The sequence below is a fragment of the Pseudomonas nicosulfuronedens genome (assembly GCF_005877905.1).
Classification (GTDB): Bacteria; Pseudomonadota; Gammaproteobacteria; order Pseudomonadales; family Pseudomonadaceae; genus Pseudomonas; species Pseudomonas nicosulfuronedens.
On sequence record NZ_SWDV01000004.1, the window covers coordinates 114237 to 171907 of the forward strand.

The 57671-nt window shown below is 66.2% G+C and carries 47 protein-coding genes and 1 riboswitch (1 of these 48 only partly in view); of the genes, 27 read left to right on the top strand and 20 right to left on the bottom strand.

Annotation, left to right across the window (positions count from 1 at the left end; all coding sequences use genetic code 11):
• Window positions 1-24: 24 nt before the first annotated feature.
• A riboswitch (cobalamin riboswitch) is annotated at window positions 25-231 on the top strand.
• 94 nt (window positions 232-325) lie between these two features.
• The 10 genes from FAS41_RS05930 (at window position 326) to FAS41_RS05975 (ending at window position 8834) form a co-directional block, all read left to right on the top strand.
• Window positions 326-2281, top strand: a complete 1956-nt coding sequence (locus FAS41_RS05930) for a TonB-dependent receptor plug domain-containing protein (RefSeq protein ID WP_171049446.1) — start codon at window positions 326-328, stop codon at window positions 2279-2281.
• Window positions 2281-2985 carry a (2Fe-2S) ferredoxin domain-containing protein gene (locus FAS41_RS05935; protein ID WP_138520689.1) on the top strand — a complete coding sequence of 235 codons (705 nt, stop codon included), beginning with the start codon at window positions 2281-2283 and terminating at the stop codon, window positions 2983-2985. The genes FAS41_RS05930 and FAS41_RS05935 overlap by 1 nt, the downstream gene beginning before the upstream one ends.
• 79 nt (window positions 2986-3064) lie before the next feature.
• Window positions 3065-4000, top strand: a complete 936-nt coding sequence (locus tag FAS41_RS05940; protein ID WP_246084818.1) for an ABC transporter substrate-binding protein — start codon at window positions 3065-3067, stop codon at window positions 3998-4000.
• Between the two features lie 92 nt (window positions 4001-4092).
• Window positions 4093-5187: a D-alanine--D-alanine ligase gene (ddlA, locus tag FAS41_RS05945; protein ID WP_138520690.1), complete on the top strand. Its 1095-nt coding sequence runs from the start codon at window positions 4093-4095 to the stop codon at window positions 5185-5187.
• A gap of 117 nt (window positions 5188-5304) precedes the next feature.
• The gene (locus FAS41_RS05950) at window positions 5305-6129 is read left to right on the top strand and encodes an aldo/keto reductase (protein WP_138520691.1); all 825 of its coding nucleotides are present in this window, start codon (window positions 5305-5307) and stop codon (window positions 6127-6129) included.
• A gap of 98 nt (window positions 6130-6227) precedes the next feature.
• Window positions 6228-6599, top strand: a complete 372-nt coding sequence (locus tag FAS41_RS05955) for a nuclear transport factor 2 family protein (RefSeq protein WP_138520692.1) — start codon at window positions 6228-6230, stop codon at window positions 6597-6599.
• 1 nt (window position 6600) lies between these two features.
• Window positions 6601-7422 carry a class I SAM-dependent methyltransferase gene (locus tag FAS41_RS05960; protein ID WP_138520693.1) on the top strand — a complete coding sequence of 274 codons (822 nt, stop codon included), beginning with the start codon at window positions 6601-6603 and terminating at the stop codon, window positions 7420-7422.
• A 73-nt stretch (window positions 7423-7495) separates the two neighbouring features.
• Window positions 7496-7951 (top strand): DUF3237 domain-containing protein, encoded by a 456-nt coding sequence (locus FAS41_RS05965; protein WP_138520694.1) that lies wholly within the window; start codon window positions 7496-7498, stop codon window positions 7949-7951.
• Window positions 7952-8020: 69 nt separating this feature from the next.
• Window positions 8021-8449 carry a thiol-disulfide oxidoreductase DCC family protein gene (locus FAS41_RS05970; RefSeq protein WP_138520695.1) on the top strand — a complete coding sequence of 143 codons (429 nt, stop codon included), beginning with the start codon at window positions 8021-8023 and terminating at the stop codon, window positions 8447-8449.
• Complete coding sequence (locus tag FAS41_RS05975) at window positions 8442-8834, top strand: DoxX-like family protein (protein ID WP_138520696.1); 393 nt, start codon at window positions 8442-8444, stop codon at window positions 8832-8834. The genes FAS41_RS05970 and FAS41_RS05975 overlap by 8 nt, the downstream gene beginning before the upstream one ends.
• Here the strand turns inward: FAS41_RS05975 and FAS41_RS05980 are convergent.
• Together FAS41_RS05980 and FAS41_RS05985 are read right to left on the bottom strand one after the other, a co-directional pair.
• The gene (locus FAS41_RS05980; protein ID WP_138520697.1) at window positions 8831-9574 is read right to left on the bottom strand and encodes a TorF family putative porin; all 744 of its coding nucleotides are present in this window, start codon (window positions 9572-9574) and stop codon (window positions 8831-8833) included. The genes FAS41_RS05975 and FAS41_RS05980 overlap by 4 nt on opposite strands.
• Window positions 9575-9724: 150 nt before the next feature.
• On the bottom strand, window positions 9725-11482 hold the full coding sequence (locus FAS41_RS05985; protein ID WP_138520698.1) for an amidohydrolase: 1758 nt from the start codon (window positions 11480-11482) through the stop codon (window positions 9725-9727).
• Between the two features lie 118 nt (window positions 11483-11600).
• On the opposite strand from FAS41_RS05985, the gene FAS41_RS05990 reads away from it, so the two are divergent.
• Window positions 11601-12509 (top strand): LysR family transcriptional regulator, encoded by a 909-nt coding sequence (locus tag FAS41_RS05990; protein ID WP_138520854.1) that lies wholly within the window; start codon window positions 11601-11603, stop codon window positions 12507-12509.
• Between the two features lie 4 nt (window positions 12510-12513).
• On the opposite strand, the gene FAS41_RS05995 is transcribed toward FAS41_RS05990, so the two are convergent.
• Complete coding sequence (locus FAS41_RS05995; RefSeq protein WP_138520699.1) at window positions 12514-13122, bottom strand: LysE family translocator; 609 nt, start codon at window positions 13120-13122, stop codon at window positions 12514-12516.
• A 51-nt stretch (window positions 13123-13173) separates the two neighbouring features.
• Entirely contained in the window at window positions 13174-14010 is an 837-nt protein-coding gene (locus tag FAS41_RS06000; RefSeq protein WP_138520700.1) for an AraC family transcriptional regulator, read from the bottom strand.
• A gap of 157 nt (window positions 14011-14167) precedes the next feature.
• Between FAS41_RS06000 and FAS41_RS06005 the strand changes: the two genes are divergently transcribed.
• Window positions 14168-14599, top strand: coding sequence for a hypothetical protein (locus FAS41_RS06005; RefSeq protein WP_138520701.1), 432 nt, complete (start codon window positions 14168-14170; stop codon window positions 14597-14599).
• 72 nt (window positions 14600-14671) lie between these two features.
• Here the strand turns inward: FAS41_RS06005 and FAS41_RS06010 are convergent, their stop codons facing one another.
• From FAS41_RS06010 to FAS41_RS06020, 3 genes are all read right to left on the bottom strand, one after another.
• Entirely contained in the window at window positions 14672-16282 is a 1611-nt protein-coding gene (locus tag FAS41_RS06010) for an FMN-binding glutamate synthase family protein (protein ID WP_138520702.1), read from the bottom strand.
• A gap of 330 nt (window positions 16283-16612) precedes the next feature.
• Window positions 16613-17992 carry an L-serine ammonia-lyase gene (locus FAS41_RS06015; RefSeq protein WP_138520703.1) on the bottom strand — a complete coding sequence of 460 codons (1380 nt, stop codon included), beginning with the start codon at window positions 17990-17992 and terminating at the stop codon, window positions 16613-16615.
• A 203-nt stretch (window positions 17993-18195) separates the two neighbouring features.
• Window positions 18196-18975 (bottom strand): helix-turn-helix transcriptional regulator, encoded by a 780-nt coding sequence (locus FAS41_RS06020; protein WP_138520704.1) that lies wholly within the window; start codon window positions 18973-18975, stop codon window positions 18196-18198.
• Window positions 18976-19125: 150 nt separating this feature from the next.
• Between FAS41_RS06020 and FAS41_RS06025 the strand changes: the two genes are divergently transcribed.
• The 3 genes from FAS41_RS06025 (at window position 19126) to FAS41_RS06035 (ending at window position 22128) form a co-directional block, all read left to right on the top strand.
• On the top strand, window positions 19126-19944 hold the full coding sequence (locus FAS41_RS06025) for a carbon-nitrogen hydrolase family protein (RefSeq protein WP_138520705.1): 819 nt from the start codon (window positions 19126-19128) through the stop codon (window positions 19942-19944).
• A gap of 159 nt (window positions 19945-20103) precedes the next feature.
• Window positions 20104-21426 carry an APC family permease gene (locus FAS41_RS06030; protein ID WP_138520706.1) on the top strand — a complete coding sequence of 441 codons (1323 nt, stop codon included), beginning with the start codon at window positions 20104-20106 and terminating at the stop codon, window positions 21424-21426.
• A 57-nt stretch (window positions 21427-21483) separates the two neighbouring features.
• The gene (locus FAS41_RS06035; protein WP_138520707.1) at window positions 21484-22128 is read left to right on the top strand and encodes a glutathione S-transferase family protein; all 645 of its coding nucleotides are present in this window, start codon (window positions 21484-21486) and stop codon (window positions 22126-22128) included.
• A 265-nt stretch (window positions 22129-22393) separates the two neighbouring features.
• Here the strand turns inward: FAS41_RS06035 and FAS41_RS06040 are convergent, their stop codons facing one another.
• The 3 genes from FAS41_RS06040 to FAS41_RS06050 all read right to left on the bottom strand — a co-directional run bounded on the left by FAS41_RS06040 (window position 22394) and on the right by FAS41_RS06050 (window position 25000).
• Complete coding sequence (locus FAS41_RS06040; RefSeq protein WP_138520708.1) at window positions 22394-23392, bottom strand: tellurite resistance/C4-dicarboxylate transporter family protein; 999 nt, start codon at window positions 23390-23392, stop codon at window positions 22394-22396.
• A 115-nt stretch (window positions 23393-23507) separates the two neighbouring features.
• A complete protein-coding gene (gene metR / locus FAS41_RS06045) occupies window positions 23508-24428 on the bottom strand; it encodes a transcriptional regulator MetR (protein WP_138520709.1) in 921 nt (306 codons plus the stop codon).
• A 128-nt stretch (window positions 24429-24556) separates the two neighbouring features.
• Complete coding sequence (locus FAS41_RS06050; RefSeq protein WP_138520710.1) at window positions 24557-25000, bottom strand: CopD family copper resistance protein; 444 nt, start codon at window positions 24998-25000, stop codon at window positions 24557-24559.
• Between the two features lie 201 nt (window positions 25001-25201).
• Here FAS41_RS06050 and FAS41_RS06055 point away from each other — a divergent pair, with 201 nt between their 5' ends.
• Window positions 25202-26212 carry an alpha/beta fold hydrolase gene (locus FAS41_RS06055; protein ID WP_138520711.1) on the top strand — a complete coding sequence of 337 codons (1011 nt, stop codon included), beginning with the start codon at window positions 25202-25204 and terminating at the stop codon, window positions 26210-26212.
• A gap of 23 nt (window positions 26213-26235) precedes the next feature.
• Here the strand turns inward: FAS41_RS06055 and FAS41_RS06060 are convergent, their stop codons facing one another.
• The 4 genes from FAS41_RS06060 to glpK all read right to left on the bottom strand — a co-directional run bounded on the left by FAS41_RS06060 (window position 26236) and on the right by glpK (window position 30964).
• Window positions 26236-26562: a GlpM family protein gene (locus FAS41_RS06060; RefSeq protein ID WP_171049451.1), complete on the bottom strand. Its 327-nt coding sequence runs from the start codon at window positions 26560-26562 to the stop codon at window positions 26236-26238.
• Between the two features lie 104 nt (window positions 26563-26666).
• Window positions 26667-28208 (bottom strand): glycerol-3-phosphate dehydrogenase, encoded by a 1542-nt coding sequence (gene glpD / locus FAS41_RS06065; RefSeq protein WP_138520713.1) that lies wholly within the window; start codon window positions 28206-28208, stop codon window positions 26667-26669.
• A gap of 147 nt (window positions 28209-28355) precedes the next feature.
• Window positions 28356-29111 carry a DeoR/GlpR family transcriptional regulator gene (locus FAS41_RS06070; protein ID WP_138520714.1) on the bottom strand — a complete coding sequence of 252 codons (756 nt, stop codon included), beginning with the start codon at window positions 29109-29111 and terminating at the stop codon, window positions 28356-28358.
• A 338-nt stretch (window positions 29112-29449) separates the two neighbouring features.
• Entirely contained in the window at window positions 29450-30964 is a 1515-nt protein-coding gene (gene glpK, locus FAS41_RS06075; RefSeq protein ID WP_138520715.1) for a glycerol kinase GlpK, read from the bottom strand.
• A gap of 172 nt (window positions 30965-31136) precedes the next feature.
• Between glpK and ybaK the strand changes: the two genes are divergently transcribed.
• The 3 genes from ybaK to FAS41_RS06090 all read left to right on the top strand — a co-directional run bounded on the left by ybaK (window position 31137) and on the right by FAS41_RS06090 (window position 33525).
• Window positions 31137-31607: a Cys-tRNA(Pro) deacylase gene (gene ybaK, locus FAS41_RS06080; RefSeq protein WP_081517701.1), complete on the top strand. Its 471-nt coding sequence runs from the start codon at window positions 31137-31139 to the stop codon at window positions 31605-31607.
• Between the two features lie 92 nt (window positions 31608-31699).
• Complete coding sequence (locus FAS41_RS06085; RefSeq protein WP_138520855.1) at window positions 31700-32485, top strand: PhzF family phenazine biosynthesis protein; 786 nt, start codon at window positions 31700-31702, stop codon at window positions 32483-32485.
• Between the two features lie 95 nt (window positions 32486-32580).
• Entirely contained in the window at window positions 32581-33525 is a 945-nt protein-coding gene (locus tag FAS41_RS06090) for an electron transfer flavoprotein subunit alpha/FixB family protein (protein ID WP_138520716.1), read from the top strand.
• Here the strand turns inward: FAS41_RS06090 and FAS41_RS06095 are convergent.
• Window positions 33522-34583 (bottom strand): ABC transporter ATP-binding protein, encoded by a 1062-nt coding sequence (locus FAS41_RS06095; protein ID WP_138520717.1) that lies wholly within the window; start codon window positions 34581-34583, stop codon window positions 33522-33524. The genes FAS41_RS06090 and FAS41_RS06095 overlap by 4 nt on opposite strands.
• 17 nt (window positions 34584-34600) lie before the next feature.
• Window positions 34601-35518: an ornithine carbamoyltransferase gene (gene argF, locus FAS41_RS06100; RefSeq protein ID WP_138520718.1), complete on the bottom strand. Its 918-nt coding sequence runs from the start codon at window positions 35516-35518 to the stop codon at window positions 34601-34603.
• Window positions 35519-35832: 314 nt separating this feature from the next.
• On the opposite strand from argF, the gene FAS41_RS06105 reads away from it, so the two are divergent.
• From FAS41_RS06105 to FAS41_RS06115, 3 genes are all read left to right on the top strand, one after another.
• Window positions 35833-37926, top strand: coding sequence for a molybdopterin oxidoreductase family protein (locus FAS41_RS06105; RefSeq protein ID WP_138520719.1), 2094 nt, complete (start codon window positions 35833-35835; stop codon window positions 37924-37926).
• 132 nt (window positions 37927-38058) lie between these two features.
• Complete coding sequence (gene grxD, locus FAS41_RS06110) at window positions 38059-38385, top strand: Grx4 family monothiol glutaredoxin (RefSeq protein ID WP_017521010.1); 327 nt, start codon at window positions 38059-38061, stop codon at window positions 38383-38385.
• Between the two features lie 64 nt (window positions 38386-38449).
• A complete protein-coding gene (locus FAS41_RS06115; RefSeq protein WP_138520720.1) occupies window positions 38450-39613 on the top strand; it encodes an MFS transporter in 1164 nt (387 codons plus the stop codon).
• A gap of 48 nt (window positions 39614-39661) precedes the next feature.
• Here FAS41_RS06115 and bfrB read toward each other — a convergent pair whose 3' ends face one another.
• Window positions 39662-40138: a bacterioferritin BfrB gene (bfrB, locus tag FAS41_RS06120; protein ID WP_138520721.1), complete on the bottom strand. Its 477-nt coding sequence runs from the start codon at window positions 40136-40138 to the stop codon at window positions 39662-39664.
• 219 nt (window positions 40139-40357) lie between these two features.
• A complete protein-coding gene (locus tag FAS41_RS06125; protein ID WP_138520722.1) occupies window positions 40358-40573 on the bottom strand; it encodes a bacterioferritin-associated ferredoxin in 216 nt (71 codons plus the stop codon).
• A gap of 264 nt (window positions 40574-40837) precedes the next feature.
• Between FAS41_RS06125 and FAS41_RS06130 the strand changes: the two genes are divergently transcribed.
• On the top strand, window positions 40838-41440 hold the full coding sequence (locus FAS41_RS06130; protein ID WP_138520723.1) for a peroxiredoxin: 603 nt from the start codon (window positions 40838-40840) through the stop codon (window positions 41438-41440).
• Between the two features lie 60 nt (window positions 41441-41500).
• Here FAS41_RS06130 and rnt read toward each other — a convergent pair whose 3' ends face one another.
• Entirely contained in the window at window positions 41501-42181 is a 681-nt protein-coding gene (gene rnt, locus FAS41_RS06135; RefSeq protein ID WP_037011317.1) for a ribonuclease T, read from the bottom strand.
• Window positions 42178-43224 (bottom strand): dihydroorotase, encoded by a 1047-nt coding sequence (gene pyrC, locus FAS41_RS06140; protein WP_138520724.1) that lies wholly within the window; start codon window positions 43222-43224, stop codon window positions 42178-42180. The genes rnt and pyrC overlap by 4 nt, the downstream gene beginning before the upstream one ends.
• Window positions 43225-43362: 138 nt before the next feature.
• Here pyrC and FAS41_RS06145 point away from each other — a divergent pair, with 138 nt between their 5' ends.
• The 4 genes from FAS41_RS06145 to FAS41_RS06160 all read left to right on the top strand — a co-directional run.
• Window positions 43363-44373: a flagellar protein MotY gene (locus tag FAS41_RS06145; RefSeq protein ID WP_171049447.1), complete on the top strand. Its 1011-nt coding sequence runs from the start codon at window positions 43363-43365 to the stop codon at window positions 44371-44373.
• Window positions 44374-44505: 132 nt separating this feature from the next.
• Window positions 44506-45723 (top strand): argininosuccinate synthase, encoded by a 1218-nt coding sequence (locus FAS41_RS06150; protein WP_138520725.1) that lies wholly within the window; start codon window positions 44506-44508, stop codon window positions 45721-45723.
• Window positions 45724-45818: 95 nt separating this feature from the next.
• Window positions 45819-46211, top strand: coding sequence for a lactoylglutathione lyase (gene gloA, locus FAS41_RS06155; protein WP_017521018.1), 393 nt, complete (start codon window positions 45819-45821; stop codon window positions 46209-46211).
• 512 nt (window positions 46212-46723) lie between these two features.
• On the top strand, window positions 46724-57671 hold the 5' portion of the coding sequence (locus FAS41_RS06160; protein WP_171049448.1) for an Ig-like domain-containing protein. It continues 4646 nt past the right edge of the window; the window shows 10948 of its 15594 coding nt (coding positions 1-10948); its start codon is at window positions 46724-46726; the stop codon falls past the right edge of the window.

Genomic DNA, 57671 nt, shown 5'->3' on the forward strand with positions numbered 1-57671 from the left:
TTGACGCGTTCCCGACCTGGTGTTGAGATGCGCCCCGTTCCAGGTGCCTCACGCCGCCGTGCGTGAGGTGAAACGGGAAGCCGGTGCGTCGCCTTCGTGCGATCAGTCCGGCGCTGCCCCCGCAACGGTAAGCGAGCGGAGCATCCAGTAGGCCACTGTGCGACAGCATGGGAAGGCGGATGCCCCAGGACCCTCGCAAGCCCGGAGACCGGCCTGGAACCTGTTTGGCAAACCCGCGGTGGGCGGGCGTGAGCCGGTTCCCGGGGCGCGCTCGTTCCGGGTCTCGCTGCGCCGCCTGCGAAATCCCGATTTCGAGGCGATCACCTTGCATTCTCCTGCTTTCAACTCCCGGCGCGCCCTGCGCTGGACTCCCGTTCTCTCCCTCTGTGCCCTCAGCTCGCAGCTCGTTGCGGCGCCGCTGGACCTGGCCGACGAAATCGTCAGCGCACCGTCGGTGGAGTCCACCACCGTGGCCGACATGGCCCGCTACGGCAGCAAGCTGGAGGTCATCGACCGCCAGCAGATCGAACGCGCCGGTCCCAGCGCCGACATCACCCGCGTGCTGCAGATGTACGTGCCCGGCCTGTTCGTTGCGCCGAAGAACGGCCCCTTCGACTACGGCACCTACTCGCTGCTGGGCGGGCGAAACGACGACACGCTGATCCTGCTGGACGGTGTGCGCCTGAACAACCGTCTCTACGGCGGCATCTACATCGACACCCTGCCGACCACCGCAGTGGAGCGCATCGAGGTGCTCAAGGGTGGCCAGGGCCTGCTGTTCGGCACCCAGGCGGTGAGCGGGGTGATCAACATCGTCACCCGCAGCGCGCGTTCGCGGGAGGCGACCGGCGAGGTGAACCTTGGCCTGGACACCTTCAAGGGCCGCAGCGGCGATGCCCGCGCTGAGAAAATCGTGCAGAACGGCCTGGGCGACCTCGGCCTGATGGCCTATGTCAGCCACAACCGCTCCGATGGCTACCAGCCTTACCGCGACCAGGACATGACCAGTACGGTCAGCGACAAGCGCCGCTCCTACGATGTCAACGTGTTCGGCGCCAAGGCCATCCAGGCCATCGGTGACGCCTCGCGGCTGGAGCTGTTTTACCAGTACGCCGATGCCGAGCTGGACTTCTCCCGGCCGACCTCCAACCACCACACCAGCAACAACCGTGTGCAGCAGATCGCCACGGCGACTTTCCAGCAGCGCGTCGGCGACGATTTCAGCTGGTTCGCCAAGACCCACATAAACGATTGGGACACCCGCTACGACCGCGTCTACAACCTGCAGGGTGGCGGCACTCAGGTGCTCAACCACAACGACTACTGGGGCTTCACCGACTGGGGTGCGCAGCTCGAAGGCAAGGCCCGGTTGGCCGGCGGCCACGAACTGGTCTTCGGCAGCGACAACCAGTGGTACAAGGGGCAGGACGATGTGCTGATCATCGACAACGACAAGGCCGAGTCCCACGCGCTGTACGCCCAGTTGCGGCCGAACATCGAGGCGTTGCCCGACTGGCATCCGAGCCTTGGCGTGCGTCGCGAGGAAATCTCCGGCGGCGAAGGCGCCACCGTGTGGATGCTCACCTCGCTCTACGACCTGACCCGGCAGCTCAAGCTGCGCGGCCAGTTCGGCACCGCCTTCAAGCTGCCCACCGCCGAGCAACTGTTCGTCAACGAACCGGGCGATGAAGTCGGTAACCGTGATCTCAAGCCCGAGCGCAGCCGCAACGCCGAACTGGGCCTGGACTACACCGGCGAACTGTTCGACCAGCCGTGGAGCGGCAGCGTCACCCTGTTCCGCCGCGAGATCACCGACCTCATCACCCTCGCGGGCGACCAGTGGGTGAACGGCAACGGCGAGATCGAGGTGCGTGGCGTGGAAGCCAACGGCCAGTGGCAGTTTGGCCGGCACTGGCAGGTCTCCGCCGACGCCACGCGCAACCTGGTGGATAGCCGCGAAGGTGTGACGGTGAACAACATCCCGCACTTCTTCGCTCGCGTGCGCCTGGGATACGACGACAGCCTCTGGGGCGCCGGACTCGCCACCCGCTACGTAGGCTCCATCGTCAGCGCCCAGGACGACGACTACGGCCATTACACCGTGCTCGACGGTGACGCCTACCGCTACCTCGACGCTGCCCGCGCGCACCGCCTGAGCCTGCTGCTGGAGAACCTGCTGGACCGTGACTACGCCACCGGCCGCACCAGCAACGGCATCCGTCAAGTGGACAACCTCGGCCGGCCGCGCACCGCCGAGCTGCGCTACACCTTCAGTTTCTGATGAAGGCCATCCTGCTGGTCGGCCCGCTGGCTGGAGCCCAGGGTGAGCACCTGCACCGCGAGGTCTCGGCGCGTTTCATCGGTGTCGAATGCATCGATACCGGTGAGGGGTTCGACTCGCTCTGGGCGCGCGTTCGCGAGCGGCTGGCCGAGGGCCGGGCGTTGCTGCTGGTGGACCTGGAGCCCACTGCCGATGGCGCCTATCTCGACTGGTTGCGTGCAGAGCTGGCTGTGCTGCTGGAGCAGTATCCGCAGGCACCGCCAGCGAAGGTCACAGCGTCGGCGCTCGGCCGGCGCGGGCTGGATGCGACGGCGGTGCTCGCAGCGATTGGCGATCCGGCGCAACAGCTGGATTGCCAGGGCGTCGGCGAGGTGCCGTCGCAGCCGGACTGGTCCGCGCCGCCGCCGCACCGGCACCATCTGTTCCTCTGTACCGGGCCGCGCTGCGTGCGGCGCGGTGCGCTGCCGCTATGGAAGACCCTGCGCCATGAGCTTATTCGCCTCGATCTCTACGAAAACGCCGAGGGTGCCTTGCTGACCCGCACCAGCTGCCAGTTCCCTTGCAATCGCGGGCCGATTCTGACGGTCTACCCCGAGCGCGTCTGGTACGGCCTGCGCAACGACGAGCAAGTGTGCCGGGTGGTGGCGGAGCACCTGCGTGATGGCTTACCGGTGGCCGAGCTGCGTGTGGATGACGAGCCATGAAGCGCACTCCGTTCTTTGTAGGCGCGAGTTTGCTCGCGAACCGCTTGGTGCCTTGGGCGCCCGGGAGGGTTCGCGAGCAATGACTAGGCGTCCCCCACGCTCCTACAGGTCAGCCCTGGTGCTTGGTTTGGCGCTGATGCTGTGCGTGACAGCGGCCTTTGCCCAGGACTACCACAACTGCGCCCAGACCTGGCAGATCGATCATCCGCCACAACGCATCCTCGCTCTCAACCAGCACGCCGCCGACCTGCTGCTGGCGCTGGGTGCCGGTGAACGGCTGATCGGCGTGGCCTACATCGATGACGATCTTGATCTGAAGAAAGGGAGCTATCGCGGCGTGCCGTTGCTGTCGCGCCAGTATCCGTCGGCGGAGGCGGTCTACGCGCAACGCCCGGACCTGGTAGTGGCCGGCTTCGCCTCGGCTTTCCGCCTGGGCAACCTGTCCCGCGGGGAACTGGCCGGCCACGGTGTCGCCAGCTACCTGCTGGATGCCGGTTGCGAGGAGCGACAGGACGATCTGTTCGCCGGTATCGAGACGGACCTGAAGACCCTGGGCGATCTGCTCGGCGAACCGCAGCGGGCGCGGCAGCTTATCCGCCGGCAACGCGCCGAACTGACCGAGGCGCGCCGCCACTTCGCCGGGAGCGCGCCGCTGGAAGTCTTCTACCTCGACAGTGCCAGCAATGGCCTGGAAAGCCAGGGCCGGCGCGGCGTAGTCACCCAGTTGCTGCACGCCGCCGGCGCGCACAACCTGTTCGAGGACGTCGATCTGGGCGGCTTCACCGCCAACACCGAACAACTGCTGGCGCGCGACCCGGATGTGATCCTGCTGGCTGACGCGTTGTGGTCCACTGCCGAGCAGAAGAGACGAGCGTTGCGCGCCGACCCGGTCCTCTCACGCCTGCGTGCTGTGCGTGAAGGGCGCTTCGTGGCGCTGCCTTTTACCCACCTGTTTCCCGGCGTGCACAGTGGCCAGGCCGCCCGCGAGCTGGCGCAGGCGCTGAGCCGGTTCTGAGCAGAGGCGTCTCGTCTGTTCGCCGCCCACTGTTCCTACCCAAGCGCCGGGGCCCGTGTTAGAAAGCGCCCATCGATCCTTCGGAGGTGGTCATGGGCAAGTTGCGCGTTGGGGTGATTTTCGGTGGGCGTTCGGCGGAGCACGAGGTGTCCCTGCAATCGGCGAAGAACATCGTCGACGCACTGGACCGTGAGCGTTTCGAACCGGTACTGATCGGCATCGACAAGGACGGCCGCTGGCACCTCAACGATGCCTCCGACTACCTGCTCAACCAGGAAAACCCGGCGCTGATCGCGTTGAACCGATCCAACCGCGAGCTGGCCGTGGTGCCGGGCAAGGCCGAGCAGCAACTGGTGGAAACCGGCAGCCGCCAACTGCTCGATCACGTCGACGTGATCTTCCCCATCGTCCACGGCACCCAGGGCGAAGATGGCTGCCTGCAGGGGCTGCTGCGTATGGCTGACATTCCCTTCGTCGGCTCCGACGTGCTGGGCTCGGCCATCTGCATGGACAAGGACGTGAGCAAGCGCCTGCTGCGCGACGCCGGCATCGCCATCACGCCCTTCGTTACCCTGACCCGTGCCAATGCCGCGCGCACGCCGTTTGCCGAGGCGCAGCGCAAGCTGGGCCTGCCGCTGTTCATCAAGCCGGCGAACATGGGCTCCTCGGTGGGGGTGAGCAAGGTCGAGGACGAGGCGGCCTATGACCAAGCTGTACGACTGGCGCTGGCCTTCGACGACAAGGTGCTGGTGGAGTCCGCCGTGAAGGGCCGCGAGATCGAGTGCGCGGTGCTGGGCAACGACCAGCCGATTGCCAGTGGCTGCGGCGAGATCGTCGTGGGCAGCGGCTTCTACTCCTACGACAGCAAGTACATTGACGAGGATGCGGCCAAGGTCGTGGTGCCGGCGGATATTCCTGTCGAGGCCAGCGAGCGTATCCGCCAGCTTGCCGTGGAGGCCTTCGTTGCCCTGGAGTGCTCCGGCCTGGCGCGGGTGGACGTGTTTCTCACCGAGAGCGGCGAGGTACTGATCAACGAGCTGAACTCGCTGCCCGGCTTCACCCGCATCAGCATGTACCCCAAGCTCTGGCAGGCCGCCGGGATGACCTACAGCGAGCTGGTCAGCCGCCTGATCGACCTGGCTATCGAGCGCCACGCCGCCCGCCGGAACCTGCAGACCAACCGCTGATCCGCTACCCGTCCCGTCCTTCTGCGCTACCCTGTGTGCCCGTCGCCCGGTATCGGGCGGCTGGCCCCGTGTCGCCATATCAGCCGCAAGCATGACAGCAGCAAGAAGGAGCACGAGATGAACACTGTGGTATTCGCCGACGGTACCGCCGTTCCCGCCATCGGCCAGGGCACCTGGCGCCTGGGTGAGGACAGCTTCCAGCGCAAGCGCGAGATTGCCGCCCTGCGCGAAGGCATCGAGCGCGGCTTGACCCTGATCGACACCGCCGAGATGTACGGCGAGGGTGGCTCGGAAGAGGTGGTCGGCGAGGCCATCGCCGGGCTGCGCGAGCAGGTCTTCCTGGTCAGCAAGGTCTACCCGCACAACGCCAGCCGGCGTGGCGTGGCCGAGGCCTGCGAGCGCAGCCTCAGGCGCCTGGGCACCGATTGCCTGGACCTCTACCTGCTGCACTGGCGCGGCCAATATCCGCTGGAAGAGACCGTCGAGGCCTTCGAGCGCCTGCGCGAAGCCGGCAAGATCAAGCGCTGGGGCGTGTCGAACTTCGACCTCGACGACCTGCAGGAACTGAACGAGCCGGCCTGCGCCACCAACCAGGTGCAGTACAGCCTGGAGGAACGCGGCATCGAGTGGGACCTGTTGCCCTGGTGCCAGGAACAGCGCATGCCGCTGATGGCTTACTGCCCGGTGGGACAAGGTGGTCGCCTGCTGCGCGACCGGGTGCTGGCGGACATTGCCGGCCGCCACGATGCCACTCCGGCGCGCGTGGCGCTGGCCTGGCTGATCCACCAGCCGGGGGTAATCGCCATTCCCAAGGCGGTCGACCCGCTGCACATCCGCGACAACGCTGCCGCGCTGCAACTGCGCCTGACGCCCGAGGACCTCGAAGCCCTCGACGCCGCCTTCCCGCCGCCGAGCCGCAAACGGCACCTCGCGGTGGTTTGAGTTCGACCTTGCATGCCCCGGTCGTCGCCCCCCGCGGCGCGGCTGGGGGGCGGTGCTAGCCTTCCCCCATGGCCAAGGTGGCCGGGAGGGCAGAGGCGATGAGCAACTACACGGCGGACAGCGCCGCCATCAACCGGGTACTCACGGACTATGTCGAGGGCATGACCTTCGGTGACGAGTCGCGCCTGCGCCAGGCTTTCCACCCGTCCTGCAAGATCATCGGCAACTACCATGGCGCGCTGGAGTGGTCCTCGCTGGATGAGTTCATCGGCGCTATCAAGGCTGAATCCCCGCCATCGGAAGGTGCGCCGCCGGCCTGGGAGCTGAAGTCGCTGGACATCACCGGCGACAGTGCGGTGGCCAAGGTCACCGACGAATTCCTCGGCATGCACTTCACCGACTACCTCTCGCTGCTGCAGGTCGGCAGCGGCTGGCAGATCATCAACAAGCTCTACTATCTGCACGAGTGACGTGGAACGCATCAGCCTGCGCGGTACGCCGGAAACCCTGCTGATCACCCTGTACGCCAAGGCGAAGGAGAGCGAGCTGCCCGACAGTCTGCTGCGCGACCGTTTCTCGCGGCGGGCCGTGGAGCAGATCGACTACGATTTCGCCCGCCTGCACATCGGCCGTGCCGAGCAGGTGGGTATCGCCTTGCGGGCGAAACTGTTCGACGACTGGGTGCGCGATTTCCTGGCGCGGTATCCGGCGTGCGTGGTCCTGCAGTTGGGCTGCGGGTTGGACAGCCGGGTGTTCCGAGTCGACCCGCCCTCCACCGTGCAATGGTTCGAGGTGGATTTCCCCGAAGTGATTGCGTTGCGCGAGCGCCTGTATCCCGCGCAGGAGAACTGCCACCTGCTGGCCACTTCGCTGACGGCGCCGGACTGGTGGCGTAGGGTGCCTACCGGGCGACCGGTGCTGCTCCTTTCCGAAGGCGTGCTGCCCTACGTGGAAGCGGATCAGGTTCCCAGGCTGCTGCGCGAGCTGGTGGCGTATTGCGAGCGGGGTGAACTGCTGCTCGACGGCTACAGTCGGCTGGGCATCCGCCTGTTGCAGTGGAACCCGATGATCCGTCGCACCGGCGCCGTGCTGCACTGGGGCATCGACGAGCCGCAGGAGCTGGAGCAGCAGGTGCCGTCCCTGCAGTTCGTCGATTCCATTGCCGCGTACGACCGTGCGCAGATCGCCCGGTTGTCCCTGGGCATGCGCCTTCTCTACGAGGTCACCCTGGCCATTCCGGCCATGCGCCGCCTGGGCCGGCTATTGCGCTATCGCTTCGGTTTGCCGGCCTAGGCGGAAGATGGCCGTGCCGACGCCTGGCTGCTTTACTGATGCGTCTACGACGACCTTGCGCAGGAGCGGTGCGATGAAGCTCGAGCCGTTGATGGAGATGAACGTGAAAGCCAGCGTGCCGGTGGATATCGGCCGCGTGCCGCAGGGGCAGCGGCTGATTTCGGCGGCGGGCGGCGGGACCTTCAAGGGCCAGCGGCTGAGCGGCGAAGTGCTGCCTGGTGGCGGCGACTGGATCCTGGTGGACAGCGACGGTGGCTGGCACCTGGAAGTGCGCCTGGTGCTGCGCACCGACGACGGCGCGCGTATCCTCATGCAGCACAATGGACTGCTGGTGGCCAACCCGAAGATCATTCACGCGGTCTCGCGGGGTGACAGTACCGAGTTCGGCGACACCTATTTCATGATCCAGCCGCGCTTCGAGGTCGGCGACGACCGCTACCGCTGGCTCAACCACCAGCTGGCGGTGGGCGAGGGGCGGCTGGGGCCCGGCTGGGTCGAATACCGTTTGTACTCTCTCGCCAATGGATGAGCGATGAAGAACAAGACTTGTCACACAGAGCGGGCACAGTGGGCGCATCAGGGATCCGGAGACGACGCCATGGCTCTGCCGCCTCACATGCAGCCCGACGACAAGGTCGTGCTGTTCGACGGTACCTGCCGGCTGTGCAATGGCTGGAGCCGCTTCCTCCTGCTGCATGACCGCGAGCGCCGCGTGAAGCTGTGCAGCGTGCAGTCCGCCGAAGGCCAGGCCATTCTCGACTGGTTCGGCCTACCCACCGAATACTTCGACACCATGCTCTACGTCGATGGCCGCGAAGGCTTCGAACGCAGCGACGCCTTCCTGCGGGTGATCGGCCAGTTGCCGGCGCCGTGGAACTGGTTGCGAGTGCTCTGGCTGGTGCCCCGACCGTTGCGCGACTGGTGCTACGACCGCGTCGCGCTCAACCGCTATCGTCTGTTCGGCCGCGAAGATATCTGCCTGATGCCGTCGCCACAGTACCGCGGGCGTTTTCTCGGCAATGACTAGCGCGGCCATCGCGCGGCTGGCGCTGGGGGTGGTGTTCCTCTATCACGGGCTGGTGCCCAAGCTGCTGTTCCTCAGCCCCGATGAAGTGCGGATGATCGAGGCCCACGGCTGGCCGTTGTCGACCCAGCGCATCGCCGAAGTGGCGGGAGCGGCCGAGATCGTCCTGGCCCTGGCCATCCTGCTGCTGCGCCGCAGTCGCTGGCCGCTATGGCTGGCGGTGATCGCGCTGGTCGGATTGCTGGCAGACGTGGCGTTGTTCGCCCCGGAATTGCTGCTGGGCGCGTTCAATCCGGTCTCCACCAATATTGCCGCCCTGGCGCTGTGCGCCATCGCCCTGCTGGGCGAGCGGGACGCGCATCGGGCGCGCCCCGCGCCGCTGCGTTAGAACGAACGGGAGACGCTGGCGACCACGGTCGCTGTGCACACATCGCCGAAGCCGAACTGCGTGCGGCATTCGTTCTGCGACAGGTCGGTGTCGATGTAGCTCACTGCCCAGTCGAAGCCCACCCATGCATGACTCAGCTTCGCCTCCCACTCGTGGTAGGTGTCGCGGGTGCTGCCGTCTCCGGAGAGGTAGAGCGGGTCCTTGGCGTCGTTGCGGCCGTAGCGCACGCGCAGCTTGAACTCGGCCGGCAGCTCGGCGTTGTAGGCCAGGTAGGTGTAGAGGTTGGCCTGGTCTTCGCCGAAGTAGGTGGGGTAATCGTTGCCATAGTAGGCCGCTACTTCGAAGCCATAGGCGTGGAGGATGGCGTAGGTGTCGCTCTGGTTGAACTGGCTTTCCTTCGGGTAGGCGTACTTGATGTAGCCCAGGTCCAGGGCGATGTCGTCGTTGGCCTGCCAGTACCAGCCGCCGTAGTAGTCGATTTCCTGACGGGTCTTCAGGCCGCCACCGAAATCGACGTTGGAACTCCACACGCCCAGGTAGGCGCCCGAAGCGTGCTGCAGTGTGGCGCCGACCTGCACGGCCGGGTCGTTCTGGGTCTGCGAGATGCCGCGGGTGCGGTAGTCGCTGAGCAGGGCGGTATCGATCTGCAGGTTGAAGTCATGGCCGAGCTCGACGGCCGGAGTGGAGGTGAACGGCGCGCAGGCGAGCAGCGCGCCGGCCAGCCAGAGGGGGCGATTCATGCGGGGAGTCCCTTTGTTGTGATTGTCTGTGGGCAGATGAAAAATCCCGCGCAGCACCGGCCCTCCCGGCTATGCCGAGGAGCGTGAAGGGAGTGCAGGGCTGGCGGGCAAGGCGCCGGGGCTGTTCAGACCCCGGCGCAGGAGCCCGGCTCAGAGAGCCGGTTGATCGTCGGCGCGGTAGACTTCGCGGCCTTCGAACAGGGTGCGAAGCACGCGCGCTTCGTCCAGTTGCTGGTCGGGCACGGTGAATACGTCGCGGTCGATCACCACCATGTCCGCCTGCTTGCCCGGTGCCAGGGTGCCGATCTTGTCGCCCAGGCCGATGGTCTGCGCGGCATTGCGGGTGTAGGCGTAGAACATGGTCTGGCGATCCACGCGCTCGGCGGCGTTGAGTACGCCTTCCTCACCCTGACGGGTGACGGCCTGGTAGATGGCCTTGAGCGGATCGGGCGTGGACACCGGCCAGTCGCTGGCGCCGGCAATGGTCGCGCCATTGTCCAGCAGGGACTTGGCCGGGTACATATAGCGGTAGGCCTCGTCGGCGATATAGGGCTTCACCAGCTCCACGGTGTAGGGTTCGGCGGTGGCCCAATCCAGCTGCATCGAAGCAATCACGTTCAGCTGCTTGAAGCGCGGGAAGTCCTTGGGGTTGACCAGTTGCAGGTGGGTGATCGAGTGGGTCACGCTGCTCTGCCGGTCCTTGCGTGCCTGGGCGAAGCCATTGAGGGATTCGCGTACCGCGCGGTCACCGATGGCGTGCACGTGCACCAGCCAGCCGCGCGCATCGGCGGCGCTGACCAGTTCGCCGAAGTGCTTCGGATCGATCAGCAGCTCGCCCGGCTTGTGGCTGTTCTTGTAGTCCTCCAGCAGCGCGGCGGATTGCGCGGGGAACTCGATCACACCATCGGCGAACACCTTGATGCCCGGCAGCGTCAGGTTCGGGATGCCCTGGAACTGCTGGCGGACCTTCTCGATCACGTCCAGGTCGGCCGGCGTGCTCTTCGGGTTGACCACCTGCAGTGCGGCGACGTGGGCGGTGAGCAGGCCATCGCGGGCCAGGTCGCGGTAAACCGGCAGCACGCCGACGGTCTTTTCGGTGGGCTTGATGGCGAACAGCGCCTCGCCAGGCGTGCCGTTGGCGGCCGGGTCCATCCAGGCGGTGATGCCGAGGCTGTTGTTGTACTTCACGGCAGCGATGCCGGCGCGGTCCATGGTGGCAGCGTCGGGAACCGGCATGGCGGCGGCGACCAGGTCGAACCCGGAGTCGACCAGGAAACCGGTGGGATTGAAGTCCTTGTCGTGGGCGACGTTCTGCTGCTCCAACGGGCTCAGGCCGCGCAGGCGCTTGGCGTCCAGCCCGGCGCGCTTGAGCATGGCGGCGTTGGCCCAGGCGGTGTGGTGGTCGCTGCCGATCAGTACCACCGGGGTGTCCTTCCACTCGCCCTGGTTGAAGCGCTTGGCCAGACCATCGGCCTGGGACCAGTAGGTGGAGTTCATGCCGTTCATGACCACCACGTCGTGCACCTTGGCCTTGCCGCTGTCGCGGTCCTGCTTCAGGCGCTTCTCGAAGGCGTCGAGGTCCATCTGCTCGTCCAGCAGGCTGGCGGAAATCAGCTCCAGGCCGCCGAAGATCGAGTGCGAGTGGCTGTCGATGAAGCCGGGCATCAGCACCTTGCCGGCCAGGTCGACCTGCTTGCTGGCGCTGCCGGCGAGCTTGCGGATGTCCTCGTTGGAGCCCACCTGCAGCACCTTGCCGCCGGCGACGGCCACGGCCTGCTGCAGCGGTTGGCCGGGCTCGGCGGTGAAGACCTTGGCGTTGTACAGGATCAGGTCTGCGTTCTGTGCCTGTGCTTCAAAAGTGCCGAGTGCGATGGCGAGCGCCAGCGCGCCCTTGAGCATGCCGTGCATGACTTCCCCTTGCTTTTCGTTGGATTATTGTTGGTCTGCGGCGCAGGCTACTGGCGGACCGAAGTGTGCGGAAGTCGCTGTCAGGCATAACACTTGTGAAGGATTAGCACGAATGACGATGGACAGATTCAGCAGCCTGGCGATGTTCGTCGCCAGTGCCGAGACCGGCAGTTTCAGCCGCGCTGCCGAGCAGTTGGGCAAGACGCCGTCGGCGGTGACCAAGGCGGTCGGCCAGCTGGAACTCGAAGTCGGCGCGCGCCTGTTCGAGCGCACCACCCGCAGCATGTCGCTCACCGAAGCCGGCCAGCTGTACCTGGACGGCGCGCGCGAGGTGCTGGCGCGGATGCGCGAGACCACCGAGGAAATCGCCCAGCTGCAACACAGCCTGCGTGGCGTGCTGCGCATCACCGGGCCGCTGATCGTCGGCCCGGTGTTCCTCGACCAGGCCTGCGCCGAATTCCTCGATCTGCACCCGGACGTGCGGCTGCAGGTGGACCTTTCCGACAGCTATGTCGACCTGCTTGACGGCCGCTACGACCTCGCCCTGCGCATGGGCAACAGCGACCTGCCGGGGCTGATTGCCCAGCCGCTGGCCGAAAGCCGCCTGGCCATGTGTGCCAGCCCCGCGTACCTGGAGCGGCGCGGCACGCCAAGGCACCCCAATGAGATCCCCGATCACGATTGCCTGGTCTATCGCCATCCGGCGCTGGATGATCGCTGGTGGTTCGACGTCGAGGGTGAACGTTTCTCGACCCCACGCACCGGCCGCCTGAACAGCGACAACCAGGCGGTACTGCTCACCGCCTGCCTGGCCGGGCACGGCCTGTTGCCGTGCCCGCGCTGGAGCGTGCTGGAGCACCTGCGCAGTGGCCGGCTGGTGACGGTGCTGGAGGACTACTTCTTCGAGCCGGACACCTTCGGCGCGCAGATCCTGGCGGTGTATCCGAGCAACCGCCGGGCGACCCGCAAGATCCACGCGTTCATCGAGCACCTGCGCGAGTATCTGCGCCGCGACGGCATTTTCTGATCGACTAGAGCAGCGCCCCCGCCCAGGCCGATACCAGCAGCAGGACCGCCATCAACTGGTTGAGCCGCTGCATCTGCAGCGGCGAGAGCAGGCGTTGGCTGCCGATGCCCAGGCCGGCCCAGACCGCCGTGCAGGGAATCGACACGAGGAAGAACAGCAGCGACAGCAACTGCACACGGTCCAGTCGATCCACGCCGTGGCCGGCGTAAACGCTGATCACTGCCAGCGCCATCATCCAGGTCTTGGGATTGACCAGTTGCAGTGCGGCAGCGCCGACCGCTCCCAGGCGCGCGGCGTCCGTGTCGCGCTCCAGGTCCGCTGGCGGGCTGCGGAAAATCTGCCAGGCCAGCCAGCTCAGCCAGAGCACGCCGACCACGCTCATCGCCTGTTGCACGCGCGGCGCACTGGCCAGTACCTCGCCCAGGCCGCTGCCCACCGCCAGCACCAGCGCCGCGGCGGCCGCGCAGCCGCCGAACATGATCGGCAACGCGGCGCTCCAGCCAAAGCGTGCGCTGTTGCTGAAGATCAGCAGGTTGGTCGGCCCCGGCGTGATCGAGGCGACGAAGGCGAAGAGGACGAAGGGCAGCCATTGGCCGAGCTGTGTGAGGTGCATGGCGGGAACTCCGGTAATCCGTGGGAGCTCATCTTCGCCAGTGCGGCGGGCTCAGTCTGGAAGCTTTGAGCAGCGCTTGCGGTAGTAAGCCGGTGTCACGCCATAGGCGCGGCGGAACCAGCGGCCGAGGTGGCTCTGGTCGGCGAAGCCAAGATCGGCGGCGATGTCTGCAGGTGCCAGACCCCGGCCGAGCAACTGCCGTGCGCGGGCCAGGCGCAGCTGGATCAGGTAGGCGTGGGGCGGCAGGCCGAAAGCCTGCTTGAACGCGCGGGTCAGGCGGAAGCGGTCGCAGCCGCTGGCGCGGGCCAGGTCGTCGAGGCCGATGTCGGCGGTCAGGTTGGCGTGCAGGAAGTCCCGCGCGCGTTGTGCCACCAGTGGCAGGTGAGCTTGCGTGGTGCCGCGCTGGCGCCAGTGCAGGTGGTGGGTCATGCCGTCGAGCAGTTCGTCCATGGCGCTCTGGCGCACGATTTTCAGGTCGTTGCCGTGCACGGCCTGGAAGGCATTGTCGATCCGCCTTGTCAGACGCGGATCATCGATCAGCAGCTCGGGCACGCTCAGCTGGCAGTTGCCCGGCGCCTCTTCGAACAGCGTGCCGATCTCGCGCTCGAGCCAGGGCGCATCGAGGTACAGGGTACGGTAGGTGAAGCCGCCCTCGGTGGGCGCTTCGCCGTCGTGGATGTCGCCGGGCTCAAGGAAGAACACCTTGCCGGTGGTACTGACGTAGCGCTGGTTGCGGCTGCGGAACTGCTGGACTCCGGATTCGGTGTAGCCGATCAGGTAGCTGTCGTGCCAGTGCGGGTCGTAGGCGTGGCCCTTGAAGTGCGCGCGCAGGCTCTGGATGCCGGTGTCGGCATCCTGCAGCAGGTCGATCCAGTTGTCTTTGTGCATGGGCCGCCTCCGCACCGCTTGCCCGGTCGGCCAGCATAGCGCGCGCAGGGTGGCTGTCTGGAAGATTCGTGCAGCCGGTGGTCGCGTGTCGTGAATCTTTCGCGCCGACGATAGGATGCACCCACGAGACAGTACGCACTCCAGGAGGGAGCCGATCATGGGGCAGGAATACAACCTGATGTTGATCGTCGCTGCGGCGCTCAGCGCTATCGCCGCTGCCGCGCACGTCGGCGTCGTGCTGGTCGGGCCGCGCTGGTATCGCCTGTTTGGCGCCGGGGAAAAGCTCGCGAGGGCAGCCGAGGCCGGGCGGGTCTACCCGGCGCTGATCACCTTCGGCATTGCCTTCGTGCTGTTCACCTGGGCCGCCTACGCACTTTCCGGGGCTGGAGTGCTGGCGCCGTTGCCGCTGCTGCGCCCAGCGCTGGTGGCGATCTCGCTGGTCTACCTGCTGCGCGGCGTGGCCGGCCCGTTCATCCTCAAGGGCACCGGGCGCAGCCAGCGCTTTATCTACGTCAGCTCGGCGATTTGCCTGGGGTTCGCGCTCGTGCACGGGGTTGGGTTGGCGCAGGTGTGGGGGCAGGTGGGGTAGCGACGCACCTTCCCAGTTGAGTTTTCGGTTTGCCAGGGAGCGCCCGTTGCAGGCGCTCCCTGATTTGTCCGATCAGCCGGCGGCGGCCTCGAAGCTGTCGCTGCGCGCCATGCGCCAGATGCGCTCGTAGAACTCGCCCTCGATGTTGCCTGAGAGCAGCTCGCCGGGTTTGAGGAAGTAATGCAGGTGCGAGAACAGGCGGATCTCGGTGGCCGAGACGCGGCGCACCAGGTGCTTGGCTTCCAGCTGCGACGGGTGCTGGAGGCCGGCGGCGGCGAGCATCTCGGCCAGGCCTTTGAGCGTGTTGCGATGGAAGTGGTAGACGCGCTCGGCCTTGTCCGGCACCACCAGGGCGCGTTGGCGCAGCGGGTCCTGGGTGGCGACGCCGGTGGGGCACTTGTTGGTGTGGCAGCTTTGCGACTGAATGCAGCCGATGGCGAACATGAAGCCGCGCGCCGAGTTGGCCCAGTCGGCGCCCATGGCCAGCACACTGGCGATGTCGAAGGCGCTGACGACCTTGCCGCTGGCGCCGATGCGGATCTTGTCGCGCAGGTTCAGGCCGACCAGGGTGTTGTGCACGAACAGCAGGCCCTCGCGCATCGGCAGGCCCATGTGGTCGGTGAACTCCAGCGGTGCGGCGCCGGTGCCGCCTTCCTTGCCGTCGACGACGATGAAGTCGGGGAGGATGCCGGTCTCGTGCATGGCCTTGGCGATGCCCATGAATTCCCATGGATGGCCGATGCACAGCTTGAAGCCCACCGGTTTTCCGCCGGATAGCTCGCGCAATTGGACGATGAAGTCGAGCAGGCCGTGGGGCGAGTCGAAGGCGCTGTGGGAGGAGGGCGAGATGCAGTCCTGGCCCATGGGCACGCCACGGGTGGAGGCGATTTCCGGAGTCACCTTGTGCTTGGGCAGGATGCCGCCGTGGCCGGGCTTGGCGCCCTGGCTGAGCTTGATCTCGATCATCTTCACCTGCGGGTCGACTGCCTGCTTGGCGAAGCGCTCGGGGCTGAAGGTGCCGTCGTCGTTGCGGCAGCCGAAGTAGCCGCTGCCCAGTTCCCAGGTCAGGTCGCCGCCGTACTCGCGGTGGTAGGGGCTGATGCTGCCTTCGCCGGTGTCATGGATGAAGCCGCCGAGCTTGGCGCCCTTGTTCAGCGCGCGAATGGCGTTGGCGCTGAGCGAGCCGAAGCTCATCGCCGAGATGTTGAACACCGAGATGGAGTAGGGCTGCTTGCACTCCGGGCCGCCGACGGTGACGCGGAAGGTGCAGGGGTCGGCCACCGGCGCGGGGCGGATGGAGTGGGCGATGAACTCGAAGCCCGACTGGTAGACATCGATCAGGGTGCCGAAGGGTTTGTCGGCGGTCTCGTTCTTCGCCCGCGAGTACACCAGGGCGCGCTGGGCGCGGGAGAAGGGCAGGGCCTCCTGGTCGCCTTCGAGCAGGTACTGGCGGATCTCCGGGCGGATGGCTTCCACCAGGTAGCGGATGTTGCCCAATACGGGGTAATTGCGGCGTACCGCGTGGCGTTCCTGCAGCAGGTCGAAGACCCCGAGCACACTCAGGGCGAAGGTGGTGAGGGTGAAGGGCCACACCCAGTCATGCCCGAGGAAGGGCAGGCTGAGCACGGTGAACAGGACGCACGCGGCAAAAAAGGCATAGCGGCTGAGGAGCGACAGGTTCATGGAATCTCCAGTCGTCGGGCTTTGATCACGGTAAGGTTGGCCAAAAGGGCCGTCACAGAGCATGGCAGGCATCGTGCGAACGTGCCTGGGCAAAGGTCAATGCAGCGGGCTTTCGGAAGATTTTCTAGTTCTGGCGGGCATCGACGGTAGCCCGAAGTTGGAAAAAAAGAAAGCAAGCTAACGATTTTATCCGGGGCTGAGAAAGCCTGTTTCGGGCACTGCAAGAAATCTTGTGTCTGGGCTGTTCGCGAGCAAGCTCGCTCCTACAGGACTGAAGCCGGTGCGCTCTTCGTAGGAGCGAGCTTGCTCGCGAACCACCATTCACTCGGGCTAACAGGCAATCACGTTGACCGCCAGCCCACCCTTCGCCGTCTCCTTGTACTTGTCCATCATGTCGCGACCGGTGTCGCGCAGGGTGTCGATGGCCTTGTCGAGGCTGACCAGGTGCTGGCCGTCGCCGCGCAGGGCGAGCTGGGCGGCGTTGATGGCCTTGAGCGAGGCCATGGCGTTGCGCTCGATGCAGGGCACCTGCACCAGCCCGGCGACCGGGTCGCAGGTGAGGCCGAGGTTGTGCTCCAGGCCGATTTCGGCGGCGTTCTCCACCTGTTCCAGGCTGCCGCCGAGGACTTCCGCCAGCCCTCCGGCGGCCATGGCGCAGGCCGAGCCGACTTCACCCTGGCATCCGACTTCCGCACCGGAAATGGAGGCGTTGAGCTTGCACAGGATGCCAATGGCGGCGGCGGTCAGCAGGTAGCGCTCGATGCCATCGGCGTTGGCGTTGCTGTCGTAGCGCGCATAGTAGTGCAGCACCGCCGGGACTATCCCGGCCGCGCCATTGGTGGGAGCGGTCACCACGCGCCCGCCGGCGGCGTTCTCCTCGTTCACCGCCAGCGCCCAGAGGTCCACCCAGTCCAGGGCGCCCAGGGTGGTGGCGATGAGGTTGCCGCTGTCCGCTTCGTTCAGCCGGCGGAACAGCATGGGCGCCCGGCGTCGCACCTTGAGGCCGCCGGGCAGCGTGCCTTCGGTTTCCAGGCCACGGTTCACGCAGGCCTGCATTTCATCCCAGATGTGCGCAAGGCCGGCGTGGATTTCCGCTTCGCTACGCACGGCCAGCTCGTTCGCCCACATCAGGTCGCTGATGCGTTTGAAACCGTGTTCATGACACAGGCGCAGCAGTTCCTCGGCGCTGTGGAACGGGTAGGGCATGGGGTTGCCCTGCAGCGCGCGGTCGGTGTTGAAGTCCTGCGCGTCCACCACGAAACCGCCGCCAACCGAATAACAGATGCGCTCGGCCAGCAGCTTGCCGTTGTCGTCCAGCGCCCGCAGGCGCAGGCCGTTGGGGTGGGCGGGCAGGCTGTCATCGTGGAAGACCAGCTGGCGTGCCGGGTCGAAGTCGATCTCCTGCACGCCGCCCAGGCGCAGGCGATGGCGCAGCAGGATGTCCTCCACCTGCGGGGCGAGGGCGGCGGGGTCGGCCTCGGCCGGGTCAATGCCGAGCAGGCCGATCAGGCAGGCACGGTCGGTGGCGTGGCCCTTGCCGGTGGCGCTGAGGGAACCGTACAGATGCACCTCCACAGCGGCGGTACGGCTGAGCAACTCGGCATCGCGCAGGCGGTCGACGAACTCGCGGGTGGCGCGCATCGGTCCTACGGTGTGGGAGCTGGATGGCCCGACGCCGGGCTTGAACATGTCGAAGACGCTGAGGCTCATGGCATTCCTCCTGTCCTCAAGCATGGACCCGCACAGGCACGATTGCTCACCCGCCGCTCGACGGCAGGCTGCAAGGGTGCCCGTTGGGCATGGTTCGTTCTTACGGGAGAGTGCGTAGGATGGGTGGAGCGCAGCGATACCCATGCTGCTGGCGCCGTGATTGATGGGTATCGCTACGCTCCACCCATCCTGCAAAAACGCTGTCAGCCCTGCGCCTGGAGGAACAGCGAGAACAGTTCCGACTGCGACTTGATCCCCAGCTTGGCGTACATGTGCTTGCGGTGCACCTTCACCGTCTCGGCGGAGATCGCCAGCTTGCGGGCGATCTCTTTGCTCGAGCAGCCGCTGAGCATCAAGCGGCCGACTTCCAGCTCACGGGCGGTGAGCGGGGTTTCCATCTGCTGGGCGGTGGACTCCAGGCGGTTCTGCCAGCGCGGCGGCGGGGGAGCCTCCTGCACTTCGCGCTCGAAGACCATGCGCTGGCGCATCAGCCCGGCGACCCAGGGTTGCACCAGGGCGAGCAGGGCGATCTGCTCCGGGGTGAAGCGGCCCTTGCTGCCTACCGAGCAGCACAGGGTGCGCTCGCCGTCGAGCTGCACGTTGATCTGCACTTCGTCGGCGACCACGTTGAGGCTGAAGTAGCGCTGGAAGTAGTCGGTCTGCTCGAACATCTCCGGTGCCACGTCATCGAGGCGGAACAGCCCGCTGCCGGGCGCCTCGCGGCTGGCGATGTAGAAGGGATCGAGCAGATAGAGGCCCTTGAGGTAGTCCTGGAACAGTGGATCGGGGCCGCCATCCTCGCCTGGACATTCTGCGAATACCTGGGGGCGACCATCGCTGAAGAGCAGCACCACCCAGCTGTCGAAGGGGACATACTGACCCAGCAGGCGCACCAGAGAGGTCCAGAAGTTCGGCTTGTCCAGCGCCTCGATCAGCTGCCCGACCGAACGATGCCAGGCGATATCCTGAAGGGAAAGGCTCATGACTCTACCCCCGATGGGTTACCACGCGGGCGTAATTACCCGGTGATGGCACGCCCGGCATACTCGGTGGATGCCTTGAGCCGGCGCGGTGCGCATTTTGACCCTTTTGCGTTGCGCGGTCACTGGAATACAAGAATCCGAGGAAGCCCCATGAAAGTAGAACTCGTCCAACTCGCCGGCCGTGATGGCGACGTGGTCTGGAACCTGGCCCGCACCCTGGAGGCCATCCACGCCTGCGCCGACGACACCCAGCTGGTGGTGTTCCCCGAGACCCAGCTGACGGGCTTCCCCACCGAGCAGAACATCGCCGCCATCGCCGAGCCGGTGGACGGCCCCAGCGTGCAGGCTGTTCAGCGTGCCGCACGGGAGAAGAACACTGCCGTCGCGGTGGGCTTTGCCGAAGCTGCCGATGGCCGCTTCTACAACACCACGCTGCTGATCACTCCCGAAGGCATCGCCCTGAAATACCGCAAGACGCACCTGTGGGCGTCGGACCGCGGCATCTTCACCCCCGGCGACCGCTACGCCACCTGCCTGTGGAACGGCATCCGCGTGGGCATCGTGATCTGCTTCGACATCGAATTCCCCGAGTCCGCCCGTGCCCTGGGCCAGCTCGGTGCCGAGCTGATCATCGTGACCAACGGCAACATGGACCCCTACGGCCCGACCCACCGCACCGCGATCATGGGCCGCGCCATGGAAAACCAGGCCTATGCCGTGATGGTCAACCGCGTTGGCGAAGGCGATGACGGCCTGGTATTCGCCGGCGGCAGTGCGGTGGTCGACCCCTACGGCCAACTGATCGTCGAAGCCGGCCGCGAAGAGTGCCGGCAGATCGTCGAGCTGGATTTCGAGCGCCTGGCGCAATCGCGCCGCGACTACAGCTACCTGGCCGAGCGCCGTTTCGTGCTGCCGGGCGAGATGCGCGAGCACGACGATGGCCTGCGCGAGCTGATCATTCCCGCCTGAGTTTCCCCTCCGGCCTTCTGCAGGGCCGGGGCGCAGGGCAGCGCCGATACAGCGTTATTTCAAGATCGACGGGCGACGAGAGCGCCCGCGGGGCCTGCGGGTGAGCGCAGGCCAGCAACTTAGTACTGCCATAACAAACACAACGCGGAGTAAGCAGTAATGGCTCGACTCAAACGAACCCTGTCGCTGGGTTCGGTGGTGCTGTTCGGCATCGCCTACATGACCCCGATCATCGTCCTCGGCACCTTCGGCATCCTCGCCGACGTCACTCGCGGCGTAGTCCCCTCGGCCTACCTGGTCGCCTCCGTGGCCATGCTCTTCACCGCGCTCAGCTATGGGCGCATGGCCGCCGCCTTCCCGGTGGCGGGCTCGGCCTATACCTACGTGCGCAAATCGATCAGCCCGAAACTGGGCTTCCTCGCGGGCTGGGCCGTGCTACTGGATTACCTGTTCCTGCCGATGGCCATCTGGCTGATCGGCGCGGCCTACCTGCATTCCGCCTTCCCGGCCGTGCCCCAGGCCCTTTGGGTACTGGCGTTCATTGGCGTGACCACCGCGATCAACGTGGTCGGCCTGCGCCTGGCGAAGAACATCAATGGCGTGCTGATGCTGGTGCAGTTCCTGGTGCTGATTGCCTTCGTCGGCCTGGCCATCCACTACATCATGGGGGATGGCAGCCGCCCGCTATGGACCCTGGAACCCTTCCTCAAGGAAGGCACCCAGCTGCCGCTGATCATGGGCGGCGCGGCCATCGCCTGCTATTCCTTCCTGGGCTTCGACGCGGTCAGCACCCTGACGGAAGAAACCCACGAACCGCGCAAGACCATTCCGCGCGCCATCCTGCTGATCACCCTGATTGGCGGCGGCATCTTCATCGCCGCCAGCTACTTCGTACAGCTCGCGCACCCGTCGGTGGAGTTCCAGAACGCCGATTCCGCCGCGTATGAAATCGCCCGCAACATTGGCGGCGACCTGTTCGTCAGCTTCTTCCTGATCGGCCTGATCGTCGGCCAGTTCACCTCCGGGCTGTCGGCCCAGGCCAGCGCCTCGCGCCTGCTGTTCGCCATGGGCCGCGACGGCGTGCTGCCGCGCCCGTTCTTCGGGCGCATCAGCAAGCGCTTCGAAACCCCGGTGAACAGCATCGTGCTGTGCGGCGTGGTGGCCCTGCTGGCACTGCACATGGACGTCACCACCTCCACCTCGTTCATCAACTTCGGCGCCTTCCTGGCCTTCAGCCTGGTGAACCTCTCGGTGATCTTCCACTACTACCTCAACGCCGAGCGCCGCGGCCTGCGTGAGCTGGTGCTGTTCCTGCTGTTCCCGCTGATCGGCCTGCTCGCCGACCTGTGGCTGATGGTCAGCCTCGACCACCTGGCGATCTGGCTCGGCGCCACCTGGCTGGTGCTCGGTGTGATCTACCTGGCGGTGATTACCAGTGGCTTCCGCCAGCAACCGCCGGAGATGCATTTCGAGGAGGCGTGAGCCCCGCGCGGGGCTATGCTGGGGACTCCGAGTCGTGATGCCCGAGGAGATCCCGCCATGCCCCGCCTCACCCTCTACCATTCGCCCCAGACACGCTCCAGCGGCACCCTGGTGCTGCTGGAAGAACTGGGCGCCGAGTACGACCTCGAACTGATCAACATGAAGGCCGGCGAGCAGCGCAAGCCGGCGTACCTCTCGGTCAACCCGCTGGGCAAGGTCCCGGCGATCCGCCTCGGCGAATCGCTGGTCACCGAGCAGGGCGCGATCTTCATCTACCTCGCCGACCTGTTCCCCCGAGCGAATCTCGCTCCGGCCCTTGACGACCCGCTGCGCGGCCCCTACTTGCGCTGGCTGGTGTTCTACGGGTCCAGCTTCGAGCCGGCCATCGTCGACCGAGCCCTGAAGCGCGATGCCGCCCCACAGGCCATGAGCCCCTACGGCGATTACGACAGCGTGATGCGCGCCCTCGCCGAGCAGCTGGAAACCGGCCCCTACCTACTGGGTAACCGCATGACCGCCGCCGATGTGCTGTGGGGTGCAGCCCTGCGCTGGACCATCGGTTTCGGCGTGGTGCCCAAGCTGCCGGTGTTCGAACGGTATGTGGAGCTGGTGACCTCGCGCCCGGCCTTCAAACGGGTGTGGGAGCGGGATGTGCAGTGGGCGGAGGAACACGCCCGTGCGGCAGAAGCAAAAGCGCCCTGACACCGGACTAAGTACCGGGCCAGAGCCATAGGAGAAATTCCGTCTGCCGTGGCGGTCCCGCCGCGTTTTGCGGAATCGGTCTCAGGTAATGTGGGAAGATTCCTTTTTTCTTGTGGCCTTATTTTCTGCCGCAGCACGTTGGTCAATGATGGCCTCAACGCCGCGTAACCCCATCACTCGGCGCTGCTGGAACCATAAGAACCACAGGTGTTGATCGACGATGTCCCCGATGGCCCATCCGCAAGGATGGGCCTTTTTTTGCGCTTCAGCGCCGCAGCAGGTAGCGCAGCAGTCCGAGGAATGTGGCGGCCCAGGCGGCCAGGGCGATGTAGGTGAGCGCCTGTATGACTGGCAGGAGCACTTGTTGATGCAACAGCGGCAGGACGTTGAACGAGGCGACGCAGAACATGCCCAATGGGAACACCACTGACCAGTTCTGCAGGTCGTAATGGATACCGATGCCATAGCGCACCCGGTGGGTGACGAAGACCAGTATCAGGAACGGAATCCACCAGCAGGCGAAAGCGCCGACAAAGACCGACAGCCCGAGGATGAAGGGCGCGAGGGACTGGATCAGCGCGCTGTCGGCTCCGGCTGTCAGCAGGCGTGCGCCGGCCAGCGTGGAAATCGCCAGGGCGCCCATGTTGATCCAGTAGGAAGGCGATAGCTCACCCGCCTCCAGGTCGAGGAACAGCCAGCGGTAGAGGATCTGCGACATGATCAGCACGTACAGCATGATGCCGATCATGTAGGCCGCCACGCAGACGAACAGGATCAGCTCTGGATCGGCAAAGCGCGTCGCCAGGTAGCTGCCAAGCACACAGATCGAGGCGCTGGACACCGTGCACAGCAGCCAGGTGCCGTTCAGGCCCTGCTCCAGGGTGGGTTTGTGCTGGGTAAGTGTGACGCCGGCGAGCATCGCGTACATGCACAGCAGCCAGAGCGGCCCGGCGAACAACCACAGGGCCTGCGCGATGGCGTGCTGATCGACCAGCACGATGAACTGCACGCCCAGCACGTTTGTACCGGCCACCAGGGTGAGGAAGCCAGGGCCGCGCGCGTGGTGGGTGAGGTCCTGCCACATCCGTCCTGGATAGCGGATCAGCCGATACAGGCTGCACGACAGACACAGCGCGTACTGCAGGATGTTGAGCCAGAACAGGCCGAGTGCCACTGGCTGCAGGCCGATCAGATGGCAGGCCAGGGATACGATACCGGTCGCCATGACCAGCGCGAAGTAGCTGGGTGGAAAGTCCTTGAGCACGGGAAATTCTCCTGGGAGGGGGCTTTCCTATACCGCCATGCGCTCGCGGCGTCCCCGCTCTGGAGCCTTGCCCACAGGTCGGGCAGGCACTTTGCGAAGGAGGCACGGTGTCAGATCAATGCTTCGCTGCGCTGACACCTTCCAGTGTGGCGAAAGAGGTGTCCTTCGCCGTCAGCAGGAAATCGCGCATGAATGGCGCATCCAGCATGTCGGCGCGAATGGCCGCGAACAGCGTGCAGTACAGGCCTTTCTCCCCCAGGCGCTTGGCCGTCACATAGCCCCGCGAGCTGTATTCGTGCAGTGCCCAGTTGGGCAGGCTGCAGACGCCGCGCCCGGACGCCACCAGCTGCATCATCATCACCGTCAGTTCCGAGGTGCGCACCTGAGCCGGCTCGACGTCGGCGGGTTCGAGGAAGCGGGTGAAGATGTCCAGGCGATCACGCTCGATGGGATAGGTGATCAGCGTCAGATTGGCCAGGTCGTCCGGGACGATGAAGGACTTGCCGGCCAGCGCATGGTGGTTATCCACCGCCAGCAGCGCCTCGTAGGTGAACAGCGGCACGTAGGTAATGCCGGCGATCTCCACCGGGTCTGAGGTCACCACCAGGTCCAGGTCGCCGCGGGCCAGCGCCGGGAGAGGGGCGAAGGAGAAGCCGGAGGCGAGGTCCAGCTCCACTTCCGGCCAGGCGTCGCGGAACTGGTCGATGGTCGGCATCAACCACTGGAAGCAGCTGTGGCACTCGATGGCCATGTGCAGGCGACCGGCAGTGCCGCCGGCCAGGCGCGCCAGGTCGCGCTCGGCGCCGCGCAGTTGCGGCAGCACGGCGTCAGCCAGTTGCAGCAGGCGCAGGCCGGCGCTGGTGAAGCGCACCGGCTTGGTCTTGCGGATGAACAGGGACAGGCCGAGGCGTTCCTCCAGTTCCTTGAACTGGTGGGAGAGGGCGGACTGCGTCAGGTGCAGGCGCTCGGCGGCCTCCACCAGGCTGTCGGCTTCGCGCAGGGCATGCAGGGTTTTCAGGTGACGGAGTTCAAGCATGGCGCGACCTCGCCTCACTATGAGGAAATCTTGATAAAACAGCGGAGCAATTGAGCTGGTCTCATGATAAGCCGGCGACTGGCACTTCACCAGCACGCGTTCGCCGGCCCTGATTCACCGGGCTGGTATCACCAGCTCAGGTAGAACATGCCCTTGGCCAGCAGCACGATCAGCACCACGTGGGCGAAGACGCTGTAGTGGATGCGCCGGGAGCGCTGGCCGGTCATCCGCCCCACGCGGAACGAGTACATGGCGAAGATGAAATGCCCCAGGACGCTGGCGGCCAGCAGCAGCTTGAGGCTGAGCAATGTGGCGAAGGGCGATGCCAGGGGGGCGGCCAGCATCGGCGCGTAACGCAGGTGCAGCATGCCCAGGCCGCTGCCGAACAGGGTCAGGATCACCCAGGGCATCACTCGGCGCAGACGACGACCCAGCGCTCCCTCGACCATTTTCATCGCCCGTGCCGGAACATGGCGGTGGACGCTTTCCAGAATCAGCACTTCGAAGAACACCGTACCGACGAACAGGATTGCGGCGAACAGGTGCAGCACCAGCAGAATGGGGTAGGCCATGGCGAAACGTCCGAGCGGGGGCTCCTATCTTCGCGACTGTTGGGGCTGATTGCCCTTGATCCCTGTCATGGGAAGTCGGGAAGGGCCGTCGGTGACCGCTCAGCGCCTTTCATCAAACTGTCACGGACCTGTGGCAGAGCGAGCGACGGAAATTCATCAGAATCGCGCTCAACTGGGGTTTTGCGTTCCGGATTTTCATTCATGCGTGCTTTTCTTCTGGCGGTCGCTCTTTTCTGCGGCCTGTCCTCTCTCTCTTTTGCCGATCGGGCGGTTGCCGCCGATCGCTGCGATGCGCGAGTGCCGACCGAACTGGTCGACCTGGGCGACGTGCGTCTGGCTTACCAGAGTATCGGCCGTCCGCAGGACCCGACGCTGCTGCTGGTCATGGGGCTGGGCGGCCAGCTGATCCACTGGCCGGACGAAGTGGTCGAGGCGCTCTGCCAGCAGGGCTTCCGGGTGATCCGCTACGATAACCGCGATGTCGGGCTGTCTTCGTGGCGCGTTCCTACACCCAGCGGCAACCTGACCTACGAAGTTATCCGCTACCGCCTCGGCTTGCCCGTGAGTGCGCCCTACAGCCTGACCGACATGGCTGGCGATGCCCTGCACCTGCTCGACGCGTTGCATGTCGAGCGCGCCCACGTATTGGGCGCGAGCATGGGCGGGATGATCGCCCAGCATGTGGCCGACATGGCGCCCGACCGTGTGATCAGCCTGACGCTGGTGATGACCAGTTCCGGCGCCGAAGGCCTGCCGGCGCCCAGCGAGTCGCTGCTGCGTCTGCTCGCCCGACGTGAAGCGGCCAGCCGCGAACAGGCCATCGAGCAGCAGGCTGACCTGCTGGCAGCCCTCGGCAGCCCGGAAGTGCGCGACGATCGTCAGCAATTGCTGCAGCAGGCGGCGCGTTCCTACGACCGTGCCTTCAACCCTGAAGGCGTGCAACGGCAGATGCTGGCGATCCTCGCCGAACCGAGCCGCGTGGAACTGCTCAACCGCCTGAATGTGCCAACCCTGGTGGTCCATGGCACCGCCGACCCGCTGCTGCCGGTCATGCATGGTGTGCACGTGGCGGCGCACATCCGCGGCTCGGTGCTCAAGCTGATTCCCGGCATGGCGCATCGCTTCCAGGAAGACTTCAAGGAACCGCTGCTGGGCGCGGTGCTGCCTTACCTGCGCGAGCACCAGGGCGGCGGGCACGTCGCCCAGCTCTGAGACGAGGCATCACCGGCAAGGGTTCAGTGCAGGCGCACCCAGACGAACACCAGCAGCGAGGCCGCTACCAGCCAGGCCAGCGCGGCCATCGCCAGCGACAACTCCAGACGCAGGCGATCCACCATCAGGTAGAGCGCGGCGAGGTAGACGAAGTAGGGGATGATCGACCACATGCCGAACAGGATGGTGGTTTTCAGGTCGTCCAGCGAACGGCTCTTGCCGACGATGTAGTGGGCGATCAGGGCGAAGGTGGGGAACAGCGGCACCAGACCGGCGATGTAGTAATTGCGCGTCTTCGACAGCACGGCGAGGATCAGCACCACGCCGGCGCCGATAGTTGCCTTGAGGATCAGGTCCACGTCGTTCCCTTATGCGGCGACGCCACCGGGGCGGTGGCGTCGGGGGATGGTTGGTGGATTATCCGCGAGACGGGCTTCCCGCTCCAATTCGACGTTCAGGCAACCTGCGTACTCGGTTCCAGTGGACTTTCGCTGCCGAGGAATTGTTCCAGACGTTCCCGCTGCCGGGCATTGAGGAACAGGCCGAGCTTGGTACGGCGCCAGAGGATGTCATCGGCGTCGCGCGCCCACTCCTCGTGGACCAGATATTCCACTTCCCGTGCATAGAGCCCGGCGCCCAGGTGTTCGCCCAGCTCGCTGAGGTTGTGCGCGCCGTCCAGCAGTGTCCAGATGCGGCTGCCGTAGGTGCTGGCCCAACGGCGGGCGAGGGCAGGGTCGAGCTGGCGCAGGCGATCCATCAACTGAATGGCCAGGTCTTCCACCGTGGTCATCGCCTCGCCGCCGGGTAGCGGGGCGTCGGCGGTCCAGCGTGGTTTCATCACGCCGGCAAAATGCGGGGCCAGCTGCTCCAGCGCGGCTTCGGCGAGCTTGCGGTAGGTGGTCAGCTTGCCGCCGAACACCGACAGCAGCGGCGCTTCGCCGGGGGTGTTGTCCAGCGCCAGGGTGTAGTCGCGGGTCACGGCCGAAGGATCGTCGGATTCGTCGTCGCACAGCGGGCGCACGCCGGAGAAGCTGCGCAGGATGTCCTGGCGGTCCAGCTGGCGCTTGAAGTGGGCGTTGACCACGTTGAGCAGGTAGTCGGTCTCTTCGTCGCTGATGCTGATCTTCGCCGGGTCGCCCTGGTATTCGCGGTCGGTGGTGCCGATCAGGGTGAACTGGCGCAGGTAGGGGATGGCGAAGACGATGCGCCGGTCCTCGTTCTGCAGGATGTAGGCGTGCTCGCCTTCGTACAGGCGCGGCACGATCAGGTGGCTGCCCTGGATCAGGCGGATGCCGTAGGGCGGCTTCTGCCGCAACTCTTCGCGCAGGAATCGGTCGACCCACGGGCCGGCGGCGTTGACCAGCGCGCGGGCGCGTACCGAATACAGGCTGCCGTCGCGGCGCTCGAGGTGGAGGTGCCACAGCCCCTTGCTGCGGCGGGCGCTGACGCAGCGGGTGCGCGGATGGATGTGGGCGCCGTTCTCGCGGGCGGACATGGCGTTGAGCACCACCAGGCGCGCGTCGTCCACCGAGCAGTCGGAGTATTCGAAACCGCGAGTGATCTCGGCCTTCAGCGGGCTGTCGAGGCCGAAGCGCAGGCCGCGGGAGGCCGGCAGCTTCTCGCGCTTGCCCAGGTGGTCATAGAGGAACAGGCCGGCGCGGATCATCCACGCCGGGCGCAGATGCGGACGGTGCGGCAGCACGAAGCGCAGCGGGTGGACGATGTGCGGCGCCTTGGCCAGCAGCACTTCGCGCTCGGCGAGGGCTTCTCGGACCAGGCGGAATTCGTAGTGCTCCAGGTAGCGCAGGCCGCCGTGGATCAGCTTGCTGCTGGCGGAGGAGGTGTGGGCGGCGAGGTCGTGCTGTTCGCAAAGGAACACCGACAGCCCGCGACCGGCGGCGTCTGCCGCGATCCCCGCGCCATTGATACCGCCACCGATGACGGCCACGTCATAGACTTCGGCCAGGGGCGCGTGGCGCTTGCTGGTTGGGTTCATGGGGGCCGCCTTGGGGATTGAAAGTGAATCTTTTGATGTTCGTTTTCGAAAATATCCTAGTTCAGTGAATGAAATATGACCAGCCCTGAGCGCGAATTCGCGCAGGCATTCGTCTGAATGTTCGAAAGTGAAGGCGGTGAGTGCGGCTCAGACCAGTTCCAGCTGGACCTTGTGCTGCTGCATCAGGCGCACCACGACGGTGGGCGGCGGGCTGTCGGTGAACACCCGGCTGACCAGGGAGATCGGGCCCAGGCGCACCACGGCGTTGCGCCCGAACTTGCTGGAGTCGGCGGCGAGGAAGACCTGTCGGGCGTTGTCGATGAGGGCGCGGGAGACGCGCACTTCCTGATAATCGAAGTCCAGCAGGCTGCCGTCTTCGTCGATGCCGCTGATACCGACCACGGCGAAGTCGACGCGGAACTGCTCGATGAAGTCTACCGCTGCCTGGCCGACCACGCCGCCGTCGGCGCGCACGGTACCGCCGGCGATCAGCACTTCGAAGTCGTCCTTGCCGGCGAGGATGCTGGCGACGTGCAGGTTGTTGGTGATGACCTTGAGGTTCTGGTGGCCGAGCAGGGCGCGGGCGATGGCTTCAGTGGTGGTGCCGATGTTGATGAACAGCGAGGCGTTGTCCGGGATGTGCGCGGCGATGGCGTCGGCGATGCGTTGCTTCTCGTCGCGCATCTGGTCGGCGCGGGTGTTGTAGGCGGTGTTCTCGATGCTCGAGTCCCAGGCCGCGCCGCCGTGGTAGCGACGCAGCAGGTTCTGTTCGGCGAGTTGGTTGATGTCGCGGCGGATGGTCTGCGGGGTGACGGCGAACTGCTGGGCCAGCTCCTCGATGCTCAGGTAGCCGCGTTCGCGGACCAGGTCGAGGATGCTTTGCTGTCGAGGGGGCAGGTTCATGCGGTGCGCTCGTGCGGACGGGCCGGGAGGGCAAGGATGCCGTACCGCGGCCTCTCTGTCATGCCAGGCGGGTTCGGCGCGGGCGCTTTCCCTCTCCCTAACCCTCTCCCTGAAGGGAGAGGGGACTGAGCGGCATCAAGCGGAGCACCAAGCTGGCCGGTCACTCCGAACGGCTTCCTCTCCCTTCTGGGAGAGGGCGGGGGAGAGGACTGTGCTTCGCTCAGGAATTTCCCTGGTCCGTAGGATGGGTGGAGCTTGCGATACCCATCAGCGCTGCTCGCACGGTCATCGATGGGTATCGCTTCGCTCCACACCATCCTACGGTGCCGGCAATGCGTTCAGTCTTCGGCCGCCCAGCCGCGCGTTCGCTCCACGGCCTTCTTCCAGCCCTTGTACAACCGCGCGCGCTCAGTCTCGTCGCAGGCCGGCTGGAACACTCGCTCGATCACCGCCTTGTTCTTCAGTTCGTCCAGGCCGCCCCAGAAGCCGCAGGCCAGGCCCGCCAGCACGGCGGCGCCGAGGGCGGTGGTCTCGCGCATCTGCGGGCGCTCCACCGGGGTGCCGAGGATGTCGGCCTGGAACTGCATGAGGAAGTTGTTGGCCACCGCGCCGCCGTCCACGCGCAGGGCGCGCAGCGGTTCGCCGGCGTCCTGCTGCATGGCATCAAGCACGTCGCGGGTCTGGTAGGCGATGGATTCCAGGGTGGCGCGGATCAGGTGGTCGGCCTTCACCCCGCGGGTCAGGCCGAACAGCGCGCCGCGGGCATAAGGGTCCCAGTAGGGCGCGCCAAGGCCGGTGAAGGCGGGGACCAAGTAGACGCCATTGCTGTCTTTCACCTTGGTAGCGAAGTATTCGGAGTCGTGGGCGTCGTTGATCACCTTGAGCTCGTCGCGCAGCCACTGCACGGTGGAGCCGCCGTTGAACACCGCGCCCTCCAGCGCATAGGCGACTTCGCCGTGCGGGCCGCAGGCGATGGTGGTGAGCAGGCCGTGGGTGGATTTCACCGCGTTGGCCCCGGTGTTCATCAGCAGGAAGCAGCCGGTGCCGTAGGTGTTCTTCGCCTGGCCCGGCTCCACGCACATCTGGCCGAACAACGCGGCCTGCTGGTCGCCGGCGATCCCGGCAATCGGCGTGCGATGCACACCGAGGCCGCCGACCTTGGCATGCCCGTAGACCTCCGAAGACGGACGAACCTGCGGCAGCATGGCGCGCGGCACACCCAGCGCAGCCAGCAGGCGCTCGTCCCAGTCGCGCTTGTGGATATCGAACATCAGGGTGCGCGAGGCGTTGGTGTAGTCGGTGACGTGCACTTCCCCTTCGGTGAGTTTCCAGATCAGCCAGCTGTCGACAGTGCCGAACAGCAGTTCGCCACGTTGAGCGCGTTCGCGGGCGCCGTCGACGTTATCGAGGATCCATTTGAGCTTGGTACCGGAGAAGTAGGGGTCGACGACCAGCCCGGTGGTGTCGCGGATGTGCTGTTCCAGGCCGTCACGCTTGAGTTGTTCGCAGATGGCCGCGCTGCGCCGGCATTGCCAGACGATGGCGTTGTGGATCGGCCGGCCGGTGGCCTTGTCCCATACCAGGGTGGTCTCGCGTTGATTGGTAATGCCGATGGCGGCGACCTCGCCGAAGCCGATGTTGGCCTGGGCCAGGGCTTCCACCAGGGTCGAGCTCTGGGTCGCCCAGATTTCCATCGGGTCGTGCTCGACCCAGCCTGGCTGCGGGTAGATCTGCGCGAACTCGCGCTGGGCCGTGCTGACCACGTTGGCGTCATGGTCGAAGACGATGGCGCGCGAGCTGGTGGTGCCCTGGTCGAGGGCGACGACGTATTTCTTGTTCTTCGAATCGGTCATGCGGGCGGCCTTGTGCGGATTCCGTTCGGCAGTCCCGGCCGCGTGGGCCGGAAGGTGAATGGCGCAGACCATACGGGATTCGTCCACGTCGGTGAAGCGAACACCGTGCAGTGCAGCACGCCTTGGCTTACTGTTATGCGCTGGAAAGCCGCTTGCGAGAAGCCCGCCGATCATGACCCCCGCCATCGACCTGCTGAAGAAGAACCGTGCCGAACACCACGTGCTGAGCTACGAGCACGACCCGAAGGCGCCGTCCTACGGGTTGGAGGCCGCTGAGAAGCTCAACCTCGACCCGGCGCGGGTATTCAAGACCCTGCTGGCGGCCAGCGAGAAGGGCGAACTGCTGGTGGCGGTGGTGCCGGTGGTGGGCAGCCTGGACCTCAAGGCGCTGGCGCATGCGGCGGGCGTGAAGAAGGCCGACATGGCCGACCCCAACGCCGCGCAGCGTGCCACCGGTTACCTGGTCGGCGGCATCAGCCCGCTGGGGCAGAAGAAGCGCCTGCGCACCTTCATCGACGAGTCCGCCCAGGGCTTCCCGACCATCCATGTCAGCGCTGGCCGACGCGGTCTGGAAGTGGAACTGAGCGCCGAGACCCTGGCTGGGTTGACCTCGGCGAAGTTCGCGCCCATCGGGCGCCCCTGATCGCTCGCCCCCAGGGACTGTGTGGTCCCTACTGTACGGTTCGCCGCCCGTCGGCTTCTGTCATGCTCGGCCATCACTACAAGGAGATCGCCATGCTGCTCGACTTCCACCAGGTGGACGCCTTCACCGACCGTCCCTTCGCCGGCAACCCGGCCATGGTCTACCGCCTCGACGCGTGGCTGAGCGATGAGCTGATGCAGAAGATCGCGGCCGAGCACAATCTGTCGGAGACCGCCTTCCTGGTAAAAGAGCCTGAGGGATGGCGCATCCGCTGGTTCACCCCGACCGCCGAAGTGCCGCTGTGCGGCCACGCCACCCTGGCCAGTGCCCATGTGCTGTTCGAGGTGTTCGATGAGCCGGGCGAAGTGCTGGAACTCAACTCCTTGTCCGGCCCGCTGCGCGTGAGCCGCGAGGATGGCCGGCTGGCACTGAACTTCCCGGCTCAGCCGCCGAGTGAAACGGGCGCTACCGTGGAGTTGGCCAGCGCACTGGGCGTGGATGTGGTGGACGCCTTGAGCAACGCCTCGCACCTGCTAGCGCTGCTGGAGTCCGAGCAGGCCGTGCGCGACTGCAAGCCGGACTTTGCCGCCCTGGCGCGCCTGCCTTACCTGGGGGTGATCGTCACCGCGCGCAGCGATGACTACGACTTCGTCTCGCGCTTCTTCGCCCCGGCCATCGGCCTCAACGAAGACCCGGTGACCGGCGCTGCCCACTGCAGCCTGATTCCCTACTGGTCGGGCCGCCTGAACAAGCTGCAGATGCGCGCCTTCCAGTGCTCCGCGCGCGGCGGCGAGCTGTGGTGCCGCCTGGAGGACGACCGCGTGAGCATCGCCGGGTACGCGCGCCTGGTGGCCAGCGGTCGTCTGCTGGTTGTTTGATCTGTGACCGGGGGCCATGCCGTCCCCCGGCGTACCCTTGCCTTCACTCACGGCCTCGCCGCACCTGCGCGGCGCGTCCGAAAGGAGGCAAATCCATGGCAATCCTGCTCATCGCTGACTATCAATCTACCGGCGCCCCCGCGGCTCTCACTCCGGCGACCCTGAGCGCCCTGACGGCTGCGAGACAAATCGGCGGCGAGGTCCATCTGCTGCTGGCTGGCAGCGATCTCGGTGATCTGGCCGAGCGCGCTTGCTGCCTCGACGGTGTGGCGCGGGTCCTGCTCGCGGACGATACGACCTATGACCACCTGCTGGCGGAAAACCTGTCCGCGCTGGTCGTCAGCCTGGCGCCGCACTACTCGCATATCCTCGCGCCGGCCACTGCCGTCGGCCGTGACTGCCTGCCACGGATCGCCGCGCTGCTGGATGTCGATGCAGTGTCGGACGTCATCGCCGTGCTCGACCGCGACACCTTCCAGCGCCCGATCTACGCCGGCAACGCTATCGCGACAGTGCGCTGCGACGGGCCGGTGATCGTGTTGGGCATCCGTCCCACGGCATTCGATCCCGTCGCAACCGAGGGCGGCAGCGCCGTGCTCGAACGCATTGGCGGGCCGGGCGATCTTGGCCTGTCGCGTTGGCAGGGCGAGGAGCACCCGGACTTCGAGCGTCCTGCCCTGGAGTCGGCGAAAGTCATTGTCGCTGGCGGGCGCGGATTGCAGACGCAGGAGGGTTTCGCCGCGCTCTATCCGCTGGCAGATCGGTTGCAGGGCGCCGTGGGCGCGTCACTGGCGGCGGTGGATGCGGGTTTCGCACCGGCGGAGCTGCAGATAGGCCAGTCCGGGCGTATCGTCGCGCCGGAGCTTTACCTGGCCGTGGGGATTTCCGGCGCCGTGCAGCATGTGGCGGGCATGAAGGACGCCAAGGTCATTGCCGCGATCAACCTCGACCCGGATGCACCGATCTTCGAGATAGCCGACTACGGCCTGCAGGGCGACCTGTTCGAGTTGCTGCCGGAGCTTGAGAGGGCGCTCGGCTAGAGCGCCACGCTGCCCTGGGCGGGGAACAGCACCAGATGCTCGGCGGCCACCCCGATGGCCACTTCGTCGCCCGGCTGATGGTCGGCGTGACTGGGGAAGAGGGATTCCAGCTGGGTGCCGGTAGGCAATTGCAGGCGGTACAGGGTGGCGGCGCCGAGGAACGACTTGCCGACAATCCGTGCCTTCAGCGCGCCCTCGGCGGCTGGCACCAGGTCGTCCGGGCGTAGCAGCACATCCACCGCGCTGCCGTCCGGCAGGCTGTAGGCGCGGTTGCCGCGCAGCAGGCCGAGTTCGGTTTGCACTGCATCACTGCCGCACATCTGTCCGCGAATGAAATAGCCCTGGCCGACAAAGCTGGCGACGAAGGGCGTCTGCGGCTCGTGGTAGAGATTGAACGGGGTGTCCCACTGTTCCAGCAGGCCGTTGCGGAACACGCCGACGTGGTCGCTGACGGCGAAGGCCTCTTCCTGATCGTGGGTTACGAGGATGGCACTGGTACCGCGTGCCTTGAGGATGTCGCGCACTTCGTGGCTGAGCTGGCGGCGCAGTTCCACGTCGAGGTTGGAGAAGGGTTCGTCGAGCAGCAGCAATTGCGGCTGCGGCGCCAGCGCGCGGGCCAGGGCCACGCGTTGCTGCTGGCCGCCGGAGAGCTCGTGGGGGAAGCGCTGGCCGAGGCCGTCGAGTTTCACCAGCTCCAGCAGCTCGCCGACGATGCGCTCACGCTCGGGATGCTTGCGGATGCCGAAGGCGATGTTGTCGGCCACCGACAGGTGTGGGAACAGCGCGTAGTCCTGGAACACCATGCCGATCCGGCGTTTCTCCGGCGACAGGGTGAAGCCGGGACGGGAGATGACTTCGCCACCCAGCTCGATGCGGCCGCCCTGCACCGGCTCGAAACCGGCGATGGCGCGCAGGGTGGTGGTCTTGCCGCAGCCCGAGGGACCGAGCAAGCAGCCGATGTCGCCGGCGTTCAGGTGCAGGCTGACGCCTTGCACCACACGCTGCTGTTCATAGCCACAGGAAAGATCGTCGAGATTGAGCAGCAGCGTCTGGGTCATCGGACTCGAAGTGGGGCTTAGGCGTAGTGCGCGTGCTCGACCAGCATCTCGAGCAGTGCCTTCTGGGCGTGGAGACGGTTTTCCGCCTGGTCCCAGGCCACGGAGCGCGCGTCGTCCAGCAGGTCTTCGCTGATCTCTTCGCCACGGTGGGCCGGCAGGCAGTGCATGAATAGTACATCCGCCGCCGCGCCATCGAGCAGCGCACGTGTTACCTGATATGGCTGGAACAGGCGCAGGCGTGCGGCTGCTTCGTCTTCCTGGCCCATCGAGGCCCAGACGTCGGTGCTCACCAGGTGCGCGCCGGCCACCGCCTCGCGTGGGTCGCGGAAGATCTTCACGCGCTCGCCGGCCTGTTCCATCAGCGCGGCGTTCGGCTCGTAGCCTTCCGGGCAGGCCACGTTCAGTTGGAAGTCGAAGCGGATCGCCGCCTCGATGTAGCTGTTGCACATGTTGTTGCCGTCGCCGATCCAGCTCACGGTCTTGCCGGCGATGCTGCCACGGTGTTCGTGGAAGGTCTGCATGTCGGCCAGTAGCTGACAGGGGTGCAGGTCATCCGACAGGCCGTTGATCACCGGCACGCGGGAGTTCTCGGAGAACTCGATCAGGTTGCTGTGGGCGAAGGTGCGGATCATCACCGCATCGACCATCCGCGACATCACCCGCGCGGCGTCGGCGATCGGCTCGCCACGGCCCAGCTGGGTGTCGCGGGGGGAGAGGAAGATGGCCTGGCCGCCGAGCTGGATCATGCCGGCTTCGAAGGAAATCCGCGTCCGGGTCGAGGCCTTCTCGAAGATCATGCCCAGCACGCGGTTCTTCAGCGGTTCGTAGAGCACGCCTCGGTCTCGCAGGTCCTTCAGCTCGGTGGCGCGGCGGATCAGACCGAGCAGTTCTTCGGTCGTGTAATCCAGCATCGAGAGGAAGTGACGTGCGCTCATGGTTCGTACCTACTACTTATTCTCAGAATCAGGCCGAGGTACCGACCGGCTTTCGTGAGAAAAAACGGGCTGAACCTGCGGCGGGACCGCATGGAGCGGAAAATGGGGGAAGGCGCGATCCTATAAGGAAATGTCACGTCGACGCAAGTTTCGCCCGGAAGGCCCGTCGGGCGGGGTTTGTCCATGGTCGTTCCTGATGCCCGCAGATTCACCCGACGGAAGCTGGTGGTGCTTCGCCGGGACTGGATTCATAGTGCTTTCGACCCCGCGACCGGCCCCATGAGGCGCCGGCGACAACAATAACGAGGCGAGCCATGAGCAAGACCCTCCACCACCGTGCGTGCCACCTGTGCGAGGCCATCTGCGGCCTGACCATCGAGACCGAGGACGAGCGCATCCTCTCGATCAAGGGCGATGCCCTGGACAGCTTCAGCCGCGGCCACGTCTGCCCCAAGGCGGTGGCGTTGCAGGACATCCAGAACGACCCGGACCGCCTGCGCCAGCCGGTGCGCCGCGTCGGCAACGAGTGGCAGCCGATCGGCTGGGACGAGGCTTTCGAGCTGGTCGCCACGCGCCTGGCGGAGATTCGCGAGCGCCATGGCAACGACGCGGTGGCCGTGTACCAGGGCAACCCCAGCGTGCACAACTACGGGCTGATGACCCATAGCAATTACTTCCTCGGCCAGCTGAAGACCCGCAACCGGTACTCGGCGACGTCGGTGGACCAGCTGCCGCACCATCTGGTCAGCCAGCAGATGTTCGGCCACGGCCTGCTGATCCCGATTCCCGACATCGACCACACCGATTTCATGTTGATCCTGGGCGGCAACCCGCTGGCTTCCAACGGCAGCATCATGACCGTGCCTGACGTGGAGAAACGCCTGAAGGCGCTGAAGGCGCGCGGCGGCAGGCTGGTCGTGGTCGACCCGCGCCGCACCGAGACGGCGGCGCTGGCGGACCAGCACCTGTTCGTCCGCCCTGGCGAAGATGCAGCCTTGTTGCTGGGCATCCTCGACACGCTGCTCAACGAAGGGCTGACCCGCGAAACCTCCCTGCCGGTCACCGGCCTGGATGCGGTCCGCGAGGCCTTGGCACCTTTCAAGTTGGCGGCCATGGCGACGCGCTGTGGCGTGCCGGCGGAAGACATCCGCCAACTGGCGCGGGCTTTCGCCGCTGCCGACAAGGCGGTCTGCTATGGACGCATGGGTGTCTCCACGCAGGTATTCGGCAGCCTGTGCCAGTGGCTGGTGCAGCTGATCAACCTGGTTACCGGCAACCTCGACCGCGTCGGCGGCACCTTGTGCACCACGCCGGCCGTGGACCTTGTGGCGACTACCGCGGGCGGCGCGTTCAACCGCTGGCAGAGCCGCGTATCTGGCCTGCCGGAGTACGGCGGCGAGCTGCCGGTGGCGGCGCTGGCCGGGGAGATGCTGACCGAAGGGGAAGGGCAGGTGCGCGCTCTGGTGACGGTGGCGGGCAACCCGGTGCTGTCCACGCCCAATGGCCGCCGCCTCGAGCAGGCGCTGGATGGCCTGGAGTTCATGCTCAGCGTCGACCTCTACATCAACGAGACGACCCGCTACGCCGACCTGATCCTGCCTCCCACCGCGCCCCTGGAGCACGATCACTACGACACCACCTTCAACGTCTTCGCGGTGCGCAATGTCACGCGCTTCAACGAGGCGATCCTGCCCAAACCCGAAGGCGCTCTGCACGACTGGGAGATCTTCGTCGGCCTGGCCAAGGCCTACGCCGCGCGCCAAGGCAGCGAGCTCAAGCCGACCATGGCGCCGGAGCAGATGATCGAGATGGGCCTGCGCTTCGGCCCCTACGGCGACGCCAGCGAGCACAAGCTCAACCTGGCGCGGCTGCGCGAACACCCCCATGGGCTGGACCTGGGCCCGCTGCAGCCGAACCTGGCGCCGCGATTGAAGACCGCCAGCCGCAGCATCGAAGCGGCACCGGAGATATTCCTGGGTGACCTGCGTCGCTTCGCCGACACCCAGACGCCGGCCATCGATCAACTGCTGCTGATCGGTCGTCGCCATGTGCGCAGCAACAATTCCTGGATGCACAACTATCACCGCCTGGTGAAGGGCAAACCGCGCCATCAGTTGCTGATGCACCCGCAGGACCTGGCTTCGCGCGGGCTGGTGGACGGGCAGAAGGTGCGGGTGCGTTCGCGGGTCGGCAGCATCGAGATCGAAGTGGCTGCCAGCGACGAAGTCATGGCCGGCGTGGTCAGCCTGCCGCACGGCTGGGGCCACGGGCGACCGGGGGTGCAGCTGGCCATCGCCCGCGAGCAGGGCGGTGCCAGCGCCAACGACCTGACGGATGAACGCCACCTGGATGCGCTCTCCGGCAACACAGCGCTCAACGGGGTACCGGTGGAGGTCGAGGCGGCCTGACAAGCTGACGCGCGTCACCTGCAAAGCCGAGCGTTGCACTCGGCTTTGCAGTACAATGCGCGGTACCGTGCCGGCCTATGCCCTGAGAGGCGACTGCCGGGTCAGTGTCTGATAGTTAAGCCGAGGAAGTTCATGGATATCATCGATACCATCAAAGAGCAGATCTCCAGCAACCCCGTTCTGCTGTACATGAAGGGTTCGCCGAACGCTCCCCAGTGCGGTTTCTCGTCCCGCGCCGCGCAGGTGCTGATGGCTTGTGGCGAGAAGTTCGCCTATGTCGACATCCTGCAGAACCCGGAAATCCGCGCCAACCTGCCCAAATACGCCAACTGGCCGACCTTCCCGCAACTGTGGGTCGGCGGCGAGCTGGTCGGCGGCAGCGACATCCTGGCCGAGATGTTCGAGAAGGGTGAGCTGCAACCGCTGATCAAGGACGCCGTGAGCAAGGCCAACGCCTGAGCCTTTCGTGCTGCCGCACAAAGCCCCGCCTTGGCGGGGCTTTGTTTTTGGGAAGAAATAAATGATGACTGAACAGACGCGGGCCAATGCCGCGCGCTGGGCGTGCGGATACTGCTTCGCCATGGGCGGGATGGTCCATGGCAGCGTGATGGGGCGGGTTCCGGCCCTCAAGAGCATGACCGGGGTGGACGAGCAGCAACTGGGCCAGGCCCTGCTGGGCGCGGGCTTCGGCGCGCTGCTGGCGTTTGCCTTTGCCGGCGCGCTGGTGCGCCGCTACGGCAGCCGGGCGATCACGGTGATGTCGGGGCTGGCGCTGATGGCGACCTTCCCACTGCTTGGGCTGGCGCAGGACGTCTGGGTCCTGGCGGCGGGCTTTCTCGCCGTCGGCCTGACTTTCGCGACCATGGACGTGGCGATGAACACCCAGGCGGTGGAAGTCGAGCGGCGCCTCGGCCGCCCGTGTATCTCCAGCCTGCACGGCATGTACAGCCTGGGCGGCCTGGTCGGCGCTGTCGGGGCGGCGGCCTTCGCCGACCTGCCGCCGATCTGGCACTTCAGCCTGCTGGCGCTGATCGCCGTGGCGATCCTGCCGCTCTTCGCCCGCCATCTATTCGAGGGCCGTCCGGAACCCATGGAGGAGGAGGCGCCAGCCCAACGTGGCTGGCGCCTGCCGCCACCGGCACTGATCGGGCTGGGTCTGCTGACTCTCTGCGCATTCGTTTCCGAAGGGGCGGTCGCCGACTGGGGCGCCTTGCTGCTGCACCAGGTATTGGGTGCGTCCGAACGCCTGGCGGCACTGGGCTTTGCGGCGTTCTCCGCGACCATGGTGCTGGGGCGGTTGTTCGGTGATCGCTTGCGCGTTCGCTTCGCCGACGAGGCGCTGGTGCGCAACCTCGCACTGCTTGCGATTGCGGGCATGCTGCTGGCGTTGTTCAGCCCTTGGGTGGCCGGAGCGATTGCCGGATTCGCCCTGGTGGGCGCGGGGCTGTCGGTGGTAGTGCCGATCCTGATCGGCGCGGCGGGCAATCGGCCAGGGGTCGAGCCTTCGCGCGGCGTGGCGGCGGTGGCGTCGTTCGGTTATGGCGGCTTGCTGCTGGGCCCGCCCCTGATCGGCTTCCTCGCCGAGCATGTGGGCCTGCGCCTGTCGCTGCTGGTGGTGATCGGGCTGTGCGCGGGCCTGGTGTTCAAGGCCGGACTGGTGCGCCGTCCGCCGAAGGCGAACGTCTAGAAGGGAAGGGCACCGGCGTCCACAACTGCGCCGGTGCCTTTTGCCTGATCAGTCGTCTTCGTGCATGTGCGACTGCAGGTAGTTTTCCAGGCCGACTTTCTGGATCAGGCCCAGTTGGGTTTCCAGGTAGTCGATGTGCTCTTCCTCGGACTCGAGAATGTCCTTGAGCAGATCGCGGCTGACGTAGTCATGCACGCTTTCGCAATGCACGATGGCGTCGCGCAGGTCCTTGCAGGCCTTGAGTTCCAGGTTCAGGTCGCACTGCAGCATTTCCTGGGTGTTCTCGCCGACCAGCAGCTTGCCCAGGTCCTGCAGGTTGGGCAGGCCTTCGAGGAACAGAATGCGTTCGATGAGCTTGTCGGCGTGCTTCATCTCATCGATGGACTCGTGGTACTCGTGCGCGCCGAGGCGCTTCAGGCCCCAGTCGTTCCACATGCGCGAGTGCAGGAAGTACTGGTTGATGGCGATCAGCTCGTTGCCGAGGATCTTGTTCAGATGCTGGATGACTTTCTTGTCGCCTTTCATGCCGGGGTCCTGCCGTGTGGAGTGGGAGAGATTGAAATTCTCGCCCCCTTATAACCACATGTCAAACATAAGTGCTTGAATTTGTTATAAAAAGGAATATGAATGCGAATGTTTTCATTCCGCATCCCGGCGCTAAATCCCTGAATTTCAGGCATAAAAAAACCGGGCAATGGCCCGGTTTCTTCGGAATTTCGGCTGAACTGATCAGCGGTATTTTTCTCAACCCGCCGCGTAGGCCAGGTTGTAGTTCATCGACTGGGCACTCTGCAGATCGCCGAGGGTATCGCGAACCACCTGCTTGGCCAGGCACGCGCACTTGCCGCATTGGGTGCCGACACCGGTGCATTCGCGCACTTCGCGGTAGTTGCAGGCGCCGTCGTAGATCGCATCGCGGATCTGGGTATCGGTAACACCGTTGCAGAGGCAGACGTACATGGTTGCACTACTTGTCGCTGTGGGGTTGTTGGAAGCGATACTAATAATAATGAGAATGATTGTCAAAAGTTGCCGAGGTCTCATTTCGACGGCCCGATAAATGGTCAACCGGTTCAATGAGTTAGCGCCGAGGCCGCGCAGATGTAGGTGTTGCGGGCGGGGTGTATGATGGCTGCCCCCACTGGAGTGGCGGGCTCTCAAGCACGGCAGTTTCGACCGGGCGGAGCCTCCACTCCCCAGCGCCTCACCATTAAGGAGAAGGAAATGAGCGTACTCGTAGGTAAGAAAGCTCCCGATTTCAACGTGGCCGCCGTGCTGGGCACTGGCGAGATCGTCGACAGCTTCGTGCTGTCCGAAGCCATCAAGGGCAAGTACGGCCTGGTGTTCTTCTACCCGCTGGACTTCACCTTCGTCTGCCCGTCCGAGCTGATCGCCCTGGATCACCGCATCCCCGACTTCCGGGCGCGCAACGTCGAAGTGATCGGCGTCTCCATCGACTCCCACTTCACCCACAACGCCTGGCGCAACACCCCGGTGGACAAGGGCGGTATCGGCCCGGTGAAGTACACCCTGGCCGCCGACATCACCCACGAGATCTGCAAGGCCTATGACGTCGAGTCCGAAGGCGGCGTGGCTTTCCGGGGGGCATTCCTGATCGACAAGAACGGCGTGGTGCGTTCGCAGATCGTCAACGACCTGCCGCTGGGCCGTAACATGGACGAGCTGCTGCGTCTGGTCGACGCCCTGCAGTTCACCGAGGAGCACGGCGAAGTCTGCCCGGCCAACTGGAAGAAGGGCGACAAGGGCATGGCCGCTTCGCCCGAAGGCGTTGCCGCCTACCTGGCCGAGCATGCCGGTAAGCTGTAACGCTGGCGGCCCATGAAAAAGCCCCGCAAGTGCGGGGCTTTTTCATTCAGGACGGCACGATCAGTGATCGTCTTCCATCCAGCCGCCGAATTCCTTCCAGCGGTTGACGATGCCGCAGAACAGCTCGGCGGTCTTCTCGGTGTCGTAGCGTGCCGAGTGCGCCTCGCGGTTGTCGAACTCGATGCCGGCAGTCTGGCAGGCCTTGGCCAGCACGGTCTGGCCGTAGGCGAGGCCGGCGAGGGTGGCGGTATCGAAGCTGGAGAACGGGTGGAACGGGTTGCGCTTCACGCCGCTGCGGTTGACCGCGGCGTTGAGGAAGCCCAGGTCGAAGCTGCTGTTGTGGCCGACCAGGATCGCCCGCTTGCAGCCGTTGGACTTCAGCGACTTGCGAATGCCACGGAAGATCTCGGTCAGTGCCTGCTCTTCCGGCACGGCCATGCGTAGCGGGTGGTCCAGCTTGATGCCGGTGAACTCCAGCGCCGCCTGCTCGATGTTGGCGCCTTCGAAGGGCTCCACACGGAAGAAGTAGGTGTGCTCCGGGAACAGGTAGCCACTCTCGTCCATGCCGATGGTGACGGCGGCGATTTCCAGCAGGGCATCGGTGCCGGCGTTGAAGCCGCCGGTCTCGACATCCACGACCACCGGCAGGTAGCCACGGAAGCGGCGCGCCATCGGGTGGCGCGGGCCGGGCGGGAAGGAACCGTCGAGTTCTTCTTCGAAGATTTCGTTCTCGTCACTCATGCCTCGGTCTCCAGCAGGCGCCAGCGCAGTTTTTCACCCGCGCGCAGCGGAACCACGTCGAAGTCACCGAACGGCAGCGCCGCCGGGGCTTCCCACTCTTCGCGGACCAGGGTGATGCGATCGCTGTTGCGCGGCAGGCCGTAGAAGTCCGGGCCGTGGAAGCTGGCAAAGCCTTCCAGCTTGTCCAGCGCATTGCGCTGCTCGAAGGCTTCGGCGTACAGCTCGATGGCGGCATAGGCGGTGTAGCAGCCGGCGCAACCACAGGCGGCTTCCTTGGCGTGGCGCGCGTGGGGGGCCGAGTCGGTGCCGAGGAAGAATTTCGGGCTGCCGCTGGTGGCCGCATCCAGCAGGGCTTCCTGGTGGGTGTTGCGCTTGAGGATCGGCAGGCAATAGAAGTGCGGGCGGATGCCGCCAACCAGCATGTGGTTGCGGTTGTACAGCAGGTGGTGCGCGGTGATGGTGGCGCCGACGTTGGCCGGGGCGGCCTTGACGAAGGCGGCGGCATCGCCGGTGGTGATGTGCTCGAAGACCACCTTGAGAGTCGGGAAACGCTCGACCACGCGGGTCAGGTGCTCGTCGATGAAGCGTTTCTCGCGGTCGAACACGTCGACCTCGGCGCGGGTCACCTCACCGTGCACCAGCAGCGGCAGGCCGACTTCGGCCATGGCTTCGAGCACATGGAAGATGTTGTCGACGCTGGTGACGCCGGAATCGGAGTTGGTGGTGGCGCCGGCCGGGTACAGCTTGGCGGCGTGCACGAAGCCGGAGGCCTTGGCGGTGCGGACTTCCTCGACGCTGGTGCGGTCGGTGAGGTACAGCACCATCAGCGGCTCGAAGCGGCTGCCGGCCGGACGGGCGGCCAGGATGCGCTGGCGGTAGGCGTCGGCTTCGGCGGCGTTGCGTACCGGCGGGACCAGGTTCGGCATGATGATGGCGCGGCCGAAGGTGCGCGCGGCGTCGCCGACGGTTTGCGCGAGTGCGGCGCCGTCGCGCAGGTGGATGTGCCAGTCGTCGGGGCGCAGGAGTGTCAGGCGGTCGGACATGCGGATTCCAGGGGTGCGGTTGCAGCGGGAAGAGGGTGAAATGCTACCGGAAAAGCCCGCCGCCGGCACTCGCTATCAAGTTTTGCCGAGGCTGACCGATAGAATCTGGGACGCCTTTTTACCTGTGTGGAAGCCATCGTGCGCCAGCCCTCTCTGCTCCTGCTCACTCTCTGCGCCAGCCTTCCGGCCTGGGGGCTGACCTTCCAGACGCGCATGGAGAGTGCGCAATGGACGGTGGCGGGCGACCAGTTCGAGTGCCGGTTGTCGCAGAGCGTGGCCGGTTTCGGCCTGGGCGAGTTCGTCTGGCGCGCGGGCGAGCAGCCGACCTTCCGCCTCAAGCCGCAGACCGGCTGGCTGGGCAGCGGTTCTGCGACCCTGCTGGCGGCCGCGCCGCCATGGCGCCCAGGGCAGGGCGACCTGAATCTGGGGGCGGTGCAGGTCGGTTCGGGCGACGTTCCCTTCAATAGTACCCAGCAGCAGGCCGGGCGCCTGCTCGGCGGCCTGCTGGAAGGTCGTGCGCCGGAGGTCCGCCACCGCACGCGCACTGGCGAGAACCTGCTGGTGCGGCTGATGCCGACGCGTTTCGCCGATGGATACACGAAATTCCAGGACTGCTCGACGAAGATGCTTCCGGTCAACTTCGACCAGGTGCGCCAGAGCCAGGTCGGCTTCCCGGACGGCGGTACCGAGGTCGACCCGTTGGGCCGCGCCAAGCTGGACATCATCCTGCAATATATGAAGGCCGATCCGACGGTGAACCGTATCGAGCTGGACGGCCACTCCGACAACAGCGGCAACCGTCTGGCCAACCGCGAGGCCTCGCGCAGCCGCGCCATCGCGGTGATGGAGTACCTCAAGGCCAACGGTGTGGCGGAATCGCAGATCACCGTGCGTTTCTATGGCGAGCGCTACCCGCTGGTGAAGAACAATTCCGCCGCCAACCGCGCGAAGAACCGCCGGGTGACGGTGAACCTGTCCCGCGAGGCGGTCGTCGAACAGGTTCCCGCCGAAGCCCCGCCAGCCCCCGCCGCCGCTGCGCCCAGCACGCCGGTTCCGGCTGCCAGCGCGCCCGCTCAGGGCGCCCCGGCAGCGCCATCGGCCAGCGCTGCCAATCCACCCTCCACGCCGCCCACGACTCCCAAGGGTTGAGCCGCGGCGTCGGGTCGCACCGACGATAGTATTTGTCGCTTTGTCGTCAAAAGCTGTCGCCCCTCTGTAAATTATTCCGAGCGGACAGTAGAATCGACCCCTTTCGTGACAACCCCCGTGGAGTTGAGTGGCATGGCGGACGTGAAGAAGGTAGTCCTGGCGTATTCCGGTGGCCTGGACACCTCCGTAATTCTGAAGTGGCTGCAGGATACCTATAACTGTGAAGTGGTGACCTTCACCGCCGACCTGGGTCAGGGCGAGGAGGTCGAGCCGGCCCGCGCCAAGGCCAAGCAGATGGGCGTGAAAGAGGTCTTCATCGAGGACCTGCGAGAAGAGTTCGTCCGCGACTTCGTCTATCCGATGTTCCGTGCCAACACCGTCTACGAAGGCGAGTACCTGCTGGGTACCTCCATCGCCCGCCCGCTGATCGCCAAGCGCCTGATCGAGATTGCCAACGCCACCGGCGCTGACGCCATCTCCCACGGCGCCACCGGCAAGGGCAACGACCAGGTGCGTTTCGAGCTGGGCGCCTACGCGCTCAAGCCGGGCGTGAAGGTGATCGCTCCCTGGCGCGAGTGGGACCTGCTGTCCCGCGAGAAGCTGATGGACTACGCCGAAGCCCACAACATCCCGATCGAGCGCCACGGCAAGAAGAAATCGCCGTACTCCATGGATGCCAACCTGCTGCACATCTCCTATGAAGGCGGCGTGCTGGAAGACACCTGGACCGAGCACGAAGAGGACATGTGGAAGTGGACCGTCTCCCCGGAGAAGGCTCCTGACGCGGCGACCTACATCGAGCTGACCTACCGCAAGGGCGACATCGTTGCCATCGACGGCAAGGACATGAGCCCGGCGCAGGTACTGACCGAGCTGAACCGCATCGGCGGCGCCAACGGCATCGGCCGACTGGACATCGTCGAGAACCGTTACGTCGGCATGAAGTCCCGCGGCTGCTACGAGACCCCCGGCGGCACCATCATGCTCAAGGCGCACCGTGCCATCGAGTCGATCACCCTGGACCGCGAAGTCGCTCACCTGAAGGACGAGCTGATGCCGCGTTACGCCAAGCTGATCTACACCGGCTACTGGTGGAGCCCGGAGCGCGAGATGCTCCAGCAGATGATCGATGCCTCCCAGGAACACGTGAACGGCGTCGTGCGCCTGAAACTGTACAAGGGCAACGTCATCGTGGTCGGCCGCAAGTCCGACGACTCGCTGTTCGACGCCAACATCGCGACCTTCGAGGAAGACGGCGGCGCCTACAACCAGGCCGATGCCGCTGGCTTCATCAAGCTCAACGCGCTGCGCATGCGTATCGCCGCGAACAAGGGCCGCAAGCTGTTCTGATAAGCTTGCGTCTCCCGTGACAAGCAAACCCCGGCCACGAGCCGGGGTTTGTGTTTATAAGCCCGTCAACCGGGCACCTGATGAGGAAAGAACCGATGAGACTGCTGCACACCATGCTGCGCGTCGGCGACATGGACAAATCCATCGCCTTCTACACCGAAGTCCTGGGCATGACCCTGCTGCGCCGCAAGGATTACCCGGACGGCCAGTTCACCCTGGCTTTCGTGGGCTACGGCAACGAGGACGACAACAGCGTCATCGAGCTGACCTACAACTGGGGTGTGGACAAGTACGAGCTGGGCACCGGCTATGGCCATATCGCCCTGGAAGTGGCCGACGTCTACAAGGCCTGCGAGGACATCCGCTCCCGTGGTGGCAAGATCACCCGCGAGCCGGGCCCCATGAAGCACGGCACCAGCATCCTGGCCTTCGTCGAGGACCCGGACGGCTACAAGATCGAACTGCTGTCGCCGCAGCGCAAGGACTGACCTTCCAGTCCTCGGAAACCCCGCCTCGAGCGGGGTTTTTCTTTTCCGGCGCGGGAAGTCGAGCCTTTGGCCAGGAAGGGCGCCCGAGCCTGCCTGGGGCGACAAAAGTTCGCAGGTTATCTCGTGCGGGCTCTCGTTCGTCGGGCGCAATGCCCGAGGCAGACACCGTGCAGTGCCTTTTCGGAGGCTGCTCCCGGCGCCTGGGGGATTAGGAATCATCTGATGTCCGCGAAGAACGCTGCTACGGATACTTCAGCCAGTATCCACGGGTTGCTCCCCGACGCCGCCAAGCTGGCCGGCCGGCTGCACCTTCGGTCCCTCGACGCCCAATTCCAATAACCAATCGCTTTTCCTTCCCCGCCGGCCCTCGTCTGCCGGTCGCTGCGATGCGTCTCCGAACCCCGTGGTTGAAGAAGGTCCGCAAGCCTGTCGGCTTGCGGCCGCCCTTGTGACCGGGAATGGCAGCGGCCCTGCCGCAGCTTTCCCCTGACTGCCGAGTTCCGAGGCCCATCATGGCTAAAACAATCGTTGTAATCGACAAGGCGACCCACGCGGCCACCGAGATCAACCAGGCTGACCTGACCCTTCGCGCACCCTCAGTCGTGAAGCTGGCCTTGAGCAAGGAGCAGGTCCTCAGCATGACCCGCGAAGGCAATGCCCTGGTGATCAAGACCCTGGACGGCGAGACGATCGTCATCCACGGGTTCTTCGGGGCGGCCGGTGAGCCGAACAGCGATCTGGTACTCGACAGCGGTGACGGCCATTACTGGGTTGCCGAGGTCAACGACGAAGGCTCGGTCTTCGCCAGTTACAGCGAAGTCGACTCGGTGGAGTCTCTGCTGGTAGCAGAAGGTGGCGATCAGGGGGCGTTGCCCTGGGTGCTGGGCGGCCTGGCCCTGGTTGCAGGCGGTGTTGCGGCCTCCAATAGTGGCGGCGGTGGCGGTCATCACGGCAGCAGCGGGCTCAAGGCTCCTACCGCCGAGCTGCAGGCAGGCGAGGCGGGCGGCCTCGTCGTCAGTGGCACCACCAGCCCCGGCGCCAGCGTTACCGTGACCTTCCCCGATGGTTCCAGCACGACCGTGGTGGCCGATGCCAACGGTCACTACCAGGCTTCCACCTCTTCGCCGCAGACCAGCGGCGGCGTGGACATTCACGTCGAGGATGGCAAGGGCAACAGCAGCGATGCCCATGTCGACTACACCGACACCACTGCGCCGAGCGCACCCAGCATCGAGGTGACTACCAACACCGATGGCAGCGTGACTGTCAGCGGTAACGCCGAGCCGGGTAGCACCGTGACCGTGACTTACCCGGATGGCAGCACCGGCAGTGTCGTCGTTGGCGAAGATGGCGGCTACAGCCTGACCTCTCCGCCCGACCAGCCCTCGGGCGAGCTGACCGCCAGCGCCACCGACGACGCCGGCAACACCAGCCCCGGCACCCAGTTGCCCTATGTCGATACCACTCCGCCGGCCGCGCCGAGCATCAGCGTCACCGAGAACACCGATGGCGGCCTCACCATCAGTGGCAGCGCCGAAGCCGGCAGCATCGTCACCGTCACCTTCCCGGACGGCTCGGTGGGTAATGTCATGGCTGACGACAACGGCCAGTACAGCATCACTACCCATGCGCCCCAGGCCAGTGGCGAAGTCAGCGCCACCGCCACCGACATCTACGGCAACACCGGTGAGCCCGGCAACCTGGCATACGTCGATAGCACCCCGCCGGATGCGCCGTTGCTCGATCCGCTGATTGCCCTGGAGGATGGTTCCGTCACCGTCTGCGGCAACGCCGAGCCCGGCTGCACCGTCACCGTGACCTTCCCGGACGGCTCCACCGGTACCACGGTCGCCGATGCGAACGGCGCCTTCGCGGTGACCTCCGTCAATCCGCAGCCCAACGGCGAGGTCAGCGCGGCTGCGACCGACCTGGACGGCAACACCGGCCCGGCCGCTACCGACAACTTCGCTGACAGCACCCCGCCCGGTGCTCCCGTCCTGGGCCCGATCATCACCAACGAAGATGGCAGCATTACCGTTGGCGGCAGCGCCGAGCCGGGCAGCACCGTCACCGTGACCTATCCGGATGGCTCCACCGGCTCCGTGGTCGTGGGTGACGATGGCAGCTTCACCTTCACCTCGCCTGAGAACCAGCCCACTGGCGACATCAGCGTCAACGCCACCGACGAAGCCGGCAATACCGGCGCCTCGGCGACCGAGAGCTATACCGATACCACCGCGCCGGAAGCGCCGAGCGTCAACGTCACCGCCAACGCCGATGGCGGCCTCACTGTCACCGGCAGTGCCGAAGCGGGCTCGACCGTCACTGTGACCTTCCCGGATGGCTCGACCGCCACGGCCACTGCCGGCAGCGACGGCAGCTACGAAATCACCACCCACGTACCGCAGACCAGCGGTGAGGTCAGCGCCGCCGCGACCGACGCGGCCGGCAATACCGGTGGTTCGACCACTTTCCCCTATACCGACAGCACCGCACCGCAAGCGCCGGTACTCGATCCGATCATTGCCAACGAAGACGGCAGCATTACCGTTGGCGGCAGCGCCGAGCCAGGCAGCACCGTCACCGTCACCTACCCGGATGGCAGCACCGGCAACGTAGTCGTCGGTGAAGACGGCTCCTGGTCGATCACTTCGCCGGAAGATCAGCCCACCGGCGAAATCAGTGTCAACGCCACCGACGAAGCGGGTAACACCGGAGCTTCGGTGACCGAGAACTATGCCGACACCACTGCGCCGGAAGCGCCGAGCGTCAACGTCACGCCTAATGCCGATGGCGGCCTGACCGTAACCGGCAGTGCCGAAGCGGGCTCGACCGTTAGCGTGACCTTCCCGGATGGCTCGACCGCGACGGCCACCGCCGGCAGCGACGGCAGCTACGAAATCACCACCCACGTGCCGCAGACCAGCGGTGAGGTCAGCGCCGCCGCGACTGACGCAGCCGGTAACACCGGCGACTCGACCAGTGTCACCTATACCGACAGCACTGCACCGCAAGCGCCGGTTCTGGACCCGATCGTCACCAACGAGGACGGCAGCATCACAATCGGTGGTAGCGCCGAGCCAGGTAGCACGGTGACCGTCACTTACCCGGATGGCAGTACCGGCAACGTAGTCGTCGGTGAAGACGGCTCCTGGTCGATCACCTCGCCGGAGAATCAACCCACCGGCGACATCAACGTCAACGCCACCGACGAAGCCGGCAATACGGGCCCGTCAGTCAGCGAAAGCTTCACCGACACCACCGCCCCGGAAGCGCCGAGCGTCGATGTGACGGCCAATGCCGATGGCGGCCTGACCGTGAGCGGCAGCGCCGAACCAGGCACGACCGTCACCGTGACCTTCCCGGATGGCTCGTCCTCCACGGCCACCGCCGGCAGTGACGGCAGCTACGAGATCACCACCCACGTCCCGCAAACCAGCGGTGACGTCAGTGCAGCCGCGACCGACGCGGCCGGCAACACCGGCGACTCGAGCACTTTCCCCTACACCGACAGTACCGCACCAGAAGCGCCGGTTCTGGACCCGATCGTCACCAACGAGGACGGCAGCATCACCGTTGGTGGCAGCGCCGAGCCAGGTAGCACCGTGACCGTCACCTACCCGGATGGCAGTACCGGTGACGTAGTCGTCGGTGAAGACGGATCCTGGTCGGTCACCTCGCCGGACAACCAGCCCAGCGGTGAGATCAGCGTCAACGCCACCGACGAAGCCGGCAATACCGGGGCCTCGGTGACCGAGAGCTACACCGACACCACCGCGCCGGAAGCGCCGAGCGTCAACGTCACCGCCAACGCCGATGGCGGCCTGACTGTCACCGGCAGCACCGAACCGGGCACCACCGTCACCGTGACCTTCCCGGATGGCTCCACCGGCACCGCTACGGCAGGTGGCGATGGCAGCTACAGCGTCACCACGAACGTGCCGCAGACCAGCGGCGATGTCAGCGCCGTCGCGACCGACGCCGCCGGCAACAGCGGTGACTCGACCACCCAGGGCTACACCGACAGCACCGCGCCGTTGGCTCCAGTTCTGGACCCGATCGTCACCAATGACGACGGCAGCATCACCATCGGCGGCAGCGCCGAGCCGGGCAGCACCGTGACTGTGACCTATCCGGACGGCTCCACCGGCAACGTAGTCGTCGGTGAAGACGGCTCCTGGTCGATCACCTCGCCGGAAAACCAGCCCACTGGCGACATCAACGTCAACGCCACCGACGAAGCCGGCAATACCGGCCCGTCAGTCAGCGAAAGCTTCACCGACACCACCGCCCCGGAAGCGCCGAGCGTCAACGTCACCGCCAATACCGACGGCGGCCTGACCGTGACCGGTAGTGCCGAGCCGGGCACGACCGTCACCGTCACCTTCCCCGACGGCAGCACCGGCACGGCCACCGCCGGCCCCGACGGCAGCTACGAAATCACCACCCATGTACCGCAGACCAGCGGTGAGGTCAGCGCGACTGCGACCGACGCCGCCGGCAATACCGGCGACGCCACCACCCAGGGCTACACGGACAGCACCGCGCCAGAAGCGCCGGTTCTGGACCCGATCGTCACCAACGAGGACGGCAGCGTCACCGTCGGCGGCAGCGCCGAGCCGGGCAGCACCGTGACCGTCACCTACCCGGATGGCAGTACCGGTGACGTAGTCGTCGGTGAAGACGGCTCTTGGTCGATCACCTCGCCGGAGAACCAACCCACCGGCGAAATCAGCGTCAACGCCACCGATGAGGCCGGCAACACCGGCCCGTCGGTCAGCGAAAGCTTCACCGACACAACCGCCCCGGAAGCGCCGAGCGTCAATGTCACGGCCAATGCCGACGGCGGCCTGACCGTGACGGGTACGGCGGAAGCGGGCAGCACCGTCACCGTGACCTTCCCCGATGGCAGCACCGGCACGGCAACCGCTGGCACCGATGGCAGCTACAGCGTCACCACCACGGTGCCGCAGACCAGTGGTGAGGTCAGCGCCAGTGCGACCGACGTCGCCGGCAATAGCGGCGACTCGACCAGCGTCACCTACACCGACAGCACTGCACCGCAAGCGCCGGTACTCGACCCGATCGTCACCAACGAAGACGGCAGCATCACCCTCGGTGGCAGCGCCGAGCCGGGCAGTACGGTGACCGTGACCTACCCGGACGGTAGCACCGGCTCCGTGGTGGCCGGTGAGGACGGCAGCTTCACCCTCACCTCGCCGGAGAACCAACCCACCGGCGAGATCAGCGTCAACGCCACCGACGAAGCCGGCAATACCGGGGCCTCGGCGACCGAGAGCTACACCGACACTACCGCGCCGGATGCACCAAGCGTGAATGTCGCGGCGAATGCCGACGGCGGCTTGACCGTGACTGGCACGGCGGAAGCCGGCAGCAGCGTGACGGTGACCTTCCCGGATGGCTCCACCGGTACGGCAACCGCCGGCTCCGATGGCAGCTACAGCGTCACCACCCAGGTGCCGCAGACCAGCGGTGAGGTCAGCGCTACTGCCACCGACGAAGCCGGCAATACTGGCGATTCGGCCTCCCTTGCCTATGTCGACGACACGGCACCGCAAGCGCCGGCCCTGGACCCGCTGCAGAGCAATGCCGACGGCAGCATCACGGTCAGCGGTTCGGCCGAGCCAGGCAGCACGGTCAACGTGACCTATCCCGACGGCAGCACGGGTTCCGTGGTGGCCGGCGAAGACGGCAGCTTCACCCTCACGTCTCCGGCTGGCCAACCCAGCGGCGATGTGACGGCCAGCGCCACCGATGAGGCCGGCAACACCGGCCCGTCGGCTACTGGCGAGTTTGCCGACACCACCGCACCGGAGGCGCCGAGCGTCACAGTCACCGCCAATGCCGATGGCGGCCTGACCGTCAGCGGCAGCGCCGAGCCGGGTAGTACGGTGACCGTGACCTTCCCCGATGGCTCCACCGGCACGGGCACCGCTGGTGGCGATGGCAGCTACAGCATCACCACCACGGTTCCGCAAACCACCGGTGAGGTCAGCGCGACCGCGACCGACGCCGCCGGCAATACCGGCGATGCCACTTCCCAGGCCTACACCGATAGCACCGCGCCGCAGGCGCCGGTACTCGATCCGATCGTCACCAATGAAGACGGCAGCATCACCCTCGGCGGCTCGGCCGAGCCGGGCAGCACGGTGACTGTCACCTACCCCGACGGCAGCACCGGCTCCGTGGTGGCGGGTGAAGATGGTTCCTGGTCGACCACCTCGCCGGAGAACCAACCCAGCGGCGAAGTCAGCGTCAATGCCACCGACGAGGCCGGCAATACCGGTCCATCGGCGACCGAGAGCTATGCCGACACCACCGCGCCGGATGCACCGAGCATGACTGTCACGGCCAATGCCGATGGCGGCCTGACCGTGTCGGGTACGGCGGAAGCCGGCAGCAGCGTGACGGTGACCTTCCCGGATGGCTCCACCGGTACGGCAACCGCCGGCTCCGATGGCAGCTACAGCGTCACCACGAACGTGCCGCAGACCAGCGGTGAGGTCAGCGCCACTGCGACCGACGCCGCTGGCAACACCGGCGATGCCACGACTCAGAGCTACGCCGACAACACCGCGCCGCAAGCGCCGGTACTCGACCCGATCGTCACCAATGACGACGGCAGCGTCACCGTTGGCGGCAGCGCCGAGCCAGGTAGCACCGTCACTGTCACCTATCCCGATGGCAGCACCGGCAGCGTCGTGGCGGGCGAAGACGGCAGCTTCAGCATCACTTCGCCGATCAACCAGCCGAGCGGTGACGTGAGCGCCAAGGCTACCGACGAAGCCGGCAATACCGGTGACTCGGTGACCGAGAGCTACACCGACACCACCGCCCCGGAAGCGCCGAGCGTCAATGTGACGGCCAATGCCGATGGCGGCCTGACCGTGAGCGGCAGCGCCGAGCCCGGTTCGACCGTTACCGTGACCTTCCCGGACGGTTCCAGCGACACCGTCACGGCAGGTAGCGACGGTAGCTACGGGATCACCACCCACGTACCGCAGACCAGCGGTGAGGTCAGCGCCAGCGCCACCGATGCCGCCGGCAATACCGGCGACGCCACCACCCAGGCCTACACCGACAGCACCGCGCCGCAAGCGCCGGTACTCGACCCGATCGTCACCAATGACGACGGCAGCGTCACCGTCGGCGGCAGCGCCGAACCGGGCAGCACCGTGACCGTGACCTATCCGGATGGCTCCACCGGCGACGTAGTCGTCGGTGAAGATGGTTCCTGGTCGATCACCTCGCCGGAGAACCAGCCCACCGGTGAAATCAGCGTCAATGCCACCGACGAAGCCGGCAACACCGGCGCCTCGGTGACCGAGAGCTATACCGACACCACCGCACCGGAAGCGCCGAGCGTGACTGTCACGGCGAACGCCGATGGCGGCTTGACCGTGAGCGGCAGCGCCGAGCCGGGCTCGACCGTTACCGTGACCTTCCCGGATGGCTCCAGCGACACCGTCACGGCAGGTAGCGATGGTAGCTACGGCATCACCACCCACGTGCCGCAGACCAGCGGTGAGGTCAGCGCCAGCGCCACCGATGCCGCTGGCAATACCGGCGACGCGACCACCCAGGCCTATACCGACAGCACCGCGCCGCAAGCGCCGGTACTCGACCCGATCGTCACCAACGAAGACGGTAGCGTCACCGTCGGCGGCAGCGCCGAGCCGGGCAGCACCGTCACCATCACCTACCCGGACGGCACTACCGGCTCCGTGGTAGCGGGTGAAGACGGCTCCTGGTCGATCACCTCGCCGGAGAATCAGCCCAGCGGTGACCTCACCGTCAAGGCCACCGACGAAGCCGGCAATACCGGCGCCTCGGTGACCGAGAGCTACACCGACACCACCGCGCCGGATGCACCGAGCGTGAATGTCGCGGCGAATGCCGATGGCGGCCTGACCGTGACTGGCACGGCGGAAGCCGGCAGCACCGTGACCGTTACCTTCCCTGATGGCACCACCGGTACAGCCATCGCCGGCTCCGATGGCAGCTACAGCGTGACCACCACGGTTCCGCAGACTTCCGGCGAGATCAGCGCGACCGCCACCGATGCCGCCGGCAACACCGGCGACGCCACTGCACAGAGCTACACCGACAGCACTGCTCCGCTGGCGCCGGTACTCGATCCGCTCGTCACCAATGAAGACGGCAGCCTCACCATTGGCGGCTCGGCCGAGCCGGGCAGCACGGTGACCGTCACCTATCCCGACGGCACCACCGGCAGTGTGGTGGCCGGTGAGGATGGCAGCTTCACCCTCACGTCTCCCGCCGGCCAGCCCAGCGGCGATGTCACCGCCAAGGCCACCGACGAAGCCGGCAATACCGGCCCGTCGGCCACCGGCGAATTCGCCGATACCACCGCACCGGACGCGCCGAGCGTCAACGTCACGGCCAATGCCGATGGCGGTCTGACGGTGACCGGCAGCGCGGAGGCGGGCAGCACCGTGACCGTGACCTTCCCGGACGGCAGCACCGCGACCACCACGGCAGGCGGCGATGGCAGCTACAGCATCAGCACCCAGGTGCCGCAGACCAGCGGTGAGGTCAGTGCAACCGCCACCGATGCCGCCGGCAACACCGGCGATGCCACCACCCAGGCCTACACCGACAGCACTGCGCCGCAAGCGCCGGTCCTCGACCCGGTCGTCACCAACGAAGACGGCAGCATTACAGTCGGCGGCAGCGCCGAGCCGGGCAGCACCGTCACCATCACCTACCCGGACGGCACTACCGGCTCCGTGGTAGCGGGTGAAGACGGATCCTGGTCGGTCACCTCGCCGGACAACCAGCCCAGCGGCGAGATCAGCGTCAACGCCACCGACGAAGCCGGCAACACTGGCGCCTCGGTGACCGAGAGCTACACCGACACCACCGCGCCGGATGCCCCGAGCGTCAACGTCACGGCCAATGCCGATGGCGGCCTGACGGTAACGGGTACGGCAGAGGCGGGCAGCAGCGTCACCGTAACCTTCCCGGATGGCTCTACCGATACCGCCACGGCGGGTAGCGATGGCAGCTACAGCATCACCACCCACGTACCGCAGACCAGTGGCGACGTGACCGCCAGCGCCAGCGACGCGGCTGGCAACGTAGGCGACAGCACCACCGTGGGCTACACCGACACCGGTGCGCCACAATCGCCGAGCGTGAACGTCAGCGCCAATGCCGATGGCGGCCTGACCGTCAGCGGCAGCGCGGAGGCGGGTAGCACCGTTACCGTGACCTTCCCGGACGGCTCGACTGCCTCGGTGACCGCCGGCAGCGATGGCAGCTACGAAGTCACCACCCACGTCCCGCAGACCAGCGGTGACGTCAGCGCCAGCGCCACCGATGCCGCTGGCAACACCGGCGCGCCCACGGTCGAGAGCTACAGCGACACCCAGGGCCCGCAGGCTCCGAGCGTCAACGTCACGGCCAACGCCGACGGCGGCCTGACCGTCAGCGGCAGCGCGGAGGCGGGCAGCAGCGTCACTGTGACCTTCCCGGATGGCTCCACCGACACCGTCACGGCGGGCAGCGATGGCAGCTACAGCGTTACCACCAGCACTCCGCAAACCACAGGCGAGGTCAGCGCCAGCGCGACCGACGCCGCCGGCAATACCGGCGCCGCGGCCACCGTGGACTACACCGACAGCGGCGCACCGCTGGCGCCGAGCGTGAACGTCGGCGTCAATGCCGATGGCGGCCTGACTGTCAGCGGCAGCGCGGAGGCGGGCAGCAGCGTCACCGTGACCTTCCCCGATGGCAGCACCGGCACGGCGACCGCGGGCACCGATGGCAGCTACAGCGTCACCACCCACGTCCCGCAAACCAGTGGTGACGTCAGCGCCAGCGCCACCGATGCCGCTGGCAATGCCAGCGCCCCGACGGTCGAGTCCTACACCGACAGCACCGCACCGCTGGCGCCGGAACTGGAGCCGCTGGTGACCAACGGTGATGGCAGCGTCACCCTCACCGGCAGCGCCGAAGCGGGCAGCACCGTGACCGTGACCTTCCCGGACGGCACCACCGGCTCTGTGGTCACGGGCAGCGATGGCACCTTCAGCATCACCTCGCCGGCGGGGCAGCCCACCGGCGATGTCACCGCCAAGGCCACCGACGAGGCGGGCAATACCGGCCCGTCGGCCACCGGCGAATTCGCCGACACCACCGCACCGGATGCGCCGAGCGTGAACGTCAGCGCCAATGCCGACGGTGGACTGACCGTCAGCGGCAGCGCGGAGGCGGGCAGCACCGTTACCGTGACCTTCCCGGATGGCAGCAGTACCACCACGACCGCCGGCAGCGACGGTGCCTACAGCGTTACCACGACGGTGCCGCAGACCACGGGTGAAGTCAGCGCCACGGCGACCGACAGCGCCGGCAATACCGGAGACGCCGCCACGGTGGGCTACACCGATACCGGCGCGCCGCAGTCGCCGAGCGTGAACGTCAGCGCCAACGCCGATGGCGGCCTGACCGTGACAGGCATGGCGGAGGCGGGCAGCACCGTCACCGTCACCTTCCCGGACGGCAGCACCGGTACGGCGATCGCGGGCAGCGACGGTAGCTACAGCGTCACTACCCATGTTCCACAAACCTCCGGTGAGGTCAGCGCGACCGCTACCGACGCAGCGGGCAATAGCGGCGCCGCCGCTACGGTGGACTACACCGACACCGGTGCTCCGCTGGCACCGAGCGTGAACGTCACGGCCAATGCCGATGGCGGCCTGACCGTGAGCGGCACGGCGGAGGCGGGCAGCAGCGTCACCGTGACCTTCCCGGATGGCAGCACCGGCACCGCGACTGCGGGTTCCGACGGCAGCTACAGCGTCACCACGACGGTTCCTCAAACCAGTGGTGAAGTCAGCGCGACCGCCACCGATGCCGCCGGCAATACCGGCGGCGCGGGTACCGCGGACTACACCGACAGCGCTGCGCCGCTGGCGCCGAGCGTGAACGTCACGGCCAATGCCGATGGCGGCCTGACCGTGAGCGGCATGGCGGAGGCGGGCAGCAGCGTCACCGTGACCTTCCCGGATGGCAGCACCGGCACCGCGACTGCGGGTTCCGACGGCAGCTACAGCGTGACCACCACGGTTCCACAGACCAGTGGGAATGTCAGTGCATCGGCCACCGATGCCGCCGGCAATGCCGGTGCGTCGACGGTCGAGAGCTATACCGACAACACCGCACCCCTGGCGCCGGTACTCGATCCGCTGGTGAACAATGCTGATGGCAGCGTTACTGTCAGCGGCAGCGCCGAAGCGGGCAGCAGCGTCACTGTGACCTACCCGGATGGCACCACTGGATCGGTAACCGCCGGCTCCGATGGCCGCTTCAGCGTCACCTCGCCGGTCGGCCAGCCCAGCGGTGAGGTCAGTGCCAGTGCCAGTGATGCCGCCGGCAACAACGGCCCGTCGTCTGCTGCCACCTTCACCGACACCA

Bases quoted from the DNA above. Each gene is read 5' to 3' on its own strand.
- FAS41_RS05935 (WP_138520689.1), top strand. From the start codon at position 2,281: ATGAAGGCCATCCTGCTGGTCGGCCCGCTGGCTGGAGCCCAGGGTGAG.
- FAS41_RS05940 (WP_246084818.1), top strand. From the start codon at position 3,065: ATGACTAGGCGTCCCCCACGCTCCTACAGGTCAGCCCTGGTGCTTGGT.
- ddlA (WP_138520690.1), top strand. From the start codon at position 4,093: ATGGGCAAGTTGCGCGTTGGGGTGATTTTCGGTGGGCGTTCGGCGGAG.
- FAS41_RS05950 (WP_138520691.1), top strand. From the start codon at position 5,305: ATGAACACTGTGGTATTCGCCGACGGTACCGCCGTTCCCGCCATCGGC.
- FAS41_RS05955 (WP_138520692.1), top strand. From the start codon at position 6,228: ATGAGCAACTACACGGCGGACAGCGCCGCCATCAACCGGGTACTCACG.
- FAS41_RS05965 (WP_138520694.1), top strand. From the start codon at position 7,496: ATGAAGCTCGAGCCGTTGATGGAGATGAACGTGAAAGCCAGCGTGCCG.
- FAS41_RS05970 (WP_138520695.1), top strand. From the start codon at position 8,021: ATGGCTCTGCCGCCTCACATGCAGCCCGACGACAAGGTCGTGCTGTTC.
- FAS41_RS05975 (WP_138520696.1), top strand. From the start codon at position 8,442: ATGACTAGCGCGGCCATCGCGCGGCTGGCGCTGGGGGTGGTGTTCCTC.
- FAS41_RS05980 (WP_138520697.1), bottom strand. From the start codon at position 9,574: ATGAATCGCCCCCTCTGGCTGGCCGGCGCGCTGCTCGCCTGCGCGCCG.
- FAS41_RS05985 (WP_138520698.1), bottom strand. From the start codon at position 11,482: ATGCACGGCATGCTCAAGGGCGCGCTGGCGCTCGCCATCGCACTCGGC.
- FAS41_RS05990 (WP_138520854.1), top strand. From the start codon at position 11,601: ATGGACAGATTCAGCAGCCTGGCGATGTTCGTCGCCAGTGCCGAGACC.
- FAS41_RS05995 (WP_138520699.1), bottom strand. From the start codon at position 13,122: ATGCACCTCACACAGCTCGGCCAATGGCTGCCCTTCGTCCTCTTCGCC.
- FAS41_RS06000 (WP_138520700.1), bottom strand. From the start codon at position 14,010: ATGCACAAAGACAACTGGATCGACCTGCTGCAGGATGCCGACACCGGC.
- FAS41_RS06005 (WP_138520701.1), top strand. From the start codon at position 14,168: ATGGGGCAGGAATACAACCTGATGTTGATCGTCGCTGCGGCGCTCAGC.
- FAS41_RS06010 (WP_138520702.1), bottom strand. From the start codon at position 16,282: ATGAACCTGTCGCTCCTCAGCCGCTATGCCTTTTTTGCCGCGTGCGTC.
- FAS41_RS06015 (WP_138520703.1), bottom strand. From the start codon at position 17,992: ATGAGCCTCAGCGTCTTCGACATGTTCAAGCCCGGCGTCGGGCCATCC.
- FAS41_RS06020 (WP_138520704.1), bottom strand. From the start codon at position 18,975: ATGAGCCTTTCCCTTCAGGATATCGCCTGGCATCGTTCGGTCGGGCAG.
- FAS41_RS06025 (WP_138520705.1), top strand. From the start codon at position 19,126: ATGAAAGTAGAACTCGTCCAACTCGCCGGCCGTGATGGCGACGTGGTC.
- FAS41_RS06030 (WP_138520706.1), top strand. From the start codon at position 20,104: ATGGCTCGACTCAAACGAACCCTGTCGCTGGGTTCGGTGGTGCTGTTC.
- FAS41_RS06035 (WP_138520707.1), top strand. From the start codon at position 21,484: ATGCCCCGCCTCACCCTCTACCATTCGCCCCAGACACGCTCCAGCGGC.
- metR (WP_138520709.1), bottom strand. From the start codon at position 24,428: ATGCTTGAACTCCGTCACCTGAAAACCCTGCATGCCCTGCGCGAAGCC.
- FAS41_RS06050 (WP_138520710.1), bottom strand. From the start codon at position 25,000: ATGGCCTACCCCATTCTGCTGGTGCTGCACCTGTTCGCCGCAATCCTG.
- FAS41_RS06055 (WP_138520711.1), top strand. From the start codon at position 25,202: ATGCGTGCTTTTCTTCTGGCGGTCGCTCTTTTCTGCGGCCTGTCCTCT.
- glpD (WP_138520713.1), bottom strand. From the start codon at position 28,208: ATGAACCCAACCAGCAAGCGCCACGCGCCCCTGGCCGAAGTCTATGAC.
- FAS41_RS06070 (WP_138520714.1), bottom strand. From the start codon at position 29,111: ATGAACCTGCCCCCTCGACAGCAAAGCATCCTCGACCTGGTCCGCGAA.
- glpK (WP_138520715.1), bottom strand. From the start codon at position 30,964: ATGACCGATTCGAAGAACAAGAAATACGTCGTCGCCCTCGACCAGGGC.
- ybaK (WP_081517701.1), top strand. From the start codon at position 31,137: ATGACCCCCGCCATCGACCTGCTGAAGAAGAACCGTGCCGAACACCAC.
- FAS41_RS06085 (WP_138520855.1), top strand. From the start codon at position 31,700: ATGCTGCTCGACTTCCACCAGGTGGACGCCTTCACCGACCGTCCCTTC.
- FAS41_RS06090 (WP_138520716.1), top strand. From the start codon at position 32,581: ATGGCAATCCTGCTCATCGCTGACTATCAATCTACCGGCGCCCCCGCG.
- FAS41_RS06095 (WP_138520717.1), bottom strand. From the start codon at position 34,583: ATGACCCAGACGCTGCTGCTCAATCTCGACGATCTTTCCTGTGGCTAT.
- argF (WP_138520718.1), bottom strand. From the start codon at position 35,518: ATGAGCGCACGTCACTTCCTCTCGATGCTGGATTACACGACCGAAGAA.
- FAS41_RS06105 (WP_138520719.1), top strand. From the start codon at position 35,833: ATGAGCAAGACCCTCCACCACCGTGCGTGCCACCTGTGCGAGGCCATC.
- grxD (WP_017521010.1), top strand. From the start codon at position 38,059: ATGGATATCATCGATACCATCAAAGAGCAGATCTCCAGCAACCCCGTT.
- FAS41_RS06115 (WP_138520720.1), top strand. From the start codon at position 38,450: ATGACTGAACAGACGCGGGCCAATGCCGCGCGCTGGGCGTGCGGATAC.
- bfrB (WP_138520721.1), bottom strand. From the start codon at position 40,138: ATGAAAGGCGACAAGAAAGTCATCCAGCATCTGAACAAGATCCTCGGC.
- FAS41_RS06125 (WP_138520722.1), bottom strand. From the start codon at position 40,573: ATGTACGTCTGCCTCTGCAACGGTGTTACCGATACCCAGATCCGCGAT.
- FAS41_RS06130 (WP_138520723.1), top strand. From the start codon at position 40,838: ATGAGCGTACTCGTAGGTAAGAAAGCTCCCGATTTCAACGTGGCCGCC.
- rnt (WP_037011317.1), bottom strand. From the start codon at position 42,181: ATGAGTGACGAGAACGAAATCTTCGAAGAAGAACTCGACGGTTCCTTC.
- pyrC (WP_138520724.1), bottom strand. From the start codon at position 43,224: ATGTCCGACCGCCTGACACTCCTGCGCCCCGACGACTGGCACATCCAC.
- FAS41_RS06150 (WP_138520725.1), top strand. From the start codon at position 44,506: ATGGCGGACGTGAAGAAGGTAGTCCTGGCGTATTCCGGTGGCCTGGAC.
- gloA (WP_017521018.1), top strand. From the start codon at position 45,819: ATGAGACTGCTGCACACCATGCTGCGCGTCGGCGACATGGACAAATCC.